This is a genomic window from Planomonospora sp. ID82291 (genome assembly GCF_015711645.1).
Lineage (GTDB): Bacteria > Actinomycetota > Actinomycetes > Streptosporangiales > Streptosporangiaceae > Planomonospora.
In genome coordinates, this window is record NZ_JABTEX010000002.1 from 965,507 (window position 1) to 1,021,392 (window position 55,886).

General features: G+C 72.6%; 56 protein-coding genes and 1 tRNA gene (1 of these 57 cut by a window edge). 27 read left to right on the forward strand and 30 right to left on the reverse strand.

The features are described from left to right. The first annotated feature begins 87 nt into the window (after positions 1-87). Positions 88-1,116: an ABC transporter ATP-binding protein gene (locus HS045_RS15330; protein ID WP_196452025.1), complete on the forward strand. Its 1,029-nt coding sequence runs from the start codon at positions 88-90 to the stop codon at positions 1,114-1,116. Positions 1,117-1,217: 101 nt separating this feature from the next. Then, the gene (locus HS045_RS15335; RefSeq protein ID WP_196452026.1) at positions 1,218-2,477 is read left to right on the forward strand and encodes an aminoglycoside phosphotransferase family protein; all 1,260 of its coding nucleotides are present in this window, start codon (positions 1,218-1,220) and stop codon (positions 2,475-2,477) included. A gap of 47 nt (positions 2,478-2,524) precedes the next feature. Here the strand turns inward: HS045_RS15335 and secA2 are convergent, their stop codons facing one another. Continuing rightward, positions 2,525-4,861 carry an accessory Sec system translocase SecA2 gene (secA2, locus tag HS045_RS15340; RefSeq protein ID WP_196452027.1) on the reverse strand — a complete coding sequence of 779 codons (2,337 nt, stop codon included), beginning with the start codon at positions 4,859-4,861 and terminating at the stop codon, positions 2,525-2,527. A 186-nt stretch (positions 4,862-5,047) separates the two neighbouring features. Between secA2 and HS045_RS15345 the strand changes: the two genes are divergently transcribed. The 3 genes from HS045_RS15345 (at position 5,048) to HS045_RS15355 (ending at position 7,865) form a co-directional block, all read left to right on the forward strand. Further along, a complete protein-coding gene (locus HS045_RS15345) occupies positions 5,048-6,715 on the forward strand; it encodes a CHASE3 domain-containing protein (protein WP_196452028.1) in 1,668 nt (555 codons plus the stop codon). A 131-nt stretch (positions 6,716-6,846) separates the two neighbouring features. After that, on the forward strand, positions 6,847-7,380 hold the full coding sequence (locus tag HS045_RS15350; RefSeq protein ID WP_196452029.1) for a hypothetical protein: 534 nt from the start codon (positions 6,847-6,849) through the stop codon (positions 7,378-7,380). 122 nt (positions 7,381-7,502) lie between these two features. Then, complete coding sequence (locus HS045_RS15355; RefSeq protein WP_196452030.1) at positions 7,503-7,865, forward strand: VOC family protein; 363 nt, start codon at positions 7,503-7,505, stop codon at positions 7,863-7,865. A 219-nt stretch (positions 7,866-8,084) separates the two neighbouring features. Here the strand turns inward: HS045_RS15355 and HS045_RS15360 are convergent, their stop codons facing one another. Next, a complete protein-coding gene (locus tag HS045_RS15360; RefSeq protein WP_196452031.1) occupies positions 8,085-8,654 on the reverse strand; it encodes a CGNR zinc finger domain-containing protein in 570 nt (189 codons plus the stop codon). 59 nt (positions 8,655-8,713) lie between these two features. Between HS045_RS15360 and HS045_RS15365 the strand changes: the two genes are divergently transcribed. After that, on the forward strand, positions 8,714-9,481 hold the full coding sequence (locus HS045_RS15365; RefSeq protein WP_230884049.1) for a trans-aconitate 2-methyltransferase: 768 nt from the start codon (positions 8,714-8,716) through the stop codon (positions 9,479-9,481). 186 nt (positions 9,482-9,667) lie between these two features. Continuing rightward, positions 9,668-10,663, forward strand: a complete 996-nt coding sequence (locus HS045_RS15370) for a DMT family transporter (RefSeq protein WP_230884050.1) — start codon at positions 9,668-9,670, stop codon at positions 10,661-10,663. On the opposite strand, the gene HS045_RS15375 is transcribed toward HS045_RS15370, so the two are convergent. Continuing rightward, positions 10,653-11,978: an FAD-dependent oxidoreductase gene (locus HS045_RS15375; protein ID WP_196452032.1), complete on the reverse strand. Its 1,326-nt coding sequence runs from the start codon at positions 11,976-11,978 to the stop codon at positions 10,653-10,655. The genes HS045_RS15370 and HS045_RS15375 overlap by 11 nt on opposite strands. A 73-nt stretch (positions 11,979-12,051) precedes the next feature. Here HS045_RS15375 and HS045_RS15380 point away from each other — a divergent pair, with 73 nt between their 5' ends. After that, positions 12,052-12,753, forward strand: coding sequence for a TetR/AcrR family transcriptional regulator (locus HS045_RS15380; protein WP_196452033.1), 702 nt, complete (start codon positions 12,052-12,054; stop codon positions 12,751-12,753). 206 nt (positions 12,754-12,959) lie between these two features. Here the strand turns inward: HS045_RS15380 and HS045_RS15385 are convergent, their stop codons facing one another. From HS045_RS15385 to HS045_RS15395, 3 genes are read right to left on the reverse strand one after another with little or no spacing between them, the layout of a single operon-like run. Next, on the reverse strand, positions 12,960-13,523 hold the full coding sequence (locus HS045_RS15385) for a hypothetical protein (RefSeq protein WP_196452034.1): 564 nt from the start codon (positions 13,521-13,523) through the stop codon (positions 12,960-12,962). 48 nt (positions 13,524-13,571) lie between these two features. Continuing rightward, complete coding sequence (locus HS045_RS15390; protein WP_196452035.1) at positions 13,572-14,144, reverse strand: hypothetical protein; 573 nt, start codon at positions 14,142-14,144, stop codon at positions 13,572-13,574. Positions 14,145-14,172: 28 nt separating this feature from the next. Then, positions 14,173-14,892, reverse strand: coding sequence for a GNAT family N-acetyltransferase (locus tag HS045_RS15395; RefSeq protein WP_230884051.1), 720 nt, complete (start codon positions 14,890-14,892; stop codon positions 14,173-14,175). A 144-nt stretch (positions 14,893-15,036) separates the two neighbouring features. Here HS045_RS15395 and HS045_RS15400 point away from each other — a divergent pair, with 144 nt between their 5' ends. The 4 genes from HS045_RS15400 to HS045_RS15415 are packed head-to-tail and all read left to right on the forward strand — an operon-like array spanning position 15,037 to position 18,660. Further along, entirely contained in the window at positions 15,037-16,251 is a 1,215-nt protein-coding gene (locus tag HS045_RS15400; protein ID WP_196452036.1) for an acyl-CoA dehydrogenase family protein, read from the forward strand. Beyond that, positions 16,248-17,417 carry an acyl-CoA dehydrogenase family protein gene (locus HS045_RS15405; RefSeq protein ID WP_196452037.1) on the forward strand — a complete coding sequence of 390 codons (1,170 nt, stop codon included), beginning with the start codon at positions 16,248-16,250 and terminating at the stop codon, positions 17,415-17,417. Before HS045_RS15400 ends, HS045_RS15405 begins: the two co-directional genes overlap by 4 nt. Further along, positions 17,414-17,575, forward strand: coding sequence for a hypothetical protein (locus tag HS045_RS15410; RefSeq protein ID WP_196452038.1), 162 nt, complete (start codon positions 17,414-17,416; stop codon positions 17,573-17,575). The genes HS045_RS15405 and HS045_RS15410 overlap by 4 nt, the downstream gene beginning before the upstream one ends. A 5-nt stretch (positions 17,576-17,580) precedes the next feature. Continuing rightward, positions 17,581-18,660 (forward strand): acyl-CoA dehydrogenase family protein, encoded by a 1,080-nt coding sequence (locus HS045_RS15415; RefSeq protein ID WP_196452809.1) that lies wholly within the window; start codon positions 17,581-17,583, stop codon positions 18,658-18,660. A 216-nt stretch (positions 18,661-18,876) separates the two neighbouring features. Here the strand turns inward: HS045_RS15415 and HS045_RS15420 are convergent, their stop codons facing one another. After that, positions 18,877-19,464, reverse strand: coding sequence for a TetR/AcrR family transcriptional regulator (locus HS045_RS15420; protein ID WP_196452039.1), 588 nt, complete (start codon positions 19,462-19,464; stop codon positions 18,877-18,879). Between the two features lie 188 nt (positions 19,465-19,652). On the opposite strand from HS045_RS15420, the gene HS045_RS15425 reads away from it, so the two are divergent. After that, a complete protein-coding gene (locus HS045_RS15425; RefSeq protein WP_196452040.1) occupies positions 19,653-20,429 on the forward strand; it encodes a nuclease-related domain-containing protein in 777 nt (258 codons plus the stop codon). Between the two features lie 251 nt (positions 20,430-20,680). After that, positions 20,681-22,321 carry a methyl-accepting chemotaxis protein gene (locus HS045_RS15430; RefSeq protein ID WP_196452041.1) on the forward strand — a complete coding sequence of 547 codons (1,641 nt, stop codon included), beginning with the start codon at positions 20,681-20,683 and terminating at the stop codon, positions 22,319-22,321. Positions 22,322-22,392: 71 nt separating this feature from the next. Here HS045_RS15430 and HS045_RS15435 read toward each other — a convergent pair whose 3' ends face one another. Both HS045_RS15435 and HS045_RS15440 read right to left on the reverse strand, forming a co-directional pair. Next, positions 22,393-23,760 (reverse strand): VWA domain-containing protein, encoded by a 1,368-nt coding sequence (locus HS045_RS15435; RefSeq protein ID WP_196452042.1) that lies wholly within the window; start codon positions 23,758-23,760, stop codon positions 22,393-22,395. Between the two features lie 91 nt (positions 23,761-23,851). Then, positions 23,852-24,703, reverse strand: a complete 852-nt coding sequence (locus HS045_RS15440) for a MoxR family ATPase (RefSeq protein WP_196452043.1) — start codon at positions 24,701-24,703, stop codon at positions 23,852-23,854. A 100-nt stretch (positions 24,704-24,803) separates the two neighbouring features. Here HS045_RS15440 and HS045_RS15445 point away from each other — a divergent pair. Further along, a tRNA-Lys gene (locus tag HS045_RS15445) sits at positions 24,804-24,880 on the forward strand. A 250-nt stretch (positions 24,881-25,130) separates the two neighbouring features. Here HS045_RS15445 and HS045_RS15450 read toward each other — a convergent pair. Beyond that, positions 25,131-25,361, reverse strand: coding sequence for a hypothetical protein (locus HS045_RS15450; protein WP_196452044.1), 231 nt, complete (start codon positions 25,359-25,361; stop codon positions 25,131-25,133). A 294-nt stretch (positions 25,362-25,655) separates the two neighbouring features. Between HS045_RS15450 and HS045_RS15455 the strand changes: the two genes are divergently transcribed. Both HS045_RS15455 and HS045_RS15460 read left to right on the forward strand, forming a co-directional pair. After that, complete coding sequence (locus HS045_RS15455; protein WP_307827539.1) at positions 25,656-27,455, forward strand: long-chain fatty acid--CoA ligase; 1,800 nt, start codon at positions 25,656-25,658, stop codon at positions 27,453-27,455. 192 nt (positions 27,456-27,647) lie between these two features. Beyond that, entirely contained in the window at positions 27,648-28,577 is a 930-nt protein-coding gene (locus tag HS045_RS15460) for a GIY-YIG nuclease family protein (RefSeq protein WP_196452046.1), read from the forward strand. A 129-nt stretch (positions 28,578-28,706) separates the two neighbouring features. Here the strand turns inward: HS045_RS15460 and HS045_RS15465 are convergent, their stop codons facing one another. After that, entirely contained in the window at positions 28,707-28,913 is a 207-nt protein-coding gene (locus HS045_RS15465; protein WP_196452047.1) for a DUF397 domain-containing protein, read from the reverse strand. After that, positions 28,904-29,731, reverse strand: coding sequence for a helix-turn-helix transcriptional regulator (locus tag HS045_RS15470; protein WP_196452048.1), 828 nt, complete (start codon positions 29,729-29,731; stop codon positions 28,904-28,906). Before HS045_RS15470 ends, HS045_RS15465 begins: the two co-directional genes overlap by 10 nt. Before the next feature lie 292 nt (positions 29,732-30,023). Here HS045_RS15470 and HS045_RS15475 point away from each other — a divergent pair, with 292 nt between their 5' ends. Continuing rightward, on the forward strand, positions 30,024-30,491 hold the full coding sequence (locus tag HS045_RS15475; RefSeq protein WP_196452049.1) for an ATP-binding protein: 468 nt from the start codon (positions 30,024-30,026) through the stop codon (positions 30,489-30,491). After that, entirely contained in the window at positions 30,488-31,057 is a 570-nt protein-coding gene (locus HS045_RS15480; protein ID WP_196452050.1) for a hypothetical protein, read from the forward strand. The genes HS045_RS15475 and HS045_RS15480 overlap by 4 nt, the downstream gene beginning before the upstream one ends. Before the next feature lie 20 nt (positions 31,058-31,077). On the opposite strand, the gene HS045_RS15485 is transcribed toward HS045_RS15480, so the two are convergent. Then, the gene (locus tag HS045_RS15485; RefSeq protein ID WP_196452051.1) at positions 31,078-33,048 is read right to left on the reverse strand and encodes a hypothetical protein; all 1,971 of its coding nucleotides are present in this window, start codon (positions 33,046-33,048) and stop codon (positions 31,078-31,080) included. 115 nt (positions 33,049-33,163) lie between these two features. Beyond that, on the reverse strand, positions 33,164-33,508 hold the full coding sequence (locus HS045_RS15490) for a hypothetical protein (RefSeq protein ID WP_196452052.1): 345 nt from the start codon (positions 33,506-33,508) through the stop codon (positions 33,164-33,166). Between the two features lie 279 nt (positions 33,509-33,787). Between HS045_RS15490 and HS045_RS15495 the strand changes: the two genes are divergently transcribed. Further along, positions 33,788-34,162: a hypothetical protein gene (locus HS045_RS15495; RefSeq protein ID WP_196452053.1), complete on the forward strand. Its 375-nt coding sequence runs from the start codon at positions 33,788-33,790 to the stop codon at positions 34,160-34,162. Between the two features lie 785 nt (positions 34,163-34,947). Here the strand turns inward: HS045_RS15495 and HS045_RS15500 are convergent. Both HS045_RS15500 and HS045_RS36165 read right to left on the reverse strand, forming a co-directional pair. Further along, complete coding sequence (locus HS045_RS15500; RefSeq protein ID WP_196452054.1) at positions 34,948-35,940, reverse strand: hypothetical protein; 993 nt, start codon at positions 35,938-35,940, stop codon at positions 34,948-34,950. A gap of 342 nt (positions 35,941-36,282) precedes the next feature. Then, positions 36,283-37,281 (reverse strand): DUF559 domain-containing protein, encoded by a 999-nt coding sequence (locus HS045_RS36165; protein ID WP_196452055.1) that lies wholly within the window; start codon positions 37,279-37,281, stop codon positions 36,283-36,285. Positions 37,282-37,695: 414 nt separating this feature from the next. Here HS045_RS36165 and HS045_RS15510 point away from each other — a divergent pair, with 414 nt between their 5' ends. After that, entirely contained in the window at positions 37,696-38,124 is a 429-nt protein-coding gene (locus HS045_RS15510) for a hypothetical protein (protein WP_196452056.1), read from the forward strand. A 34-nt stretch (positions 38,125-38,158) separates the two neighbouring features. Then, positions 38,159-38,413, forward strand: coding sequence for an aldo/keto reductase (locus HS045_RS15515; RefSeq protein ID WP_307827540.1), 255 nt, complete (start codon positions 38,159-38,161; stop codon positions 38,411-38,413). A gap of 50 nt (positions 38,414-38,463) precedes the next feature. Here the strand turns inward: HS045_RS15515 and HS045_RS15520 are convergent, their stop codons facing one another. The 6 genes from HS045_RS15520 to HS045_RS35470 form a co-directional block, all read right to left on the reverse strand. After that, the gene (locus HS045_RS15520) at positions 38,464-39,015 is read right to left on the reverse strand and encodes a DoxX family protein (RefSeq protein ID WP_196452057.1); all 552 of its coding nucleotides are present in this window, start codon (positions 39,013-39,015) and stop codon (positions 38,464-38,466) included. Positions 39,016-39,160: 145 nt separating this feature from the next. After that, positions 39,161-40,342 carry an RNA polymerase sigma factor gene (locus tag HS045_RS15525; RefSeq protein ID WP_196452810.1) on the reverse strand — a complete coding sequence of 394 codons (1,182 nt, stop codon included), beginning with the start codon at positions 40,340-40,342 and terminating at the stop codon, positions 39,161-39,163. A gap of 344 nt (positions 40,343-40,686) precedes the next feature. Next, entirely contained in the window at positions 40,687-41,031 is a 345-nt protein-coding gene (locus tag HS045_RS15530; RefSeq protein ID WP_196452058.1) for a YciI family protein, read from the reverse strand. A 294-nt stretch (positions 41,032-41,325) separates the two neighbouring features. Further along, positions 41,326-43,971, reverse strand: coding sequence for a bifunctional acetaldehyde-CoA/alcohol dehydrogenase (adhE, locus tag HS045_RS15535; protein WP_196452059.1), 2,646 nt, complete (start codon positions 43,969-43,971; stop codon positions 41,326-41,328). A gap of 117 nt (positions 43,972-44,088) precedes the next feature. Beyond that, the gene (locus tag HS045_RS15540; RefSeq protein ID WP_196452060.1) at positions 44,089-44,505 is read right to left on the reverse strand and encodes a hypothetical protein; all 417 of its coding nucleotides are present in this window, start codon (positions 44,503-44,505) and stop codon (positions 44,089-44,091) included. Between the two features lie 226 nt (positions 44,506-44,731). Continuing rightward, the gene (locus HS045_RS35470) at positions 44,732-44,902 is read right to left on the reverse strand and encodes a DUF3073 domain-containing protein (protein WP_196452061.1); all 171 of its coding nucleotides are present in this window, start codon (positions 44,900-44,902) and stop codon (positions 44,732-44,734) included. Between the two features lie 339 nt (positions 44,903-45,241). On the opposite strand from HS045_RS35470, the gene HS045_RS15550 reads away from it, so the two are divergent. The 3 genes from HS045_RS15550 to HS045_RS15560 are packed head-to-tail and all read left to right on the forward strand — an operon-like array spanning position 45,242 to position 47,600. Continuing rightward, positions 45,242-45,436: a hypothetical protein gene (locus tag HS045_RS15550; RefSeq protein WP_196452062.1), complete on the forward strand. Its 195-nt coding sequence runs from the start codon at positions 45,242-45,244 to the stop codon at positions 45,434-45,436. A 2-nt stretch (positions 45,437-45,438) separates the two neighbouring features. Next, a complete protein-coding gene (locus tag HS045_RS15555) occupies positions 45,439-45,774 on the forward strand; it encodes a helix-turn-helix transcriptional regulator (protein WP_196452063.1) in 336 nt (111 codons plus the stop codon). Further along, positions 45,771-47,600, forward strand: coding sequence for a SulP family inorganic anion transporter (locus HS045_RS15560; protein ID WP_196452064.1), 1,830 nt, complete (start codon positions 45,771-45,773; stop codon positions 47,598-47,600). Before HS045_RS15555 ends, HS045_RS15560 begins: the two co-directional genes overlap by 4 nt. On the opposite strand, the gene HS045_RS15565 is transcribed toward HS045_RS15560, so the two are convergent. Further along, positions 47,587-47,928 (reverse strand): metalloregulator ArsR/SmtB family transcription factor, encoded by a 342-nt coding sequence (locus HS045_RS15565; RefSeq protein WP_196452065.1) that lies wholly within the window; start codon positions 47,926-47,928, stop codon positions 47,587-47,589. The genes HS045_RS15560 and HS045_RS15565 overlap by 14 nt on opposite strands. 231 nt (positions 47,929-48,159) lie before the next feature. On the opposite strand from HS045_RS15565, the gene HS045_RS15570 reads away from it, so the two are divergent. Then, positions 48,160-48,993 carry a DUF4253 domain-containing protein gene (locus HS045_RS15570; RefSeq protein WP_196452066.1) on the forward strand — a complete coding sequence of 278 codons (834 nt, stop codon included), beginning with the start codon at positions 48,160-48,162 and terminating at the stop codon, positions 48,991-48,993. 87 nt (positions 48,994-49,080) lie between these two features. Continuing rightward, positions 49,081-49,944, forward strand: coding sequence for an alpha/beta fold hydrolase (locus HS045_RS15575; RefSeq protein WP_196452067.1), 864 nt, complete (start codon positions 49,081-49,083; stop codon positions 49,942-49,944). Positions 49,945-50,002: 58 nt separating this feature from the next. Here HS045_RS15575 and HS045_RS15580 read toward each other — a convergent pair whose 3' ends face one another. The 7 genes from HS045_RS15580 to HS045_RS15610 form a co-directional block, all read right to left on the reverse strand. Next, the gene (locus tag HS045_RS15580) at positions 50,003-50,374 is read right to left on the reverse strand and encodes a hypothetical protein (protein WP_196452068.1); all 372 of its coding nucleotides are present in this window, start codon (positions 50,372-50,374) and stop codon (positions 50,003-50,005) included. Between the two features lie 12 nt (positions 50,375-50,386). Next, the gene (locus tag HS045_RS15585) at positions 50,387-50,785 is read right to left on the reverse strand and encodes a roadblock/LC7 domain-containing protein (RefSeq protein WP_196452069.1); all 399 of its coding nucleotides are present in this window, start codon (positions 50,783-50,785) and stop codon (positions 50,387-50,389) included. 64 nt (positions 50,786-50,849) lie between these two features. Then, positions 50,850-51,845, reverse strand: a complete 996-nt coding sequence (locus tag HS045_RS15590) for a DUF4388 domain-containing protein (protein ID WP_196452070.1) — start codon at positions 51,843-51,845, stop codon at positions 50,850-50,852. Between the two features lie 3 nt (positions 51,846-51,848). Then, the gene (locus tag HS045_RS15595) at positions 51,849-52,229 is read right to left on the reverse strand and encodes a roadblock/LC7 domain-containing protein (RefSeq protein ID WP_196452071.1); all 381 of its coding nucleotides are present in this window, start codon (positions 52,227-52,229) and stop codon (positions 51,849-51,851) included. Positions 52,230-52,381: 152 nt separating this feature from the next. Continuing rightward, positions 52,382-53,596, reverse strand: coding sequence for a DUF4032 domain-containing protein (locus HS045_RS15600; protein ID WP_196452072.1), 1,215 nt, complete (start codon positions 53,594-53,596; stop codon positions 52,382-52,384). A gap of 2 nt (positions 53,597-53,598) precedes the next feature. After that, positions 53,599-54,249, reverse strand: a complete 651-nt coding sequence (locus HS045_RS15605; protein WP_196452073.1) for a class II aldolase/adducin family protein — start codon at positions 54,247-54,249, stop codon at positions 53,599-53,601. Between the two features lie 165 nt (positions 54,250-54,414). After that, positions 54,415-55,886, reverse strand: the 3' portion of a protein-coding gene (locus tag HS045_RS15610; RefSeq protein WP_196452074.1) for a methyl-accepting chemotaxis protein. It continues 157 nt past the right edge of the window; 1,472 of the gene's 1,629 nt are visible here — the last part of the coding sequence; the start codon falls outside the window, past its right edge — the gene reads right to left on this strand; the stop codon is at positions 54,415-54,417.

Below are 55,886 nucleotides of genomic sequence, written 5' to 3' on the forward strand. Positions count from 1 at the left end.
GACGGAGACCGTGCCGGGGACGGAGACCGTGTCCGGGACGGGGGCCGTGAGCGCGGTACCGGCTCCCCGGGGGAGGGCGGGAAGACCATGATCGGTGCCAGGCTGATGGTGGAGCGGCCGAGGTTCCGCCTCGACCTGGAGCTGGAGGTGGCCGCCGGGGAGGTGGTCGCCCTGCTCGGCCCCAACGGCGCGGGCAAGACCACGGTCCTGCGGGCGCTGGCCGGGCTGCTGCCCCTGTCCGCCGGGCACATCCGCCTCGACGGCGAGCCGCTGCACACGATCCCCGCCGAGCGGCGCCCGGTCGGCATGGTCTTCCAGGACTACCTGCTCTTCCCGCACCTGTCCGCACTGGACAACGTCGCCTTCGGCCCGCGCTGCCACGGCGTGCCGAAGCGGCGGGCCCGCGCGCTCGCGGCCGAGTGGCTGGAGCGCGTCGGCCTGGCCGGGCACGCCGGGGCCAGGCCCCGCGAGCTGTCCGGCGGGCAGGCCCAGCGGGTCGCGCTCGCCCGCGCGCTGGCCGTACGGCCCCGCCTGCTCCTCCTCGACGAACCGCTCGCCGCCCTCGACGCGCACACCCGCCTGGACGTCCGCGCGGCCCTCCACCGCCACCTCGGCGACTTCGACGGGGCCGCCGTGCTGGTCACCCACGATCCGCTCGACGCGATGGTGCTGGCCGACCGGCTCGTCGTGGTGGAGGACGGCGCGGTCGTCCAGGAAGGCGCCCCCTCGACCGTGGCGCGCCATCCCCGTACGGACTACGTCGCCCGGCTGGTCGGGCTCAACCTCTACCGGGGCGTCGCCGACGGGCACGCCGTACGGCTGGACGGCGTCACGCTGAACGCGGCCGAGTCCCAGACCGGCCCGGTGTTCGTGGCCTTCCCGCCCACGGCGGTCGCCCTCTACCGCACCCGCCCGGACGGCACGCCCCGCAACCTCTGGGAGGCGGTGATCGGCGGGGTGGAGCGGCACGGCGACCACGTCCGGGTGCTGCTCACCGGGCCGATCGAGGCGTCGGCCGACGTCACCGCCGCCGCGGTCGCCGAGCTCGGCCTCCGGCCCGGCGCACGGGTCTGGGCCGCCCTCAAGGCCACCGAGACCCACGCCTACCCGGCCTGACCGGCCACACGGGAGCCTTCGGCCGGGACCGGGATCGGACGGCCGTCCCGGGGCCGGATAACCGTTCGCGGCGGCGGGGCGCGGACGTCCAGACTGGTCCGATGGGACGGGAACGGGGCCGTACGGCCGGTGCGGTGGTGACGTCGGAGGGCGAGTGCCTGGGGAGCCTCGGGCCGTTCCCGGTGGCGACCCCCTGGTGGGCCGACGTCGGACCGGTCGCCGACCATCTGACGGCGGTGCTCGGCGTGCCCGTCATGGTGCTGCGGCTGGTGGACGTCCGGGGCGGCGGCGGAGCCAGGGACGGGCACGTGACCTACCACGCCGAGGCCTTCGGCCGCCCCCGCGAGGGTCTGCTCGGCGCGGCGCCCGCCGACGCGGCGGAGCTGCTCCGGCCCGCCGCCCGCCGGGCCGGATGGGCCACCGCGTCCGGTCTCCGGGAGTCCCTGGAGTGGGCCCGGGAGGCGCTGCGGGCGGCGGGCCGCCCGGCGAGCGGAGCCGTACGGCAGGTGAAGACCTGGAACCTGTCGGGGCTGTTCCGCATCCCCACCGCGCAGGGCCCGGTCTGGCTGAAGGAGACGCCCGCCTTCGCGACGTGGGAGGCGGACGCGATGGAGGCACTCGCGGCGGTGGATCCGGAGCTCGTCCCCGCCGTCGTGGCGTCCGACGCCGGCCGCCGCCGGGTGGTCCTCGACCACCTGCCCGGCGAGGACTGCTGGGAGGCCCCGGCGGAGACCGTCCGCGCGATGACCGGCCGCTGGGCCGCGGCGCAGGCGGCGCTCGCGCGGCGCCGGGACGGGATCCCGGACGGCCTGCCGGACCGCACCCCGCGTGTCCTGGCGGAGCCGGTGCACGGGCTCCTCGACGGCGAGGCCGCGACCGGACTGACCGCCGCCGAGCTGTCGGCGGCGCATCGGCTGGCCGAGAGGCTGCCCGCCCTGGCCACCGCGCTGGAGGAGTGCGGCCTGCCCTACTCCCTGGTGCACGCCGACTTCCATCCCGGCAACTGGCGGTCGGACGGGCGGCGCACGGCCGCGGTCGACTTCGCCGACTGCCATTTCGGCCATCCCGCGCTGGACGCGCTGCGGACGTGCGCGTTCCTGCCCGCCGACCGCCGCCACGAGGTGACCGGCGCCTGGACCGCCGCCTGGTCGGCGCTGGTCCCCGGCTCCGACCCGGCCAGGTCGCTGGCCCTGGCCGGGCCCTTCGCGCGACTGGCGTACGCGGTGCGCTACCAGGAGTTCCTGGACGGCATCGAGGCGAGCGAGCGCGTCTACCACGAAGGCGATCCGGCGGCCGAGATCCGCGCGGCCCTGGCGGCAGGGGAACGGCTCGGCCGCGGCGAATCGCTCGGCGGCGGGTGACCCGGAGGCGGGTGACCCGCCGGCGGAACGGCTCGGCGGCGGATCGGTCAGCGGCGCTTGACTCTGCGGGCCAGTCGGCTGGTGATGCGCTCCAGTTCGGTGCCGAAGGGGTTGTCCTGGACGAGGTAGGTCCAGGTGGCGGTGGGGCGCTTGAGACCCGCGCCCTCCAGGTCGAGGCCGTCGGCGGTGATCTCCGCGGCCTCGAATGCGGCGACCGAGCGGGCCTCCACCTCGGCCAGCATCCGCCGGTAGGCGTCGACGGCCTCCTTGTGGAACTCGTCGATCGGGTTGGCCCGGCCGAGGACGCGCAGGTGGACGCCCTCCCGGACCTCTCCGAGATAGGCCAGGTGCTCGGCCCAGCAGCGGTCGAGATGGAACAGCACGATCTGCCGGGCGGCCTCGTGCAGCACGTCCGCCGCCCCTCCGGCGCCGGATCCGGCCTGGGTCCCGTCGGTTTCAGCGGGTGCGGTCCCGTCGGCCCGGGTCCCGTCGGTTTCAGCGGGTGCGGTCCCGTCGGTTCCGGTGCCGGCCGCGTTCCCGCCCGTCAGGCTCTCCCGCACCTCGGCCCAGCGCTCGGGGGCGGCCGCGGCGAGGGCCTCGGAGGCCGTACGCCCGCGCAGGACCTTGTCCCGCCGTGCCAGCACCTCCTCACGCTGCCGCTCCAGCAGGCGCGTGTAGCGCCAGGTGTTGCGGTGGATCTCCATGTCGACGCCCTCGGCGACGCGCTGGGCGTGCGCGACGAGCCGCCGGGACGGCACCCCGCCGTGGTACTCGTCGGCGACGTAGTGGCTGATCAGGTCGTCCTCGCCGCTGACGAAGAAGACCGAGCCGCCGGGGTCGCCCTGCCGGCCGGCGCGACCGCGGAGCTGGTCGTCCAGGCGGCTGGCGGCGTGCCGCCCCGAGCCGATGACGTACAGCCCGCCCAGGGCGTCGACCCCCTCGCCGAGGCGGATGTCGGTGCCGCGCCCGGCCATCTGGGTGGAGACCGTGATCGCGCCGCGTTCCCCGGCCGCCGCGATGATCGAGGCCTCCTCGGCGTCGTTCTTGGCGTTGAGGAGCACGCACTCCAGGCCGCGCCCGGCCAGGGTCAGGGCGAGCCGCTCGGACTCCGCCACGTCGAGGGTCCCGATGAGGACCGGCCTGCCGGTCGCGTGCGCCTCGGCGATCTCGTCGGCCAGCGCCCGGTCCCGCTCCATGGCGTGCTCGAACAGGCGGTCCGGTTCGTCGGTGCGGACCAGCGGCCGGTTGGGCGGGACGACGGCCACCGTGAGGCCGTAGAACTCGCGGAGCTGGTCGCCGACGGCCACGGCCGTGCCGGTCATCCCGCACTTGACGGGATAGCGGGTGATCAGCCCCTGGACGGTGATCGAGTCGAGGATCTCGCCGGTCTCGGAGGCGGGCAGCGCCTCCTTGGCCTCGACCGCGGCCTGCAGGCCGTCCGGCCAGCGCTGCAGCAGCGCCACCCGGCCCCGCGACGGGTTGACCAGGTGGACCCGGCCGTCGCGGACGATGTAGTCGACGTCCTTGGTGAGCAGGGCGTGGGCGTGCAGGGCGAGGCTGACCTCGGCCAGGGTCCCGGGGGTGTCGTAGAGCTCGACGCCCAGGGCGCTCTCGACCGTGTCGATGCCCTTGGGGGTCAGGTGGACGTTGCGGGCCTGGTCGTCGGTCTCGTAGTGGTAGCCCTTGACGAGCCGCCGGACCAGCGCGGCCATCTCCGGCACCGCGTCGCCCGGGTCGGCGGCCCCGGCCAGTACGAGCGGCACCCGCGCCTCGTCCACCAGCACCGAGTCGGCCTCGTCCACCAGGGCGACCTCCGGCTCGGGCACGACGAGCTCGGCGACGTCGGTGCGGAGCCGGTCGCGCAGCACGTCGAAGCCGATCTCACTGACCGAGCCGTAGGTCACGTCCCGGGCGTAGGCCGCGCGGCGCTCGTCCGGCGTGGAGTTCTGGCCGATCCAGCCGACCGTGACGCCCAGCGCGGCGTACAGCGGGCCCATCCACTCGGCGTCGCGCCGGGCCAGGTAGTCGTTGACCGAGATGACATGGACCCGCCTGCCCTGCAGGGCGTATCCGGCGGCGGCCATCGCGCCGGAGAGGGTCTTGCCCTCGCCGGTGGCCATCTCCGCGACGTTGCCGGAGAGCATGGCCAGCGTGCCGACGAGCTGCACGTCGTACGGGCGCAGCCCCAGCGACCGGTCGGCGGCCTCCCGGAGCAGGGCGCAGAAGGCGGCCAGGTCGTCGACCCGGGGCTCCGGCAGCTCCTCCGCGGCCCGCAGACGCTCCTCGTGGGACCGGGAGGCCGCCACCGTCCGCTCGAAGGGCGCCAGGTCGATCGAACCGGGACGCTCCAGGAACCGCCTGACGAACTGCTTTATCGACGCCACGTTCCCTCCAACGCCCGTTTCGCGGATCCCGTTCCCTGCGGTGGGTGCGGTGCGGCGGGACCGGAGCGGATCCGGAGCCCGTGCCGGTATCTTGTCCCGCTGTGAGTCCCGCTCCCCGCGGGGCAGTGGCCCCGGGCCCCGGCCCCCGCGGGGCCGCGCCGCCGGAAGGTAGAAGGTACGAGGACGATGACCGCTGAGGAGAAGGCCGCACCGCCCCCCGCGCAGAGGGCCCGGGTGGGCCGCTGGAGCGCGCAGGGGTGGGTCAACGTCGTGCTCCTGGCCATGGCCTTCCTGCTCGCCGTGGCCGCGGTGACCGGCGCCGCGGCCCTGCGCCACACCGCGCAGGTGTCCAACCGGCTGGTGGACCAGATCTCCCCGGCCCGGGTCGAGTCGGAGCGGCTGCAGACCGCCCTGCTGGACCAGGAGACCGGCGTCCGGGGCTTCGTCCTCACCGGACGGGAGGAGTTCCTCGAGCCCTACACCGCCGGCCGGGAGGCCGAGCGGCGGTCGGTGGACGAGATCAGGCGGCTCATCTCGCACGGGCGGACGCTGCGCGAGCTGGACGAGGTGGAGCGCCTGATCGGGCTGTGGCGGGACCGGCACGCCGAGCCGATGATCCAGCTGACCCGTGACGAGGGCGTGGGGAAGGTGGGCACGGCGCAGGCGGAGGCGGGCCGGAAGGCCTTCGAGGCCGTCCGCGCCGCGCTGGACGCGCAGAACGCCGCCTGGACGCGGGCGCGGGACGACGCGCGCGCCGACCTGGGCGACGCGCGGCTGGTCCGCGACGCCGCCTTCCTCGGCATCCTCACGGTCCTGCTGTTCGCGATCATCGCGGTGGCGGTGCTGCTGCGCGTGGTGGTCTTCCGCCCGCTGGACCTGCTGGGCTCCGCCTCGCGCCGGGTCACCGGCGGGGACTTCGACCACCACATCGACATCGGCGGCCCGGCCGACATCGCGGCCCTGTCCCGCGACATGGAGGCGATGCGCGAGCGGATCGTGGCCGAGCTGGAGGAGAGCCACCGGGCCCGGCACCTGCTGGAGGAGCAGACCACCGAGCTGCGGCGCTCGAACGCCGAACTGGAGCAGTTCGCCTACGTGGCCAGCCACGACCTGCAGGAGCCGCTGCGCAAGGTGGCCAGCTTCACCCAGATGCTGGAGCAGCGGTACGGCGGGCAGCTGGACGACCGGGCCAAGCAGTACATCGCCTTCGCGGTGGACGGCGCCAAGCGCATGCAGGTGCTCATCAACGAACTGCTCACCTTCTCCCGGGTGGGCCGGATCACCCGCGAGCCGGTGACGTTCGGCCTGGCGGAGACGATCACCGCGGCGCTGCGCAACCTCACCGCGGCGGTGGAGGAGTCCGGGGGCGAGATCGAGGTCGGCCCCCTGCCCGAGGTGACCGGCGACCGGGCCCAGTTCGTGATGCTCTGGCAGAACCTGATCGGCAACGCGCTGAAGTTCCGCCACCCCGACCGCGCGCCCGTGGTCCGGATCGAGGCGCGGCGCGAGGACGGGGAGTGGCTGATCACCGTCACGGACAACGGCATCGGCATCGACGCCCGGTTCGCCGACAAGATCTTCGTCATCTTCCAGCGGCTGCACAACCGGGACGCCTACGAGGGGACGGGCATCGGCCTGGCGATCTGCCGGAAGGTCGTGGAGTACCACCGGGGGAGGATCTGGCTCGACACCGGCCACACGGACGGGACGCGCTTCGTCATCGCCCTGCCCGCGACCGGCGACGCCGGGGAGGAGACCGGGCCGTCCGGTGCGGACCAGGCGTCGCCGGGCCCCCGGGAGGAGCCGGCGGCCGAGGGGGACTCCGTACCGGACCTCGTCCGGGAGTCCGGCTGAGGGGGAGCCTGTGACGCGCTTTTCCGGTAGAAGGTTGTTCCTTTCCGGCATGGGATGAATCACGGGGTCACCGCCTCTGCGCGGGAGGTCTGCCGTGCCAGGATGGGCCCGGTCCCGAGATCGGAGAGAACGTGGACAAGACCTCGACCGGCACGGCCCTCGCCGCCGCCGCCCTCCTGCTCGTCTGCGCGGCGCCCGCCCTGGCCGCCGCACCCGCCTCGGCTCCGGCGGTGTCCGCGCCGGCCACCGCGCCGGCCACCGCACCGGCCACCGCGCCGACCACTGGGCAGGAGTCCGGCCTGAAGACGGTGTACGGCTGGGCGAAGAGGTCCGGGAACTCCGCGATGATCGTCACCCCGCACCGGGTCAGCCGCTACGGCCACGGCGAGGGCGAGAACGGCGGCTGGAACATCGGCAGGCGCAAGGGCGCCCCCATCAGGATCGACTACACCGAGGGGCTCGACTTCCGCCAGGTGAACAAGAAGTGCGGCAAGCCTCCGGCGGGCCACCCGTACGACACCCGCAGCGCCTACGAGCTGGGCACCAAGCGCTGCGACCCGATCGACCTGTACGACCGGCTCCGCAAGGGCCGGATCCCGGTGAAGGTCGTCTACGACCCGGCCGGTCCGATGGCGGTCAGGGTCCACGAGCTGGTCCTGCCGTAGTGGGGGCCTGCGAGCCGTCTCTGTCCCATGGCGGAGGGCCATGGGCGGGCCCCTCCGCACGACGGTGAAAGCCCCGGCCGTACCTGACACGATCTGACAGGTACGGCGGTCACGATGGTCCCATGACCACGAAAGCCACGTTCCTCGCCGTGACCCTCGACTGCGCCGAGCCCAAGCGGCTCGCGGACTTCTACGCCACCGTGTTCGGCTACGAGGTCCAGTACGCCGAGGACGAGTACGCCGGCATCGGCGACGGCACCATGACGATCTACTTCCAGAAGAACGCCGAGCGCAGGCCCGCCGCCTGGCCCGGCCCCGACAAGCAGTTCCACCTCGACGTGCGGGTCCCGGACGTGGACCGGGCGGTGGCGGAGTACGTGGAGCTCGGCGCGACCAAGCCGGACTTCCAGCCCGGCGGGGAGAACTGGACCGTGCTCGCCGACCCCGAGGGCCACCTGTTCTGCGTCTGCCCGGTCCGCGACTGACCCGGCCGCGCCCGGCGGGACGGTGCCATCCGGATGGCACCGTCCCGCCGGTCATGAACCGGGCGGGTCACGAACCCGGCCCGGATCTTTTCGCCGTCCTCTGCCGGAACGCCGTCCTCTGCCGGAACGCCGAGCCCTCGTGGGTGAGCCGTCGTCGTCTTCTGCGGTCGTGATCAGATGGTGCGTGCCGCCGGCGGGCGGCCCCGCGATCGGCGGGCCTCACGCGGTCCTGCCCCTGGCGCGGAAGGCCGCGGTCTTGACGCGGTTCTGGCACGCGGTGCCGCAGAAGCGGCGGGTGCCGTTGCGGGAGACGTCCACGTACACCCGGTCGCAGTGCGGCGCCGTGCACACGCCGAGGCGGTCGTGGAACTCGCCGCCCAGCACGATCGCGAGCCCGGTGGCGCAGCTCGCCGCCCAGTCCTCGGCGGCGGTGCCGCCGGTGCCGTGGAAGTGCAGGTGCCAGGGCTCCCCGTCGTGCCGCTGGAGCATCGGCCGGGCGCGGGTCTCCTCGAGCAGGGCGTTGACCCGCTCCGCCGCCGCGTCCAGGTCCTCCGCCGCGACGGCGTCGAAGACGGCGCGCAGGCGCGCCGCGACCCCGGCGAGCTCGCGGGCCTCCTCCTCGGTGACCTCCCGGTGCTCCGGGTAGCCGGTCCGCAGGCCCTCGGCGGCGGCGGCGGCGAGGTCGCGCGGCGGTGGGAGATCGCGACCGCGCCTCTCGCCGGGGGTCAGCTCGTTGACCAGGCCCACCGCCACCCGGACGATCGCATCGGCGTGACTGTTGAAATCCACTTGACCAGTTACCTCTCCGCGTCTAGGTTGTAACTGTCATAAGATTAAACGATAGTTACATGGAGGCGATGGTGCTCACCCGTGACGCCGCCCGCGAATGGATCTCGCGCTGGGACCGTCAGCAGGAGGGCTACGTGCCCGAACGCGAGGAGCGCTTCACCGCGTTGATCGACGCCGTCGAGGCGCTGGGCCGTCCCGACCCGCTGGTCGTCGACCTCGGCTGCGGGCCGGGCTCGCTCTCGATCCGGCTGCTGGAGCGGCTGCCCCGGGCGACGGTGGTCGCGGTCGACGCCGACCCGCTGCTGCTCGGCCTCGGCCGGGCCGCCCACCCCGGTCTCAGGTTCGTCTCCGCCGATCTGCGCACACCCGGCTGGAGCGGCTCGCTGGGCCTGGACCGGCCCGCCGACGCCGTGGTGAGCACCACGGCGCTGCACTGGATCTCCGCGGCGGACCTGCCGAAGACGTACGCCGAGCTGGCGGCCGTACTGCGTCCGGGCGGGCTGCTGCTCAACGGCGACAACCTGGAGACCGACGACGCCACCCCGGCCCTCGCCCGTCTCGAACGCGCCCTGCACGAGCGGGAGGCCGGACGCAGGTTCGCCGGCCGGCGCCCCGAGAACTGGCGCCAGTGGTGGGACGCGGTCGCCGCCGACCCCGCCTTCGACGATCTCCACGCGGCCCGCGCCACGGCGGGCGCCGACCACCACGGCTCGGAGTCCCCGCTGCTCTCCCAGCACGTCGGCGCCCTCCGCGACGCGGGCTTCACCGAGATCGGCCCCCTGTGGCAGCGCGGCCACGACCGGCTCCTGTGCGCCGTCCGCGGCTGACCCGGCCGGTCCCCGCCGGTTCCGGCAGCGCGGCCGGGACCGGCGGGAAGACCGCCGGAAACGGGGCGGAGAGGGTCGATCGTCCTTGGGGAGGCCCTTAACAGGCCGTCGGGAGCCCTAAGCTGGATGGATGACCCGAGTATCGCTTTTTTACCCATGCGCGGCTTCTCCCGAGGGCGGGTGGCGATGACCTGGGTCGGGATCTCGATCGCTCTCGTCGGCGCGCTCGGTTACGCCCTGGGCGCCGCGCTCCAGCAGTTCGAGGCGGTCGCGGAGGGCGCCTCGCTCAAGCTGATGAGACGCCCCCGCTGGTGGCTGGGAGGCGTCATCGGTTTCACCGGTGCGTCCCTGCACGCGGTGGCACTGAGCTTCGCGCCGCTGGTCGCGGTGCAGCCGATCAGTGTGGCGACGCTGGTGTTCGCGGTGCCGCTCGCGGCGATGCTGCACGGCAGGACGGCCCACCGGGCGGAGGTCGTCGGTTCGGCCGCGGTGGCCGTCGGGCTGCTGGGCCTGCTGCTGCTGGTCCCCTCGCACGCGGTGACGCCGCACATGACGGGGCGGGAGGCGTTCGGCTTCCTCGGCTGCGTCGGGCTGGTCGTGCTGGTGGCCCACCTGGCCGGGCGCAGGGCCCGCGGCCCGGCCAAGGCGCTGGTGCTCTCGGTCGCCGCCGGCGCGGTGACGGCCAGCGTCTCCACCTTCGTCCGGGTGGTGGGCGGGAACTTCGGCGGCGACTGGGCCAACCTGGTCAGCTGGTTCACCCTCGCGGTCCCGGTGCTGCTCGTCTGCGCGGTCGTGCTGCTGCAGAAGTCCTACGAGGTGGGCTACTTCGGCATCGCCTACGCGGGCGTGCAGGTGGTCGACCCGATCACCTCCATCCTCGCCGGAGCGCTCCTGCTGGACGAGGCGATGCCCTCGGGCTGGTCGAACGCGCTCCCCGCGCTCCTGGCCGGTGCGCTCATGGTCTGGGGGACGCTCACCCTCGGGCGGCTCGCCCCCGACCACAAGGCCCCCGCGTCCGCCCCGGTCGCGGTCCCCGGCCTCTCCCCGGAGCCCGCGCCGGAGTCCTCTCCGGAGTCGTCCACGGAGCCCGCTCCGGCCCGCGAGCCCGCTCCCGTCCCAGGTCCCTCCTCCTCGGCCTCGGCTGCCTCTTCTTCCTCCGAGGGCGTTTCGATCACGCCGTAGGGGGACGCCAGCCGAAGACGTCGTCCGCCGCGCCGGCGGCCCGTCCCGGGGCGAGCCGTGCGGCGAGCAGCATCATCGTGTCGCGCAGCCGTACGGCGAGCGGGTTGCGGATCTTCGTGGCGCGGCAGACCGCGGCGGAGCGGGCGACGATCTTCGAGGTCCGCTCCAGGCGGGCGGCGGTGTAGGCCCCCAGCCGGGAGGCGAGGTCGGGGACGTCGCCGTCCCCGGGTCCGGCGACGTGGGCCAGCACGACCGCGTCCTCGATCGCCTGGCAGGCCCCCTGGCCCAGGTTGGGCGTCATGGCGTGCGCCGCGTCGCCCAGCAGCGCCACCCGGCCCCGGTGCATCGCCGGCAGCGGGGACGCCAGGTAGTGGACGTCGTTGCGGAGCACGTCCTGCGGCGAGGCCGCGGCGAGCAGCTCCGGGATCGGGGCGTGCCAGCCGCCGAACAGCCGCCGCAGCTCCGCGAGCCGGTCGCGGTCCGCGCCGTCCGCGCTGCTGCCGCCGCTCCCGCCGTCCGCGCCACGGAGACCGCTCCCGCCGTCCGCGTCACCGGGGCCGCTTCCGCCGTCCGCGGCGCTCGCGGGCACGGTGTCGGTGGCGTAGCAGTAGGTCGTGCCGCCGGCCAGCGGCATGATCCCGAAGATCTTGCCCGCGCCCCAGCTCTCCGAGGCCTGGCCGGGCACGCCCTCGGCGGGGACGAGCACCCGCCAGCTCGTGGTCCCGGAGTGGCGCGGACCGGGGTGGCCGGGGAACAGCGCCGCCCTGACGGAGGAGCGGACGCCGTCGGCGGCCACCACCAGCTCGGCCTCCAGGACGGTCTGCGTCCCGGGGCCCGGGGCTTCGGTCCCGGGACGGGTCGCGGCGGCGGCGCGGCCGGCGCGTGGGCCGGACCCCGCCGTCACGGCCGTCACCGCGCCGGTCTCCGGGTCCACGCCCGTGACCGCGGTGTCCAGCCGCACGGTGCCGGGGGCCAGCCGCGCGACGAGCGCGTCGACCAGCTGCGCGCGGCGCAGCAGGACCACCGAGTCGCCGTACCGGGCGGTCACCGTCTCCGCGCTGGTCCGCACCAGCCACCGCCCGTCCGCGCTCCGCACCCCGCCGTCGCCCTGGACGGCGGAGAGTCCGCGGATCTCGTCACCGACGCCGATCGTGTCGAGCGCCCTGAGTGCGTTGGCCGCGACGGCGAGCCCGGAGCCGACCGGCTCCAGGGAGGCCGCCCGCTCCAGCACCGTGACGTCCCAGCCGCGCCGCTGGAGCGCCACCGCCGCGGTCAGCCCGCCGATCCCCGCTCCGACCACCACTGCGCGCGCCATGTCCATCTCCTTCACTACGAATGTAGTGAACGGTACTACTCCTGTAGTTCAACTACAAATGTAGTATCCCGGGGTGAAGTCCCAACGTGCGGAACTGGTCGCGGAGACCGCGATCACCCTGCTGGCCGAGCGCGGGATGCGCGGGCTGACCCACCGGGCGGTCGACGAGGCGGCCGGTCTGCCGCCCGGCTCGACGTCCAACCTCGCGCGCACCCGCTCGGCCCTGCTGGAGCTGGCCCTCGCCCGGCTCACCGAGCTGGAGGTGGAGCTCTTCTCGTCGTTCACGGCCGGCGGCGTGGGCGGGGACGCGTCCGAGGGTGCGGCAGGGGGCGCGGCCGGAGCCACGGGCGGGCCGCCGGTCGCGGAGGGAGCGGGGGATCGGGGCGGCGGCGAGCCAGGAAGGGGCCGGGCCGCGCTGGACGCGCTCGCCGAGATGATGGCCCGCGCGCTGTGGGCGCAGCTCACCGTCGACCGCCATCGCACGGTCGCCCGCTACGAGCTGGCCTTGGAGGCGACCCGCCGCCCCGAGCTCCGGGCGGTCTACGACCGGGCGGGGGACCGGTTCCGCGAGCCGGCCGTCGCCCTGCTCGCCGCCGCGGGCTCCCCCGATCCGGTACGGCACGGCCGCCAGCTGGTCGCTTTCGGGGAGGGCGTGATGTTCGACGCCATCGTCGGAGCCGGGACCGAGCCCACTCTGGACGAGCTCCGCCTCGGCGCGCGGGAACTGCTCGCCGGGATGCTGTCCGGCGGCTCCGTCCCGGGAGTCCGGAGCTGATCCGGATCCCGAGCGGTCACCGGCGGTCCGGCCCCGCCCGCCGACGGCGGAAAGGCCGGGGAGGCGACACCCGTGCCCTTCGGCGCGGCCGCCTCGGCCCGTTCCCCGCCGTTCCCCGCCGTTCCCCGCCGTTCCCCGCCGGGCCGAGACGGGCCGAGACGGCCGCGCCGGCGAGGAGCGGCCGGCGAGGAGCGGGGTGCGGGCGGTCAGCCCTCGAACGACACGGTGGCGAACCGGTACCAGGTCTTGCCGTTCTCGTCCCCGTAGTGGACGCGACCGGTCATGACCTTGCCGGGCGCCGCCTGCCAGGTGTGGCTGCTCTCCTTGTACTCGCGGCTGGTGTCCCCGTCGATCAGCCGCACCTGCTGCCCCCGCCAGTACATCGCACCGGTGCGGTACCTCGTGTCGCCGTTCTCGTCGCCTTCGTGCCACCTGCCGACGACCACCTGGTGGTCGGGGGCGCTGTAGTCGGCCCGGCTCTCCCGCTGCGCGGGGGTCCAGTCTCCGGCGTGCACCTGGACCTGCTCGCCGTCGATCAGGATCCGGCTGCAGTGGTAGGTGGTCTTCGCGTTCTCGTCGCCGTAGTGCGAGCGGCCGGTGAGCACCTGGTTCGGCGGGCAGGTGAACTGGACGCCCCACCACTCCGACACGGTCTCGCTGTAGATGCGCTCCATCTTGATCGTCGCCGCCGAGGCGGGGACGGTCATGGCGGTGGCCGACAGGGCGGCGACCGCGGCGGCGACGGACAGGGCCTTGCCGTACGTTCTCATTGTCTTCGGTTCCTTTCGAGGAGTTCGATCACGCGCGGGGCGGCGGGGTCAGCCCGCGACGGTCACGGTGGCGAACCGGTAGTAGGTCGTGCCGTTCTCGTCCCCGTTGTGCAGCCGGCCGGTCATGACCTTGTTCCGGTCCGCGTGCCAGGTGTGGGAGCTCTCCCGGTACGCGCCGCTGATGTCCCCGTCGGCCAGCAGCACCTGCCGGCCCTGCCAGTGGACGGTGGCGGGACGGTACCTCGTGTAGCCGTTCTCGTCGCCTTCGTGCCACCTGCCGACGACCACCTGGTGGTCGAGGGCGCTGTAGTCGGACCGGCTCTCCTTCTTGCGGGAGGTCCACTCGCCGATGTGGACCTGGGCCTGTTCCCCGTTGATGAGGATGAAGCTGCAGTAGTAGGTGGTGGCGGCGTTCTCGTCGCCGTGGTGCGAGCGGCCGGTGAGCACCATGTTCGTCGGGCAGACGAACGGGTCGATCCACTCCCGTACCGTTCCGGCGTAGGAGCGCTCGACCTCGATCACCACGGCCGCGGCGGACGCGGGCGCGGGAGTCGCCACGGTCATGGCCGCCAGGGCGGTCAGGGCGGCCGCCGCGGTGGACAACGCCTTCTTCTTCCCCATGGGGGTGCCTCCTGCGACGCGGTTTCGCTTACGTCGCGGAGCTTCCCAAGGACCACTGGTGATCCGCTTGTGCCTCGGTTGTGACGGGGTGGGCGGCGGCGGAGACGGGGTGGACGGCGGCGGCCGAGGCCGGCCGGGCAGTGGAGGCGGTGGAGGCGGTGGAGGCGGGGCGGGCGGTGAGGCGGGCGCGGTGGGCGGGCCATTCGTGGTCGAGCACGCTGAAGTAGACCGTGTCGCGCCAGGTGCCGTCGGGACGGCGGCGGTGGCGGCGCAGGGTGCCCTCGTAGGCGCAGCCGAGACGCCGGATGGCGGCCTGGGACCGGGTGTTGAGGTGGTCGGTCTTGAGCTGGACCCGGTTGAACCCGAGCGGGCCGAGGGCGTGGTCGATCAGGAGGACCTTGCACTCCGTGTTCACCGCGGTGCGCCAGACGGCCCTGCCGTACCAGGTCCAGCCGATCTCGACGCTGTCGTCGAACCCCGGCACGTCGATGTAGGCCGTCCAGCCGGTCGCCCGGCCGGTCTCCCGGAGGACCACCGCGAACGGCGTGTGCCGGTCGTCCTCGATGAGAGGGCGGGCGATCGCCGCCAGTTCCGCCTCGGTCTCCGGTACGGGGACCCCCAGCCAGCGCCAGACCTCCGGGTCGCCGCCCCCCGCGGCGAGGAGATCGGGGAGGTGGGCGGGGGCCAGGGGCTCCAGCCGTACGGCGGCGCCTTCGAGGATGACGGGGGAGGGCATGCGTGCGGTCATGCGGACGACCCTAGAAGGGGGATCCGGCCGGTCCCCAGGTCCACTTGGCGTGTTTTCCCGGAAGGCCACCCGGATTCAGGCCGGACGGTCGACAGTCATACCGTCCGGTCGGTACGCTCCCGGAGACGGAATAGAGGAGGACCCATGGACTTCGGGTTCGACGCCAGGACCGAGGAGCTGAGGCAGCGGCTGCTCGCGTTCATGGACGAATGCGTTTACCCGGCGGAGGAGGCCTTCGAGGCCCAGGCCGCCGAGAGCGGCTGGACGATCCCGCCGCTGCTGGACGGGCTCAAGGCGGAGGCCCGCGAGCGCGGCCTGTGGAACCTGTTCCTCCCCGGCGAGCACGGCGCCGGGCTGACGAACCTGCAGTACGCGCCGCTGGCCGAGATCATGGGCCGGTCGCCGCGGATCGCGCCCCCCGCCACCAACTGCGCCGCCCCGGACACCGGCAACATGGAGGTCCTGGCGCAGTTCGGCGACGAGCGGCAGCGCAAGGAGTGGCTGGAGCCGCTGCTGCGCGGGGAGATCCGCTCGGCGTTCGCGATGACCGAGCCGGCCGTCGCCTCCTCCGACGCCTCGAACATCGCGCTGTCGATCACACGCGACGGCGGCGAGTACGTGGTCGACGGCCGCAAGTGGTTCGCCTCCGGCGCGATGAACCCGGACTGCCGGATCCTCATCGTGATGGGCAAGACCGACCCCGGGGCGCCGGCGCACCGGCAGCAGTCGATGGTCCTGGTCCCCACCGACACCCCGGGCGTGCACGTCCGGCGCGGCATGCACGTGTTCGGCTACACCGACGCCGACCACGGCGGACACGCCGAGATCGACTTCACCGGCGTGCGGGTGCCGGCGGCCAACCTGATCGGCGAGGAGGGCGGCGGCTTCGCCATCGCCCAGGCCCGCCTCGGGCCGGGCCGGATCCACCACTGCATGCGGCTGATCGGGATGGCCGAGCGGGCCGTCGAGCTGATGTGCGCCCGATCCCTGGCCCGGACCGCGTTCGGCAAGCCGATCGCCCGGCAGGGCGTCGTGCAGGACTGGATCGCCGAGTCGCGGGTGAAGATCGAGCAGCTCCGGCTGCTGGTGCTGAAGACCGCCTGGCTGATGGACACCGTGGGCAACCGGGGAGCCCACACCGAGATCCAGGCCATCAAGATCGCCACTCCCCGCGAGGTGGAGTGGATCGTCGACAAGGCCATCCAGGTGCACGGGGCCGGCGGCGTGAGCCAGGACTTCCCGCTGGCCGGCCTGTGGGCGGCGGCCAGGTCGCTGCGCCTGGCCGACGGCCCCGACGAGGTGCACAAGCGTTCCCTCGCCCACCGCGAACTGAAGAAGCACACGGGAGACCGCCGATGACGGCTGAAGAGGTCGAGTCACTGGCCAGGGGGTTCCTGGCGGAGCACGATCCGGGCGGCGACCGCCTGGAGTTCCTGCGGGCCCGGTTCGACGCCGGGCTCGCCTGGGTGCACTTCCCCGCGGGGCTGGGCGGCCTGGGCGTCCACCGGGAGCTGCAGCAGGTGGTGGAGCAGGTGCTCGCCGGGACGCCGCAGCTCGACACCGGCGTCCAGGCGATCGGCCTCGGCATGGCCGCGCCGACGATCCTGGCGTTCGGCACCGAGGAGCAGAAGAGGCGCTTCCTGCGACCGCTGTGGACGGGCGAGGAGATCTGGTGCCAGCTCTTCAGCGAGCCCGGCGCCGGCTCGGACCTGGCGACCCTCGCCACGCGCGCGGTCCGCGACGGTGACGAGTGGATCGTCGACGGGCAGAAGGTGTGGACCTCCGGGGCGCACCACGCCCGGTGGGCGATCCTGGTGGCCCGGACCGACGCGGACGTGCCCAAGCACCGGGGCCTGACGTACTTCGTCTGCGACATGCACGCGCCCGGCGTCGACGTCCGGCCGCTGCGGCAGATCACCGGCGAGGCCGAGTTCAACGAGGTCTTCCTGACGGGCGTGCGGCTCGGCGACGACCTGCGCCTCGGCGAGGTCGGCGACGGCTGGCGGGTCGCGCAGACGACCCTGATGAACGAGCGGGTCGCCATCGGCGGCGCCCCGGTACGGCGCGGCGGCGGCATGATCGGCGTGGTGGCCGAGACCTGGCGGTCCCGGCCCGAGCTGCGCACCCACGACCTGCACCAGCGGCTGCTGAAGCTCTGGGTGGAGGCCGAGGTGACCCGGCTGGCCGGGGCCCGGCTGCGCGAGCAGCTCGCGGCCGGGCAACCCGGTCCCGAGGGGTCGGGCATGAAGCTCTCCTTCGCCGCGCTCAACCAGGCGCTGTCCGGGCTGGACGTCGAGCTGCGCGGCGAGGAGGGGCTGGAGTACGACGACTGGACGTTCCGCCGCTCCGACAGCGTGGACTTCTTCGGTCGCGGCGCCGGATACCGCTACCTGCGCGCCAAGGGGAACTCGATCGAGGGCGGGACCTCGGAGATCCTGCGCAACATCGTCGCCGAGCGCGTGCTCGGCCTGCCGTCGGAGCCCCGCGTCGACAAGGACGTGCCGTGGAAGGACCTGCCCCGGTGACCCCGGTGACCCCGGTGACCCCGCTGACGACGGCGGTCCCGGTGACGGCGGTGGTCCCGGTGACCGCGGTCGCCCCGGCGGCACGGAGCGGGCCCGGCGCGGTGGGCGGAGCGGTCCGCGAGGTACGAGCGGCCCGCGCAGCGAACGAGGAGTGGTGAGCGACATGACACTGCTGTACACCGAGGTCGAGGAGGAGCTCCGGGCCTCCGTGCGGGATCTGCTCGCCGACCGCTGCGGCCCGGACGCCGTGCTGGCGCGGATCGAGTCGGCCGCGCCGTACGACATGGAGCTGTGGAAGACGCTCTCCCGGGACATCGGGGTGGCGGGCCTGCTGGTGCCGGAGGCGCTCGGCGGGGCGGGGGCGACGGCGCGCGAGGTCGCGGTGGTGCTGGAGGAGCTGGGCCGGGCGGTCGCGCCGGTGCCGTTCCTGACCAGCGCCGTGCTGGCGACCAGGGCGCTGCTGGAGATCGGCGAGGAGGACCTGATCCAGGAGCTCGCCTCCGGGGACGTCACGGCGGCGCTGGTGGTCCCGCTGGCCGCCTCGCCGTACCGGTCGCCGGCGGAGGCCGTCACCGTCGGCGCGGACGGCACGCTGAGCGGACGGGTGCGCGCGGTCGCGGGGGCGGACGTCGCCGACGTGCTGCTCGTCCCGGCCGGTCCGGGCGCGCTCTACCGGGTGACGGCGGAGCACGCCCGCATCGAGGTGGCGCCCTCGCTGGACCTGACCCGGCCGGTCGCGACGGTGACCTTCGACGGCGCCCCCGGAGAGGCGCTCGGGCACGTCGAGCGGCGGAAGGTGCTGTCGTTCGGCGCCGGGCTGCTCGCCTCCGAGCAGCTGGGGACGGCGCAGTGGTGCCTGGACGCGACGCTGGCCCACATCAGGGAGCGCCACCAGTTCGCCCGGCCGATCGGCTCGTTCCAGGCGATCAAGCACCGGATGGCCGACCTCTGGCTGGACGTGGTGCGCGCCCGCGCGGCCGCCCGCAACGCCGCCGACCTGCTGGCCGAGCCCGCCGGGGACTCGCCGGAGCTGGCCGTGGCGGTGGCCAAGGCGTGGTGCTCGGAGGTGGCGCTGCGTGTCGCCGAGGAGAGCGTGCAGCTGCACGGGGGCATCGGCATGACCTGGGAGCACCCCGTGCACCTGTATCTCAAGCGGGCCAAGGCGGGGCAGATCGCGCTGGGCTCGCCCGGCGCCCACCGCGAGGCCCTGGCCAGGCTGGCGGACCTGCCCGGCCCCCTCTGACGGACCCGCGGGCCGGACCGGCCCTGCCGGATGGACCCGCGGACCTGCCCGGCCCTGCCGGATGGTCCCGCGGGCCGGACCGGCCCTGCCGGATGGTCCCGCCGGGCGGGCCGGGCCGTTCCCCTCTGGCGGCCGTGCCCGGCCTCCGCGGCCGGGTCCGCCCGATCACGCCCGATCACGCCCGATCACGCCCGATCGCGGGACCGGGCGGCGGGGTCAGTCCCGGGGCCGCAGCGAGGTGAGCAGGAGGTCGGCGTAGTAGGCGCCCAGGGCGGCGCCGGAGATCGGCCCCTCCGGGCTGTACCAGGTGTTGAGGTGGTGGACCGAGCCGAAGAAGAAGTCGACGACGATGTCGGCGGGGGTGTCGGTGCGGAAGACGCCCTCGCGCTGGCCCTCCAGGATCAGGTCCCGGAAGCGCTCGTGGTAGACGCGGCGCTCGGCCCGCACGCTCTTGCGGGTGTCGGGCGCGAGCAGGTGCATCGAGCGGAAGAAGATCTTGGAGTCGTCGAGGTTCTCGACGGAGGTCCGCACGACGTCGGCGGCGGCGCCGTAGAGGCGCTCGGTCACGGTCCCGGGGCCGTCGGCGAACTGGACGAGCCGCTCCATCTGCATGCGCAGGACGCGGCCGTAGATCTCGCGGAGCAGGTCGTCCTTCGAGTCGAAGTAGTGGTACATGGCGCCTTTGGTGACGCCCGCGGCGGAGACGATCTCCTGCACCGAGGTGCTCTCGAAGCCCTGCTCGGCGAAGAGGCGGGTGGCCTCGCTGAGCAACCGCTGCCGTACCGGCTCCTGGTCCTGGGCCATGTGGTCCCCCTATCCGTGATGGGAAAAGCATACCGACTGGTCGGTCAGAGCACCCACCGGATGGCGAAGCCGTGTTATTTGCGTCACTTCGCAGGCCTGGAGCTCCCGCTTGGGTATCCCATTATCCGAGGATCTTCAGCGTGGCAGATCCCTGCCCTTCCCATTCACTCGGACTGTGGGGGTTCGTTGTGCCTGGTGGATCGATCTACGTCCCGCCCGATGACCAGCTTCACGGGCTGTCACCGCAGGTGATGTACGAGAAGAACTGGCGCGACGAGGCCAGGGACCGCTGGAAGACGCGCGGTCTCAAGGCGGCCGGAGGGCTGGCCGCCGGCGTCGCGCTGGCCTACCGGTTCGGCCTGTCGCCGGTCGTGCTCGGACCGGTGCTCGGCGTGCTGGTCGGCGCCGCCGACCTGGCCTGGGACTGGTGGTCCTTCCGGTCGACCGCGGTCTGGCGGGGCAGGCGGCGCGGCGAGGCCGTCACCGCCCGGCTGCTCCGCCGCCGGCTCCGCAGGCACGGCTACCGGGTCCTCGACGGCCGGGCCGTGCCCGGACAGGCCTCGATCGACCACCTGGTCATCGGCCCCGGCGGCGTCTGGGTCGTGGACAACGAGGCGTGGGATCCCGACACCGAGATCGCCACGTACGGCGAGCGGCTGTTCTTCGGCGAGAAGTACGGGTCGAAGACGGCCCGGGCGCTCGTCGAGGCGTCGGAGGCGCTGGCCGGGGTGCTCAGCCGCGAGTCGGGCCTCCCCGTCACGATCGAGCCGCTGCTGGCCGTGCACGGCGGGCAGCTCGTGCACGGCACCGAGCGCAGGCGCACGGTCACCGCGGAGGGCGTCACGCTGCTCAAGCCCCGGCACGCGGCCTCCTGGATCCTCGGCGCCCCCCGCCAGGAGCTCGACGAGAGCCAGGTGGAGGTGCTCACCCGCACGGCGGCGCGGGTGCTGCGCCGCATGGGCTGACGGGCCGCGGGCCCGTAGGCGCCGCGCCGTGCGGCGTGGGCTGACGGGCCCGCGGGCGTCGCGTGCGGTGTGGTACCTCGCGTGCGGGGTGGTGGTGCGGCTCCGCGGGTGCCGCGGTGCGGGTCCGCGGGTGTCGTCGCGTGCGACGTGGTGGAGAAGGCTCAGGTGGCGGTCCGGGCCGCCGATGGGGATGGACGCTCTCCGCCGTCGCCGCCCTCCGCGGCCACGGCCCCCCTGGAAAGGACTCCACCGTGCCCGACTTCCCCACCGAAACCGTACGGCCCGCGGTGACCGTGCACCGCAACCCGGTGCTGGGGTGGTTCGCCGACCGCCGCATCAATGCCAAGATCATGGTCACCGTGTTCGTCGTGGCGCTCATGGGCGCCGGCGTCACCGCCGTGGCGCTGGCCCGCATGGGTCACCTGAGCGACGACCTGCAGGACATCCGGCAGGGCAACGTCCAGCGCCTCTCCTACCTCGGTGAGGCGCGCGGCCACATGACCGATGTGCTCCTGTCCTCCGGGGCCCTGGCCACCGCCGAGGACAAGGCGGCCGTGACGCGGCTGCTGCAGGAGGCGGGTGAGGGACTGCAGGAGGTCGGCAAGGCGTTCGAGGCGTACAAGGCCGTCGCGCCCGACGACCCCGAGGTGCGCAAGCACGTCTCCGCCTTCGAGGAGGCGTGGAACGCCTACGGCGCCTCCATGTCCGCCGCGGGGCCCGTGGACGGGCTGGAGGACTTCACGCCGGAGATGAACGCCAAGTCCGAGGCCGTCATGCAGGCCTTCATCACCTCGATGAACGAACTGACGACGTTCGAGACGGAGAACGCCGAGGCGGTCGCCGCCGAGGCCGTCGACGAGTACGAGAGCTCCCGGACGCTGATCGCGGTGCTGACGGCGGCGGGCCTGCTGCTCGCCCTGGCCCTGTCCCGGATGACGGCCAAGCAGATCGTCCGCGCGCTGGACGCCGTCTCCCGGGTGCTGGACGCCACGGCCAAGGGCGACCTCACCCAGAAGGCGGAAGTCACCTCGCGTGACGAGGCCGGCGCGATGGCGGCCGCGGTCAACCAGGCCAACGACGCCATCCGGCGGACCATCAAGGAGCTGGCGGGCAACGCCGACGCCCTGTCCACCAGCTCCGGCGAGCTGGCGTCGGTCAGCGACCGCATCGCCGCCTCGGCCGACGAGGCCTCCGCGCAGGCGGGCAACGTCGCCGCCGCCGCGGGGCAGGTCTCGCAGAACGTGCAGACCGTCTCGGCCGGCAGCGAGGAGATGGGCGCCTCCATCCGGGAGATCGCGCACAACGCCGGCGAGGGCGCCAAGGTGGCCGCGCAGGCGGTGGCGGTGGCGGAGTCGACCAACGAGACGGTCGCCAAGCTGGGCGCCTCGTCGGCGGAGATCGGCTCGGTCATCAAGACGATCACCTCGATCGCCGAGCAGACCAACCTGCTGGCCCTCAACGCCACCATCGAGGCGGCCCGCGCCGGGGACGCCGGCAAGGGCTTCGCGGTCGTGGCCGGGGAGGTCAAGGACCTGGCCCAGGAGACGGCCAAGGCCACCGAGGACATCTCCAAGCGGGTCGAGGCCATCCAGGCCGACACCGAGAGCGCGGTCGCCGCGATCGCCGAGATCAGCGAGATCATCAGCAGGATCAACGACTACCAGCTGACGATCACCTCCGCGGTGGAGGAGCAGACCGCCACCACCAACGAGATGAACCGGAACGTGACCGACGCGGCGCAGGCCAGCACGGACATCGCGGCCAACATCGCGGTGCTGGCCGACGCGACGAAGGTGACGGCCGAGGGTGTGGGCGAGAGCCGCCGGGCCGCGGCCGACCTGGCCGGAATGTCGGAACGGCTGCACCGGCTGGTGGCGGACTTCCGCTACTGAGCCGGCGGCCGGCGCTCGGCGCCCCGGGCCCGCCCGTGGAGAGCGTCTCCGCGGGCGGGCCCGGGGCGCCGTCAGGCGAGTTCCTCGATGAAGGCCGAGAGCTGGACGACGTTGCGGCACTCGTGCATCGGGACGATCCCGCCGTAGGCCGTCGCCGAGGAGTCCCCGGTGTCCCACTGGGCGACCGGCTCCGGGTTGAGCCAGTAGGCGTGCCGGGCGCCGGAGCTCAGCCGCCGGAGGGTCTCCAGCGCGGGCGGCTGGTAGTTGGACCGGGCGTCGCCCAGGATCAGCAGCGAGGTCTTCGGCCCGACGGCGTCGCCGTACCGCTCGGCGAAGCGCTCGAACGCGCGGCCGTAGTCGGTGCGGCCGAACCGCACCATGTCGGCCTCGCGCGCCAGCCGGGTCATCGCCTCGGCCACGTCGGCGCCCGGGACGAAGAAGCGGGTGATCTCGTCCACGGTGTCCACGAAGCCGAAGGCGCGGACCTTGGTGAACTGCTCGCGCAGCGCGTAGGTCAGCAGCAGCGTGAAGTGGGCGAAGGAGGCGACCGAGTCGCTGACGTCGCAGAGCACGACCAGCTCGGGCCTGTGCGGGCGGCGGGGCCTCAGGTGGGTGGTCAGCGGGACGCCGCCGGTGGAGAGCGAGGCCCGGACCGTGCGGCGGAAGTCCAGCCGGCCGCGGTGCCCCAGCCGGTGCTTGACGGTCAGCCGGGCCGCCAGGCGGCGGGCGAGCGGGTGCACCTCCCGGCGCAGCCGGGCCAGGTCCGCCTTGGTGGTCCGCAGGAAGTCCACCCGCTCCAGCGGAGGCCGTACGGCGGAGCGTGCGATCCGCTCGATCCCGGACTCCTCGGCGATGCGGCGCCGCACGTCGGTGGAGACGGCCTCCTCGAACCGCCGGATGCCGCGGGTGATCCGCTCCCGGGCGACCTTCTCGGCCAGGCCGCCGCGCTCGGCCCCGGCCAGGACCTCGGCGAGCAGGCGGGCCATCAGGGTCTCGGGGGACAGGGCCCGCAGCACCGGGTAGGAGAACCAGTTCTGCCGCCCCGGGCTCGCGGGCTGCCGGCCGAACCGCTCGACCATCTCCCGGGCGAACGCGTCCAGCTCTCCGGGCCGCTCACCGGCCTCCAGCAGCAGCTCGGCCAGCCGGTCCCGCAGCTCGGGGACGCCGGCGGTCCGCGGATCGGGGCCGGCGGCCGGGCGGGGGCCGTGCAGGCCGGTGGTGGAGGCGGGGAACCACAGGTCGAAGAGGGTGTCGAAGCCGGGCCGGTGCGAGGGCCGCTTGACCAGCGTCGCCGCGTAGGCGGCGCGCAGCGACTCGCGCTCCGCCAGGTCGATCACCTGCAGCGCCCGCGCCGCGTCCAGCCCCTCGGCCGGCGACACGGGCAGCCCCGCCTCGCGCAGCGCGTGCACGAAACCGACGTGCCGGTCCAGCAGGCTCACGGCGCGGCCTCCCCCGGCCGCGGGGCCGCCGCGCGGGAGGCCGCCGATGCGCAGGAGGGCGCGGGCCGACCGGCCCGGCCCGCGGCCCGGCTCACAGGCCCAGCTCCTTGCGGGCCCGCTCCTGGTCGGAGGCGTGCTTGAGCACCACGCCGAGGGTCGCGGCGGTGGTCTCCTCGTCCAGCTCGGTCCGGCCCAGCGCGAGCAGGGTGCCGGCCCAGTCGATCGTCTCGGCGATCGAGGGGGACTTCTTCAGTTCCAGGGCGCGCAGCGTGGCGACCGTGCGGGCGAGCCGCTCGGCCAGGCCCGCCTCGATCGCGGGCACCTGGGCCAGCACGATGTCGCGCTCGCGCTCCGGCGAGGGGTACTCCAGGTGCAGGTAGAGGCAGCGCCGCTTGAGCGCCTCCGACAGCTCGCGGGTCGCGTTGGAGGTCAGCACCACGTACGGCCGGCGCACGGCGGTGATCGTGCCCAGCTCGGGGATGGTGACCTGGAAGTCGGAGAGGATCTCCAGCAGCAGCCCCTCGACCTCGACGTCGGCCTTGTCGGTCTCGTCGATCAGCAGGACCGTGGGGGTCTCGGAGCGGATGGCCGCCAGCAGCGGCCGCTCCAGCAGGAACTCCTCGGTGAAGATGTCGTCGTGGGTGGCGTCCCAGTCCTGGCCGCCCGCGGCCTGGATGCGCAGGAGCTGCTTCTTGTAGTTCCACTCGTACAGGGCCCGGGCCTCGTCCAGGCCCTCGTAGCACTGGAGGCGGACGAGCCGCGCCCCGGTGACCGCGGCGACGGCCTTGGCGAGCTGGGTCTTGCCCACGCCCGCGGGACCTTCGGCGAGCAGGGGCTTGCCGAGTGCGGCGGCGAGGAAGACCGAGGTGGCGATGGCGTCGTCGGGGAGGTAGTCCACGGCGGCGAGGCGCTCACGGACGTCGGCGGGCGAGGCGAACCACATGTGTGCTCCCGGGCAGAACCGAATGTTGTTCTAGCCTAGCGGGTCGAACCCGTCGATTTCGAAGCACGCCCGCGGATGCGCTACTCTTCAAGTGCTTCACGCGCCGCTAGCTCAGTTGGTTAGAGCAGCTGACTCTTAATCAGCGGGTCCGGGGTTCGAGTCCCTGGCGGCGCACCATCCCGCCGGTCCTCCGGCGGACTCGAATCGGCCCGCCGTATCGGCGGGCCGATTTCGTCTGCGCGGGCCTCTCTCCCCCTGCGCGGGTCGGTCGGGCGCTTCCGGTGCGTCGTCCGGGTGTCACGGGGACTCATGCGTCTGGACCTTCCGGGGACTCATGCGTCCTGGGCGGGGTGGAGGCACGCCGGCGTGCGGGCCTCCTTCGTCGTCGGTGGGCCCGTCAGCGGGCCCGTCGGCGGGTCGGTCGGGCTCAGAGCCGGGTCATCTTGGCGAACGGCGTGGTGATCCGCCGCTGCTCGGGGCCGAAGTCGACGAGCACGGCGAGGTCGTCCTCGACTCCGATGACCACGCCGAGGCCGTACTTGTCGTGGCTCACGCGGTCGTTCAGGGCGTACTGCTCGATGGGGGGCGGGGGGACGATGGTGCGGTTGAAGGGACTGCCGGGAAGGATGCGCCGGGTCGCGGCGTGGGATGATTTCATTGTTCCCAGTATGCGCCCATTGAGGGCGAGCATGGGACGTTTCCCCCGGTGAATCGCGTCCGACTCCCTGTTCGTGGTGCTCCCGGCCGGGAAAGATCCGGTGAGGCCCCGGTCGCGGAGGGCGGGAACCGTCCCGCCGGGGGCGACGGTGGCGGCGTTCCCGGTCCGGCGGGGGCGACGGTGGCGGCGTTCCCGGTCCGGCAGGGGTCCAACTGCTCCCCTTCCCCGGGCCCGGGGTCCCTGGTACGGGGACCGAAAGAAGAGCAGGTTGGAGATATGCAGAATTCCCCTGGGGTGAGTGAGTGGCGGACGCCGCCGGCGGTCTCCGGCGAGGGCGCCCGGGACGCGGGCACGGCGCTGGACGACGTCTTCGCGCAGGCGGCCCGGTGGCCGGACCGCGCCGCGGTGAGCCGCAAGGTGGCGGGGGTCTGGACGCCGCTCACCTGGCGGGAGCTCGCCGACGAGGTCGTGTCCCTGGCCCGGGGGCTGATCGCCGCGGGGATCCGGCCCGGGGACCGGGTGGCGCTGATGTCGGCGACCCGGCTGGAGTGGGCGCTGTGCGACTTCGCCATCTGGGCGGCGGGGGCGGTGACCGTGCCGATCTACGAGACCGCGTCGGTGGACCAGGTCTCCTGGATCTTCGCCGACTCGGGCGCCGTGGCGGCGTTCGCCGGCGACGACGGCTGTGAGGACGTGGTACGGCAGGCCGAGCCCTCCGCCGTGCGGCAGGTGTGGCACCTGGACCGGCTCGGGGAGGTGACCGAGCGGGGGACCGGGGTCCCGGCCGCCGAGGTCGAGTCGCGCCGCCGGGAGCTGGCCGCCGAGGACCTCGCCACGATCGTCTACACCTCGGGCACCACCGGTCCCGCGAAGGGCTGCATGGTCACCCACGCGAACCTGGTGGCGGAGGTGCGGAACGTGACCCGCGTCGAGGGCGTCGGCGAACGGGTCCTGCACGAGAACGCCTCGGTCCTGCTGTTCCTGCCGCTGGCCCACATCTTCGCGCGCGCCGTCCAGCTGGCCGCCATGCACCGGGGCACGCTCGTCGGGTACAGCTCCGACATGAAGGACATCCCGGGCGAACTCCGGTCATTCCGGCCCACGCTCATGCTCATCGTGCCCCGGGTGCTGGAGAAGGCCTACAACGCGGCGCTGCTCAAGGCCGAGGGCGAGGGGCACGGGAGGCTGTTCGCGATGGCCGCCGACACCGCCGTGGCCTACGGCGAAGCGCTCGACCGCGGCCGTCCGGGCCCGCTCCTGCGGCTCCGGCGGGCGGTCTTCGACCGGTTGGTGTACGGCAGGCTGCGCGCCGCCATGGGCGGCCGGGCGCGGTACGCCGTCAGCGGCGCCGCCCCCCTCGGCGTCCGGCTGGGCCATTTCATGCGCGGCGCCGGGATCACCGTGGTGGAGGGCTGGGGGCTGACCGAGAGCACGTCCGGGCACACGCTCAACCCGCCCACCCGGCCGCGCATGGGCACCGTGGGCCCGCCGCTGCCCGGCTACGCCGTGCGGGTGGCGCCGGACGGGGAGCTCCTGCTCAAGGGGCCGAACGTGTTCCAGGGGTACTGGCGCAACCCGGAGGCCACCGCCGAGGCCTTCGACGCCGACGGCTGGCTGCGCACCGGCGACCTCGGCGCGCTGGACGCCGACGGGTTCGTGCGGATCACCGGCCGGAAGAAGGAGATCATCGTCACCGCCTCCGGCAAGAACGTCGCCCCGGCGGTCATCGAGGACCGCCTGCGCGCGCACTGGCTCATCGACCAGTGCGTCGTCGTGGGGGAGGGCCGGCCGTACGTGGGCGCTCTGATCACGCTGGACCCGGAGGTCTTCCCGCGCTGGAAGCACGACCACGGCAAGCCGCCGGAGGCGGAGCCCTCCGACCTGCGCGACGACCCCGACCTGCTGCGCACGATCCAGGAGGCCGTCGACGCGGCCAACCGGGCGGTCTCGCGGGCCGAGGCGGTCAAGCGCTTCCGCCTCCTGGACGGCGTCTTCGCCGTCGGACGGGAGCTCACCCCCACGCAGAAGGTGCGGCGCCACTACGTGCTGGACCGGTACGCCCACGAGGTCGACGCCCTCTACGGCACGGCCTGACACGCCGAGGAGAGGCGCCGGCGTTCACCCGTGAACGGCCTCACCGCCGCCCGATCCCTCCACGCGGTGAGCCTGGTGAGCACGGAAGGTCCGGGAACGGCGGGGCAGGAAGCCGACGCCTTCCAGGACGGACTGTTCCCGCCGGACGGGGCTCTCTTCTGAGGGTTCGGGTCAGGCGGTGATCGTCCAGTCGTGTTGATCGTCGATCTTTCCTGGCATTCTGGAGGCCACGTCGTAACGGTGTTCCCAGGAGGCGGTCTGTCCAAATACGCGATCGGTTTTGTCTATGTCCTGAGTAACGGGGCGATGCCGGGGATCGTCAAGGTAGGGATGACCACTGATCTCGCGGAGGATCGTGCGAAACAGCTCCATGCCACCGGTGTCCCGCTCCCGTTCGATGTCGAGTTCCGCACCCTGACATCCCGTCCGCACGAGGTCGAGAAATATGCCCATGAGCTGCTGGAACCCTTTCGGGTCTCCCCGAACCGGAAGTTCTTCGAGGTCTCCCCGGACATGGCGATCGACACGGTCAGGGACGCCCTGCTGGAGGTCGCGGGCATCGACGCGTGGGACGCGGACGAACCGCATCACGTCAGGAGCGGAGACCGGATCGCCTTGACCGCGTCGGCCGGTGACCTCTTCGTCGTCATGGCACTGCCGCACCTGACGGCGCGGAGGGTCGAGCCGATCGACTTCTGGCAGGCCCACAGCGACGGTGACCTGCTCGAACTGATGGGCACCCGGGACGAGGAGGCCGTCGCGGGGTTCAGCGACGGTGACCCGGACGGCGTCGTCGACCCCGTCCCCCATCTCGACCGGGGTCGCAATTCGCCGAACGGCGTCATCAACGGGCGAGAGCGTCTGGTGCCCGGTGATCGCCTGCTCTGGCTCACCCCCATGGCCGGCGGCGAGGTCTGCAAGATCGCCATGTTCGAGATGCGGGACCACTGCCAGGCGGTCAGCCGGACCTGGGACGGAAAGCTCGACCCCGACGGTCATCCGCTCCTGCTGAACACCCCGACCTATGAGAAGCCGCCACCGGGTGTCGTCCGCGTGACCCAACTGGTGATGCGAATGCCGCCTCCTCGATCATGGGCGCCCCGACCGCGGACCTCGTCCTGAGAGGAGCGTAGCCGTGCGGCAGGCGGCGTCCAGGATCCGGCCACGGAGCACGCGGTGAACATCTCCGGCACGTCCTGAGGGGATCACACCCGAAGCGGTCGTCATGGTGTGACCTGGACCATCGAGTGGTCAGGCGGGGGAGTCGAACTCGCCGGCCTTGACGCCGCCGACGAAGGCCCGCCACTCGGCGGGGGTGAAGAGCAGCTTGGGGCCGTCCGGGTCCTTGCTGTCACGGACCGCGACCACCCCGGGCAGATTGTCGGCGACCTCCACGCACTGGCCGCCGTTTGATCCGGAACGTGATGACTTCCGCCACACGGCGGCGCTCAGATCCATTCCTGCTTCACATCCTCGATCATTTTGAGGGACATGTGATCAGGATAAGCCCATCGTCGTATCGCCTCATATCGATTCCATATCGAGGCTACAAGTTCCAGATCGGCAGAAATTTGTCCCTCTGCCGGAGAGTCCGCATGGATGACGTCCGATTCACCGTTCGGAAGCTCGGCGATCATGAACGCGCCCAGTAGTCCCGACAGGCACCGCTGGTCCACGAGCTGGATGGAAACGTTGGGATGCTGCGCCATCTCCAGCAGGTAGTCAAGCTGTTCGCGCATCACCACGGAGTCTCCCACCGGGCGGCGCAACACACTGGCGTCGATGAGGAGCAAGTACAGCGGAGGATCGACCCGGTTGAGGATCCGCCGACGCTGCACACGGGCCTGGACGCGTTCTTCCACCTCCTCGGAGGTGATCCGGGGTTCCTGGCCGAGCACATGGCGAGCGTAGGACTCCGTCTGGAGGAGGCCGGGCACCAGGAGCGGGTCCCAGGAGCGCAGGACGCGGGCGGTGGGTTCGATCTCCTCCGCCCAGTTCCGGAACCAGGCCGGGCCGCCCGGTTGGGCGACGATGCGCTGGTGGAGCCGGGTGAAGGAGACGCCGTCGACCGCCCCGAAGAGCCGGTCCAGTTTCTCCGCGTCGGACCTCGACGGGGTACGGGTGGCCTTCTCCAGGCGGCTCACCTGGGTCTGGGTGCAGCCGAGGCGGGCGGCCACGGCGGCCTGCGAGAGCTGCGCGGTCTCGCGCAGGCGGCGCAGCTCGGCTCCGAACCGCACGCGCGGGGAGCCGGGGTCGAGAGACGGCACGGCATCCATTGCACTTCCTCCCAAATAAGGAAAAACGGACCTGTTGCCCGGACGGTGATACCGAATTCAGTCCACGGCAGACCGGAGACCGTCATCATCCGCTCTGCTCCGGATTGCCGAACCGGCCGCCGATCCGATGCCAGGAAGGCAGTCTAAACACAGAGCCGTCCTTCGGGGCGGTACGGAAAAGAAAGCAGGTCGTCACCTTTCCGGTCGGGAGGGAATCGGGTCGCTCATGAATATGAGGATTCCATTTCAGGTCGCGGTCGCGTGTCTCGGAAAGCACTCTGGAGGTCGGGCCATGACGGCGGACGGACGATACGAGAGGTCCGGCTGCGGCGGCCCGCCGCAGGGGGCGGTCGTGGACGCGCGGCAGGACACCTGGTGGCGGGAGTTCCCGGGGGAGGAGGTCTCCGTTCCGGTGGCCCGGGAATGGGCGCGCGGGCTGCTGGCCGGACGGATCGCGGCCCCGGTCCTCGACGACGCCCTGCTGCTGCTGAGCGAGGTGGTCACCAACGCGATCACGCACTCGGACTCGGGCCGTACGGCGGGCGGACGGGTGGTGGTGCGGATGGCCTGTACCTCCGAGGGTGTGCACGTGGAGGTCGCCGACGACGGATCGGCCACCTGCACGCCGGCCGTCCGGGTGCCGGAGGCCGACGACGACGGAGGACGGGGCCTGTGGCTGGTGGACCTGCTCGCGGCGGCGTGGGGCTCGAAGCGCGGCGAGGCCGGCGGGTCGGTCTGGTTCCGGGTGGTCGAAGGATGACGACCGAATGCGGAAAGACTGTGGCGGTGACGGTTCGATTGGGTGAAGATCGGCATATCTCGGCGTCGATCACCCCGGAGGATCGCATGCGTGTCAGTCGGTTCCTGGTGCTCGTTCTGGCGGCGGTGCTGGTGACGGCGGGATGCACCCGCGAGCCCGAACTCTCCTTGGACAAAGCGGTGGCGGAGCTGCGAAAGGATGCTCAGCGGTTTGAGGCCGATGACGTCTTCAAGAACCCGCTCGTGAAACTAAAAATTCTTCAGCGTCCGGACAAGGACATTCCTTGTGGCGAGGGAAAGTTCAAGCGGGTGTTGCGATTGACGGCTGATGATGAGCGCAAGGACGCTGACGTTGATGGGCATCTCGATTTGGCGGAGAGGCTTATGCAGACCACTCTTGACCAAGTTATGGGATATGAAGTCGAATACGATTTCGACCAGTTGGACGCCCTTGAGGGTAGATTCATTCATGGTAACAAGAAGATAGGGGTAACCGTGGATGTTCACGTGGCCCCGGAGTCACCGACCTGGCGGCTGCGTGCGGAGACCGCCTGTCTGGCGCGCTGAGGAGAACCATGTTTTCAGTTTTAGGATTTATCTTGCTTCTTCAATAACTCCTCGGCCAACTTACTGGTCTGAAAACGAGAGGAGCCTTCGATCTTCTTGTCGATCGCACTGTTGCTGTCCATCCAGCCCTCGTAGACGGCCAGTTTCTCCTGGAGTACCTGCTCCCACTTCTTGCCGCCGGTGGCCTCACGCTTGGCCTCGGCGAGGAGTTCGTCATAGGTCTTGAGGCCGCCGGTGGCCTGGCTGACGAGTTCCTTGGGGGGTTCACTCGCCGGGTAGCCGCCGCTGTGGAGGAGATGTGCCGTGTCGTACTTCAGGCGAGTGGCGAGTTCCGAGCGCTCCTTGTTGACCGCTTCGACCTGCGTCTCGAAGCTGTCGGCCCAGTCGTCCGAGAGACCACTGAAGACGTATGCCTGGAAGGCGTCCCATCCGAGTTCGGCGGCCTGGTTCGCGATGGGGATCTCACCGAGGAGGAACCCGGCGGTGTTCTTGACGAAGTCGCGGGCGGTGTCGGCGGCGGCGTCCTCCTCGCCGAGCACGTCGACCGCGCTTTTGAACGCGACACCGCCGAAGTCGCCGAACATCGCCGAGATCTTCTCGAAACGCTGGGCATCGTGCTTCGCGTCCAGGCGAGCTGCGTTGATCAGGGTGTCGTGGCGGAATCGGGCCACTGCCGAATCGAACGTGTCGGCGGCCTCGTACTCGCCGATGAAGGTCTTCAGGAACCGCGAGGTGTCGATGAGACTGAGGTAGAACGCGGGGGTCACCCCAGGAAAGGGTTCCCAGTGCTCGGGGACCTCCACGCCGGAGGCACGGCCGATGGCCTTGTCCACACGGGCGCCCGAGACCAGTTCGTGGACGTACGAGCCGGCGATCACGCCCATGGAGTCCTTGGCCGAGGCCGGCAGGTTCGCGCCGAAGGAGCCCGCGACCTTCATCAGGTCCAGGGTGAAGGCGGCGGCCTCCGGACTGTGCTTCCCGGGCTGCTCGGTCCTCGCCTCGGTGCCCGACTCCATCGCCCGGCCGAAGGCGTCGGCCACGTCCTCCCCGGTGGCCGACCGCTCGGCGTGGTCGAGGAAGAGCTTCATCTTCTCGGGCCGGGTCAGCTTCACCTCGGGCCCACCCAGCTTCGAGAACGCGTCCCGCACCGCCGCGCCGTCCCCGGCGAGCACCTCCAGGCCCAGCGCGACCAGGTCGGACGGGAGGCCGTACGCGGTGGACTCGGTGGACCCGGCGCGCCAGTCCTGGCGGGGCTTCCTGGCGAAGTCGTCCAGAACCAGGGTGCGGGCCGCCGCGCTGCGGACGTTCGACGGGGCGTTCGCGCCCGCGAGCAGGGCGAGCCGGTTCCAGGCGGCGGCCTTGCTCCCGGCCGGCCGGGTCAGGTCGCTTCTGACCTTGGCGAACGCGGGGACGAGGGCGGGGGCGCGCAGGGCCGCGCCGAGGGCCTTGCCGAAGGCGGCCAGGTCCTGCTTGGCGGTCCTGCTGCCGGTGCCGGCGATGAGGTTCGGCAGGGCGTCGCGGACCTTCGGGGAGAGCAGGGCGTAGAAGGCGGCGGCGGCCTGGGGGTCGTCGGCGAGCTTCGCGACCTCGTCGGCGTGGTCGTGGACGAGCTTCGCCTGCCGTTCGGCGTCTTTTTCGGTGAAGACGCCGTCGCCGTACACCCGGGCGAGCTTCTGGGCGAGCTCGAAGTCCTCCAGCTCGCCGGGGAGGCGGACGAGCCCCCGGGCGCCGCCGCCCGGCGACGCCAGGTCGCCGCCCTCGTTCAGCTTCCGGATCAGCTCCGCCCGCTCACGGAGCTTGGAGACCTCGATCCTGCCCCAGTCGGCGATGCGGATGATCTCCCGTGGCGCGGCGGTGCCGATGCCGTACCGGTGGAGCTTCCCGCCGAGCTCCTCGCCGAGCGCGCTCAGCCGGTCGGCCCCGGCGCGCAGGTCGGCGGCGGCCTGCTCCAACCGGTCGGGGTCGATCCCGTGGAACCCGGCCGACGTCACGGACCCTCCCCGGTCGCGAGCCGCGTCCCTCCGGGCGGACCGGTCACGGTTGCGATCCCCGTCTCCTCCGGCCGGTCGGCTGCGGCCGCGGATCCCGTCCCTCCGGGCGGACCGGTCACGGCCACGGGCCCCGTCCTCCCCGGAAGAAGGGCGAGCGCTCATCCACCCTGCCGGCGCTGATGGCGTGCGCCTCGGCCTCGGTCACCATCGCCGGGTGGCGGCGCAGCTCCTCCTCGATCGCGCTCACCACCTGCCGGGCCAGCTGCGCCAGCCGGTGGTGCCGCTCCTCCAGCTCGTCGATCCACGTGTCGGCGGTCGGCCCCGTCCAGACCGTCCCCGTCCGCATCGTCCCCACCGGGCGCTCGTAGGCCCGCCGGATCTCCCGGCCGCGCTCCTCGGCCTCCGCGAGGAGCTCCGTCAACCTGACGTGCAACGGGTTCGGCACCATGCGGTCCGTCACGCCGTCCCCGTCCTCTCCAAAACCCCGAGTCGCAAGAAAAGGTGAATATCACCCTAGATGTCCATGATTCAGGCCGACAAGACTCCGTTTCTCGTCACCGGATGCCCGAGATTACCGCTGCCGCCCTCACCTTTCGTGTGATTCCCATTCGGCATGGGCCGACCGAGTCTTTCGGGTGCGGTCCGGGGCGGCCGGGCACGACACCGGCGCATCCGACCTTCGACCCTCGGCGGAGGGCGTGGCATGGCACACCGGCATACGGGGTTCCAGACTGAGGACGTGCAGGAGAACCCGACCGTGTCCGAGCTCGCTGTTACCGCCGGCTGGAGCGCGGCGAACGGCGTGCCCATCCAGCACGTCAACCAGTTCGTCGGGCAACCCGGTCCGCCGACGTTGAACAGGACGCCGGATGATGTCTTCCTGCTGTTCGGCAGTGTCCCTCCCCCGTTCGTCCCCGGTGACCCCGAAGGGCGGCGGCGTGCCGTCGAAGCCCTGAAGGACGGCCTGCCGGTGACCGTTCATGCCCGGTTCCATCTGAGCCGTGAGCGCCTCGAAGAGCTCATCGACGTTCTCCAGCAGACCGCGGCCAACCATGACGCCACGGTCGAGCAGGCCAGGACTGAGATCAAGCCTTCCGAGGAGGACCGAGGGTGAGCTTCCCTCTCGTTCCCTCTCGTCACCGCGGCGGGTACGGAGCAGGCATTCCGCTACCGCACGACCACCGACCAGGGTGTGCGCCCCCGAAAGCGCCGGGAGCCTCGACCGGCTCCGGCATCCGTGTCGGCCGCCCAGGTCATCCGCGGGCCGTGGGCCCTCGTCGCCGGTAATTCCGAGAGCCCGCGCGGCGGTGAGCTGCCGGCTCCTCGCGGCGAGGCGTATGACCGGGAGTACGTCTCCCCCCTGTGGGCCGATGACTGGGACCGCCCAGAGGATGCGGTTTACGACGACCGGTGAAATCCGGTGACGTGGGACTCCTCTGGTTCCCTTCGGTGGGAACGAGCCGCAGCCGTACAAGAAGCGGCCATGCCTGATCTTGGCCGTGACAGGTGTCGTGCCCGATCGGGCGATCCTGGTGGCCATGATCATCGGTAACCCGTCCCGCGCGCAGACACCGGGTCCAGGTGATGTGGCGATCCGGAACCGGAAGATCCGGAACCGGCAGATCCGGAACCGGCAAGGGGCGGGACCGCTCGAACCGTCGACGGTCCGGAGCCGACGGCTCTGGACGGCCGAGGACCGGGACATCATCAGGATTCTCGGTTCCGTGGACCAGCCGGTCCTCGAAGACACCATGAAGCACGTCCGCGCGCTCGTGGGAGCGGTGAGACCGGGCGCCGCCCGTCGGCACCGTCGGTGACCGCGGACCCGGCACCGTCGGTGACCGCGGACCCGGACCCGCCGCCGGGAGGGGTGAGGGCCGCCGGGTCCGGTTGCTCGCGTCAGCCCACCTGGAGGAGGCCGTGCAGCCGGTTGCGGGGCTTCTCGGGCAGGGTCTGCAGCCGCTCGCCGGAGGAGGAGAGGACGACCAGCGTGTTGGCGGTCCGGCCCGCGACCCGGACGACCAGGCGGCCGTCGCGCAGGTAGAGGGCGCCGATGAGCCTGCCCTTGACCGGGAGGGCGACCTTCTTCCCGGTCCGCGTGTCGTACACCGACGGGATGAAGGCCGTCGGCCACGAGCCGTCTCCGGCGGGGGCGTTCGCGCCGATCGCGTTCACCACGACGCGGCGGCCGTCGGGGGACAGGCCCGCCACGTGGTTGGCCGTCCTGACGCCGGGGACCCGCCGGGAGGTGCGGGAGACGGTGTCCAGGAGGTGGACGCCCTCGGTGGTCCCGGCGTATCCGGCGAGGGTGCGGCCGTCGGCCGACCAGGTCAGGTGGCAGGGGCCGGGGGTCGTCCCCGCCTTGGCCCGGCCGCTGCCGTCCGCGCCGACCACGGCGACGGCGGTCCGCTCGGACGCGCCCGCCAGGGGGAAGGCGACCCGGGCGGAGTCGGCGGACCAGGCGGGGGTCAGGCAGGGGGCGCCGTAGGCGGCTCCCCTGGCGACGACCTTGTCGGTGGTTCCGCCGGCGGCGGGGACGGAGACGTGCAGACGTCCTCTGCCGTCGATCCAGGCGATCTTCCCGCCGTCGGGGGAGACGGAGAACTGCCCGGAACCGGAGCGGTCGGTCCAGACGGCCCGCCCGCTCTCCGTCGCCAGGCGGACGCCGCTGCTGTAGCGGAGGTAGACGCCCTTGCCGGTCAGCGGGACCGGCGCGGTCTGCGCGGGTGCGCTCTGAGCCGGTACGGCCGGCGCGGTCTGCGCGGGTACGGTCTGAGCCGGTACGGCCGGCGCGAGGAACGCCTGTGCGGGTCCGGCGAGTGCGGCGGACGCCGCGGTGGACACGGTGAGGGCGGTGAGTACGGCGCCTGTGGTGAGGGCCCAGCGCTTCACGATGCTCTTCTCCCAGAGGTTCGGTACCCGTCAGAGGAGCGGGTCGGTAGAGGTCTTCCTGTTCCCGGTGATCCGCCCGAGTCGACATCCGAGAGCTTCGCCGTCCGGAGCCGGATGATCGCCGGGACGTCGTCGTGAATCCTCGCACACCGTCCCGGGGAGCCCTCTCCCGGAGGGCGTTCCCCCTCTCCACCCCGGGCGGCGTCCGATCACTCAGGTTCGACCCGTGAAGTCCACGCACCGATCGCAGCGGCCTGTCCGCCGCGGATGACGAGTTCATGGGGTGACGGGGCCCGTGAGCGGCTCCGGAGCATCCGTCGGGACCGAGCCGTGTCGCCGCGGTCAACGGGCGCGGAGGTCGCCCAGGAGGCGGGTGATCTCTTGGACGATCAGTTCGGGTGCGCCGTACATCGCCTGCTTGGTGTAGCGGCGCAGCCGCCAGCCCTCGGCGAAGATCTGGTTCTGGCGCAGGACGTCCTTCATCCACCGCCCGTTGTGGTTGTCGCCGTCGTACTCGATGGCGAGTTTCGCGTCGGGGTAGGCCAGGTCGACGCGGGCCAGGCGCAGGCCGGTCTCCTCGCAGATCTCGAACTGGGAGACGGGCCGGGGCAGGCCCGCGCGGACGAGCAGCAGCCGCAGGCGGGTCTCCATGGGGGACTCGGCCAGCGGGTCGCTCAGCTCGACGACCTCGGGCAGCCGCCGTACGCCGCGCTGCCGCGGATGACGGGCGGCCGTCTCCAGCAGGGCGGCGGGGGCGAAATGGCGGCGTCTGCGGGTGCGGGCCAGCGCGTCGACGGCCACGACCGCCTCGGTCAGGTCGGGTCCGGTCCGGGCCAGGTCGAAGGCGAGCCGCAGCGGGGTGAGGACAGGGACGCCGCGGATCGCGGTGATCTCGCCGGGGGCCAGGGCGGCGTGCCGTACGGACACTCCGGCGCGGGGGCGCATGGTCGTGCCTGGCGGGACGACCACCTCGATGACCGCGTGGTCCTTCCGGCCGGGACGGGCCGTCGTGCGGTCCTGACCCGGGAGGGACGCCGCCGTGCCGGTGCGGGGTGAAGCGGCGCCATCCGGGCTGGGCGTGTTCGGCAGGAGATCGACGCCGTGCAGCCACGCGCCCGCGTGCCCGCTGACCGCGCCGCCCTCGGGAAGGAGCAGGGCGATGGCGGTGATGCGCAGATCGAGGGTGATCTCCTCGGAGTGATGGACGTAGACGTCGGGAAACATGCGTTTCCAGCAGGCGTTGCGCAACTCTCCGCGGGTGAGCAGACCGTCGCGTACGGCCTGCGATCCCTGGAACGGGCCGCTGCGAAGCTCTTCGGGGAGGCGGGGGCGTCGCGGCACCATCGAAGTCTCACACGAGGACGGCCTCGCGGCCCCGCATTCCGGAGGGCAACGCGTTGATGTTGTCGATATGGCTGGAAAACGAGGGTGGATCACGCCATATCGACAACATCAACGGTGGCGGGCCGGGGATCTGCGGGTTGGGGGAGGGGCGTACGGTGCTGAACGGGTGGGTGAGGCGGAGAAAGCCAGGGACGGAAGGGCGGTGAGTGATGCCAAGTCATCGTTTGCTGCTCTTGTCGACATATGGGTTTCGTCCGGCGGTCGGCAGGGCCTGTGAGCATAGGCTGGGTGGGAGAAGCGGCCCTCAGCCCGGGGTGTCGACCGTGTCCGGTCCCAGAGGCTGATCACGCGGCGTCCCTTCGGGTGATCTGTGTCGATCACCGGTCACGGGCCGTGGAGGGGGCAACCATCATGATCACGACAATGCGGCGTGCCGCGGTGGTCGCGGGTGCCATCGCGGCCCTCGGGCTCACCGGGCAGGGCGGTGTCCTGGCCGGCAGCGCCGACGGCGGCCACCCGTACCCGTACGGAAACTGCCAGTACGGCGGATACGGAGGCCATGGCGGATACGGAGGCGGATACAGGGACTGCGATCACGGATACGGATACGGGAACTACGGGTACGGCGGATACGGCAATCACGGCCACGGCGGGTACGGCAAGCCCGGGTACGGCGGGTACGGCGGGTACGGCGATCACGGCCACGGCGGGTACGGCGATCACGGCCACGGTGGGTACGGCGATCACGGCCACGGCGGGTACGGCGATCACGGCCACGGCGGGTACGGCAAGCCCGGGTACGGCGGGTACGGCCAGGGTAAGCACAAGCACCACCGTTGAGTCGGTCCGGGCCGGATCAGGCGCCGACACACAGGTGGGCCGACATGAAGGTGGGGAGGCGGTCCTTCACCTGAAGCGGACTCCGGGCCGCACGCTGTTCGGCGGACCGTTCGCCGAGGTGGCCGCCGCGGGGGGTGTCCCGCCGCAGCAGGTCTGCCTCGCCTGGGAACTGGCCAGGAGCCCCGTGATGATCCCGATCCCCGGAGCCGGCCGCCCGGAGAGCATCCTCGGCCCGGTGCGCGCCGCCGGGTTCGAGCCGAGCCAGGAGGAACCGTCCGGGCCGGGGTGAGCCGGCGATCGGGCGGCGGGGCCGGGGTTCCGGTTCCGCCGCCCGGGGGATCAGCGCTGCGGCGAGCGGGTCAGCGGCCGGAGCAGGGCCTGGACCAGGGTCCGGGTCTGCTGACGGTGGTCCCGGGCGACGAACGCGAGTACGGCGCCGAACGCGACCGGGAGCAGGGCCCAGGCGGGCTCGATCACCAGGATCTGGGTCAGGGCGGCACCGGCCATCAGACCGATGAGCCCGGTCGCGGCGACGCCGGCCAGCGGCGGGACCAGCAGACCGATCCCGCCCGCGAGTTCGACGGCACCGGTCACGTACCGGAACCACTGGCCCCAGCCGATCAGTTCGAAGGTCTCCACCGCGTTCTGCTCGCCGGCGAGCTTGGGCAGGGCGGAGGCGATGACCAGGAAGAGCGCGATGAGGATCTGGAGGGTCCGCAGCACCGTGCGGAGGGTGCTGCGGGGAGCGCCGTGAGGGACGGCGTTGCGGGAAGTGCCGTGAGAGGCGGCGCTGCGGGAGGCGGCGGTGCCGACGGCGTCCGCGGCGGCGGCGGTACCGGCGGCGGTGCCCGTGGCGGTGGTACGGGTGGCGGGGGTCTGCGGGGCGGCCATGGCGGCTGTCCTTCCGGAGGCTGGTCTGCTTGTTCTCTGACCACGCGTCGAACGGGTGACGGCCCGATCGACACGGCTCCGGACTTTTCTCAGAATTTTTTCCCGGCGGCCCGACGTCGCCCGCATGGAACGGCGTCGACGCAGGTCAAGAGGGCGTGCATGCGGCGGCGCGGGCCAGCAGAGCGGCACGTGCGGGGAGGTTACGGGTGAGGGACGCCGCGCGTTCGAACTCCGCGCGGGCCTCGTCCAGGCGGCCCAGCCGGGCGAGCAGGTCCCCGCGTACGGACGGCAGCAGGTGGTAGTCCTTCAGCGCGGGTTCCGAGCCGAGGGCGTCGACGAGCTCCAGCCCGCGCGCCGGGCCGTACGCCATCCCGAGCGCGACCGCGCGGTTGAGCTCGACCACCGGTGAGGGGGTGAGCCGGACGAGCAGCTCGTAGAGGGCGGCGATGCGCGGCCAGTCGGTCTCCTCGGCGGTGCCGGCCTGTGCGTGGCAGGCGGCGATCGCGGCCTGCAGGACGTACGGGCCGGGTGGTGCGCCGATCCTCTCCGCCCGCAGCAGCGCCGCGAAACCGCGCCGGATCAGCAGCCGGTCCCACAGGCCGCGGTTCTGGTCGAGGATCCGCACGGGCTCGCCGGACGGGCCGGTACGCGCCCGGGTGCGCGAGGCCTGGATCTCCATCAGCGCGACGAGGCCGTGGACCTCGGCCTCCTGCGGGGCGAGCCCGGCCAGGACGCGGCCGAGGCGCAGCGCCTCCTGGCAGAGGTCCACGCGCACCCACGAGGTGCCGCCGCTCGCGGTGTAGCCCTCGTTGAAGATCAGGTAGATGACCTCCAGGACCGAGGCCAGCCGACCGGCGCGCTCGGCGCCCTCGGGCACCTCGAACGGCACGCCCGCCTCGGCGAGCGTGCGCTTGGCGCGGACGATCCGCTGCGCGACGGTCGCCTCGGAGACCAGGAAGGCACGGGCGATCTCCTCGGTCGTCAGGCCGCCGAGCAGGCGGAGCGTGAGCGCGGCGCGCGCCTGGGCGGACAGGACGGGATGGCAGGCGGTGAACACCAGCCGGAGGAGATCGTCCTCGATGGGCTCGGCGTCCAGGACCGCGTCGAACTCCGGGGCCGGATCCGCATCCTCCAGTCCGTGCCCGATCTCCTCCAGCTTGCGCTCCAGCCGCTGCTGCCGGCGGATCCGGTCGACGGCCCGGCGCTTGGCGACGGCCATGAGCCAGGCGCCCGGGTTGTCCGGGACACCTGACTCCGGCCACTGTTCGAGCGCCGCGACCAGGGCGTCCTGCGCCAGTTCCTCGGCCAGGCCGATGTCGTGCACCATCCGCGCGAGGCCGGCGATGATGCGGGCCGACTCGATCCGCCAGACCGCGTCGATCGTCCGCTGGATGTCCCGCTGGGGGTCGGAGGCCGTCACGCCGACGATGAGAGCACCCGGAGCCCACCCGCGCAAGTCCGGACGAGAGCTCCCGGAGTCCACCCGTGCAAGTCCGGACGAGAGCTCCCGGAGTCCACCCGTGCAAGTCCAGACGAGAGCTCCCGGGCAGGCTCGGACGAGGAGGTCGCATCGGTCCGCCGCCGGCCCGGTCCGGTCGGGTGGGGACCCGTGTGCCGGTCGGGTGGGGACCCGTGTGCCGGGAGGCGACGGGCCGGGCTCACTGCCCGGGCTCACTGCCCGGGCATCGGGTCCTCGGGGCCGAACACCTGCTGGATCACGCCCGCGCCGTCACCGGCGATCCTCCAGAAGCGCTTGGACAGCTCGACCGCCTCCTCCTTGGTGCGCGTCTCGATGAGCGCGAACCCGACGACGGCCTCCTTGGCCTCGGTGTAGGGGCCGTCGGTCACGGTGACCGTACCGCCGGAGGACGTGATGCGGGTGGCCCGGGGGTCCAGCCCGCCGGTGGCCAGCAGCACCCCGGCCCGGCTCATCTCCTCGATGAACCGGCCCATCTCGGTCATCAGCTGCTCGTCCGGGACGGTCCGGGTCTCGGTGGTCATCATGAGGAACCGCATCGTGGTGCTCCTTGTCGTTCCGGCCGGGTCCGTTCCCGGCCTCTCGGTGACGCGTCGAGCGGGCGGTGGCCCGATCGACACGGCTCCGGGAATTCTTCCGAGATTTCTTCCCGGGAGTCCACGACGCGGGGACGGGATCGGGGCGGGCGATGCGGGGACGGGATCGGGGCGGGCGGGGCGATGCGGGGACGGGACCAGGACGGGGCGGGGCGCCTCCGGACGGTCCCGGACGCGGGACGGTCCCGTCCGGCCGGGAGGCTGGACGGGACCGGTGAGAACGGGAGCGCGTGCCCGTCACTTCCCGTAGTAGGCGGCCTTCATGAGCTCCTGCATGTCCGTCAGCATCGGCATGCGCGGGTTGGCCGGAGCGCACTGGTCCTCGTAGGCGTTCATGGCCTGCTGCGGCAGCGCCGCGATGAACGCCGCCTCGTCGACGCCGACCTTCTGGAACGAGGGCTCGATGCCGACCGCGTCGCGCAGCCGCTCCACCGCCGCCGCGAGCGACTCCACCCCTTCGGCCGCGGTCCGCGCGGGCAGGCCCAGCGTCTGGGCGATCTCCTGGAAGCGCTCCGGAGCCCGGTAGTCCTCGTACTTCGGCCAGCCCGACAGCTTCGACGGGACGGTGCCGTTGTAGCGGATCACGTGCGGGAGCAGGATCGCGTTGGTGCGGCCGTGCGCCACGTGGAAGGTGGCGCCCAGGGTGTGCGCCATGGCGTGCACGATGCCCAGGAAGGCGTTGCCGAAGGCCATGCCGGCGATGGTGCCGGCGTTGTGCATCTTCTCCCGGGCCTCGGGGTCGGACACGCCGTTCTTCACCGCCCGCTCCAGGTACCTGAAGATGAGCTTGACGGCCTGCAGGCCCAGTCCGTCGGTGAAGTCGTTGGCGTAGACCGACACGTAGGACTCGATGGCGTGGGTCAGCGCGTCGAAGCCGCTGTCGGCGGTGACCACCCGGGGCAGGTTCGCCGGGAGCACGGGGTCGATGATCGCCACGGTCGGGGTGAGCGCGTAGTCGGCCAGCGGGTACTTCTTGCCGGTGGCGGTGTCGGTGATGACCGCGAACGGCGTCACCTCCGCGCCGGTGCCCGAGGTGGTGGGGATGCAGACCAGGCTGGCCTTCTCACCGAGTGTCGGGAAGCGGAAGGCGCGCTTGCGGATGTCGAAGAACTTCTCCTTCATGTCCGCGAACACCACCTCGGGGTGCTCGTAGCGCAGCCACATCACCTTGGCCGCGTCCATCGCCGAGCCGCCGCCCAGCGCGATGATCGTGTCGGGCTGGAAGCCGCGCATCAGCTCGGCGCCCCGGTCCACCGTCGCGACGCTCGGCTCCGGCTCCACGTCGTCGATGATCTGCAGGGCGACCCGCTCGCCGCGGCGGTTCAGCACGTCCAGGACCCGGTCCACGAAGCCCAGCTTGGTCATGACGGAGTCGGTGACGATCGTCACGCGCTTGACGTCCGGCATGTCCGCGAGGTAGCGGATCGCGTTCGGCTCGAAGTAGATCTTGGCGGGGACCTTGAACCACTGCATGTTGTTGTTGCGCCGTCCGATGCGCTTGATGTTGATGAGGTTGACCGCGGTGACGTTGTTGGAGACCGAGTTGTGGCCGTAGCTGCCGCAGCCCAGGGTGAGCGAGGGCAGGAAGGCGTTGTACATGTCGCCGATGCCGCCCTGCGAGGACGGGGCGTTCCAGATCACCCGGACGGCCTTGACGCGGCGGCCGAAGCTCTCGGCCAGCTCGGTGTCCTCGGTGTGGATGACCGCGCTGTGCCCGAGGCCGTGGAACTCCACCATCTGCGCGGCGTAGTCCAGACCCTGCTCGCGGGAGCCGGCGCGCAGCACCGCGAGGACCGGGCAGAGCTTCTCGCGGGTCAGCGGCTCGGCCGGGCCCACCTCGGACACCGGGACGAGGATCACGGAGGTGTCGGCGGGAACGGTGAAGCCGGCCTGCTCGGCGATCCACTGCGGGGACTTGCCGACCACATTGGGGTTGAGCTTGGCGCCCGCGCAGTTCTCACCGCCGGCGGTCGTGCCGAAGATGAACTGCTCCAGCTTCTCCTTCTCGGCGGTCGTGGCCACGTGGGCGTGCAGCCGGCGGAACTCGGTGATCGCGGCGTCGTAGACGCCGTGGTCGATGATGACCGCCTGCTCCGAGGCGCAGATCATGCCGTTGTCGAACGTCTTGGACAGCACGATGTCGTTCACGGCGCGGCGCAGCTTCGCGCTCCGCTCGATGTAGGCCGGGACGTTGCCGGCGCCGACGCCCAGGGCCGGCTTGCCTGCCGAGTAGGCGGCCTTGACCATCGCGTTCCCGCCGGTGGCCAGGATGGTCGAGACGCCCTCGTGGTGCATGAGCGCGGAGGTCGCCTCCAGCGACGGCTCGGTGATCCACTGGATGCAGTTCTCGGGCGCGCCGGCCTCGACGGCGGCGTCGCGGACGATCTGCGCGGCCCGGGAGCTGCAGCGCTGCGCCGAGGGGTGGAAGGCGAACACGATCGGGTTGCGCGTCTTGAGCGCCAGCAGCGCCTTGAAAATGGTCGTCGAGGTCGGGTTGGTGACCGGGGTGATGCCGCAGACGACGCCGACCGGGTCGGCGATCTCGACGATGCCGTTGATCTCGTCGCGGGAGATGACGCCCACGGTCTTGAGGTCGGCCATGCTGTGCGTGACGTGCTCGCAGGCGAAGATGTTCTTCACCGCCTTGTCCTCGAACACGCCGCGGCCGGTCTCCTCGACCGCCAGGACCGCGAGGGCCCCGTGCTGGCTCAGCGCGGCGACGGACGCCTTCTTGACGATGTGGTCGACCTGCTCCTGGGTGAAGGAGTCGTACGCGGCCAGAGCCTTGAGCGCGTCCGCGACCAGCGCGTCCACGGCGGCGTGGACGTCTACGGTGGCGGGGACTTCGGCGGGCGGTGCGGCTTTCGCGCGGGAGTCGGTCATCGGTGGGTCACCTCGTTGGCTTGTGGCTGCCGTCTCTCTTCTCTTCAAGAGTGCAGGACGGGACCCGCCCGGGGCTGCGGCGCAAAGGCCCCCCCGGGCGGGACCAATGTCACCGCCTCAACCGGGGAACGGCCCATCGGGGAACGGCCCATCGGGGAACCGGGGCGAGATCCGGCCGGGGTCCCGGAGCCGGCGCTCCCGGGTGGCCTCCCAGTCCCGGGCGGTCCGGTCCAGGCGCACCCGCAGGCGGTCGGTGAGCAGGGCGATGGCGTCGTGCACGGTCCTGGCCTCGGCGTGGGCCCTGACCGGACGGCCGTTGACCTCCAGGAGGGCCTGGGCGCTGGCGGGCCGGGCCAGGGCGGGGTCGCAGGCCAGGCCGAGCCGGACCCGGGCGAACAGGACGGGCTCGCCGCAGTGCCGCGCGAGCGCGATGACCTTCTCCTGAACCCGTTCGACCTCGGCGGGGAGCACCCGGCCCCGCGTCAGCACCAGCACGTCCTCGGCGGCGAGCGTGTCATGCACCGTTCTCGTCATCTCCGGTCCTTCCCTCACCCGGTCCAAGCCGGTTCGTGAGGTCAGCCTCCTCGCCGGTGCCCGGCGGGATCCAGGGACCTTCGTCCCACGCGGCCGGTGCCGTACGGCACCGTCGGGACGGGGCCCCGGGACGGCGCGCGGGGGCGCGGACGCGGGCTGTCGGGGACGGCCGGGCGCGTCGGCGGCGGGTCCGGGGACCCGCCGCCCGTCCGGCGCCTTCCGGCCGCTACCTGTCGGCCGGCTCCCCCGCGGGGGCATCGGTCTCGGAGCGGTCCTGCGCACGGTCGTCGTCGGAGCCGAGCTCCTCACGCAGCCGCTCGAGATCGATGTGGTGACTGCTGTACTTCAGCTGGCGAGCGACCTTCGTCTGCTTCGCCTTGGCGCGACCCCGTCCCATTGGCTGCACTCCCTCACGTAGACCGTGCCCGGCCTCTCGTCATTGTCGCATCGCGGGCCAGCGCGGCCCGGTATCCCGGGCCGGTCCTCGCTCGCCGGTGACCGTACCCGGTGAGCCCCGCCCGGTCCTGACCTGATCCGGATCGGGACCTGGGCCGGCGGGGAGACCTTCGGGAGCGGACCACCGCCGTCATCTTACCCAAGCCCCTTACGACTTGAAGAATTACGCAATTGGCAAGTTTATAAGTAGCCTGTATCCGTTGCCCGGACGCCGAGGCGCCGGGGCCGGTCCACGGGAAGTCCACCGGAAGACCACGGAAGCCCACGGGAAGCAGGGTGCATGAGCGAGTTCAGAGCGGAGTTGCTGGCGCGCATCGACGAGGTCGACGCGCAGGTGCGGCTCGCACACGAGACGCACGACGACCACGCGGTCGAGGCCCTGTCCGGCCGGCTGGACAACCTGCTGCGCATCGCCGGGCAGCACGGCATCGAGGTGCGGCGCGGGGTCGGTGCGCCCGCCGACGGAACGGCGTGATCATGACGGTGCCGCTCAACCAGGCCAAGGCGGAGTTCTTCCGCACGCTCGGGCACCCGGTCCGCATCCGGGTGCTGGAGCTGCTCCAGGCCGGTCCGCTGCCGGTCCGGGACCTCCTCGCCGAAGTCGACATCGAGGCGTCCAACCTCTCCCAGCAGCTGGCGGTGCTGCGCCGGGCCGGGATCGTGAGCGCCACCCGGGAGGGCGCCACCGTCGTCTACGCCCTGTCCACCCCGGACGTGGCGGAGCTGCTGGTCGCGGCGCGGCGGATCCTGGCCGACCTGCTGGCCGGCCAGGGGGAGCTCCTGGCCGAGCTGCGTGCGGAGGCCCGCAGATGAGCACCGCCCCCGACACGACCCCCGACACGACCCCCGACACCGCCCCCGGCCCGGGTCCGGCCGCAGGCCCGGTCCCGCCCCCGGGTCCGGCCGTCGGCCCGCCCTCCGGTACGGCCTCCGCCGGCCCGTCCTCCGGTACGGCCTCCGCCGGCGCGTCCTCCGGTACGGCCTCCACCGGCGCGCTGCTGCTCGATCGCCTCACCGGCCTGCTGCCCCGCCGCGCGGACTGGGCGCCGGCCCGCCGGAACCCGCGCCGGGACCTGCTGGCCGGACTGACCGTGGCGGTCGTGGCGCTGCCCCTCGCCCTGGCCTTCGGGGTCAGCTCCGGCCTGGGGGCCTCGGCCGGGCTGGCGACCGCCGTCGTGGCGGGGGTGCTCGCCGCGGTCTTCGGCGGGAGCAACCTGCAGGTCTCCGGTCCCACCGGGGCGATGACCGTGGTGCTGGTGCCGATCGTGCACCGGTTCGGCGCGGGCGGCGTGCTGACGGTCGGGCTGCTGGCCGGTGCGATCCTCATCGTGCTCGCCGTGGCCGGGGTCGGCCGGTACATCCAGTTCATGCCCACCTCGGTCATCGAGGGCTTCACCGCCGGGATCGCCGTGGTGATCGCGCTGCAGCAGGTCCCCGCGGCGCTCGGGGTGGCCGGGATCGACGGCGAGCGGGTCTGGCAGGTGGCGGCCGGGGCCGTCGCCGCGTACGCCGCGGCCCCGGACCCCGTCCCCCTGCTCATGGCCCTGGCCGTGGCCGCGCTCATGCTGGCCGGCGCCCGTCGGCGGCCCGGCGTGCCGTTCTCCCTCGTCGGCGTGGTGCTGGCCACGCTGGTGGCCGAACTCGCCGGGCTCGACACCGCCCGCATCGGGGCGCTGCCCGCCGGGCTGCCCGCGCCCTCCCTGGACTTCCTGGACCTCGGATCGATCACCGCGCTGGTCCCGCCCGCGCTGGCCGTGGCCGCGCTGGCCGCGCTGGAGAGCCTGCTGTGCGCCTCGGTCGCCGACGCGATGAGCGTCAACGAGAAGCACGACCCGGACCGGGAGCTCTTCGGCCAGGGCGTCGCGAACCTGGTCGCGCCGCTGTTCGGCGGGGTCCCGGCCACCGCCGCGATCGCCAGGACCGCGGTCAACGTGCGCTCCGGCGCCCGCTCGCGCCTGGCCTCGCTCACCCACGCGATCGTGCTGGCGGTGATCGTGCTGGCCGCCTCCGGGCTCGTCGGGCGCATCCCGCTGGCGGCGCTCGCCGGGGTGCTGCTGGCCACGACCGTGCGGATGGTGGAGGTCGGCTCCCTACGGGCGATCGCCCGGGCGACGCGCGGCGACGCGATCGTCATGATCCTCACGTTCACCGTCACGGTCGTGCTCGACCTGGTGACGGCCGTCGCCGTCGGCATCGGCGTGGCGGTCGTCCTGGCGCTGCGCGCGATCGCGCGGACCGCCCAGGTGGAGCAGGTGCCGCTGGAGACCGGCGACCACGGCGAGGAGGAGCGGCGGCTGCTCGAGGAGCACATCGTCGCCTACCGGTTCGACGGGCCCCTGTTCTTCGCCGCCGCGCACCGCTTCCTGCTGGAGCTGTCGGAGATCTCCGACGTGCGCGTGGTGATCCTGCGGATGTCGCGCGTCTCGACCCTCGACGCCACCGGCGCACAGGTCCTCGGGGACGCGATCACCCGCCTGGAGGGCCGCGGCATCACCGTGCTGCTGTCGGGCATCCGGCCCGGCCACGACCAGGTCCTGGCCGCGCTCGGCGTCGCCGAGCACCTGCGCCGCGACGGGCTGGTCTTCCCCGACACCCCGGCGGCCATCGCCCGTGCCCGGGACCTGCTCACCCCCGCTTAGGAGCGGAGGCCCGCAGATCCTCCAGAAGCTCCGCCTGCCCGGAGAGCACACCGGTGAGGATGGACCGGGCCACGGCGAGGAGGTCGGCCAGGCCGGGGTGGGTCAGCGCGTAGCGGACGGTGGAGCCCTCCTTGCGGGAGGCGACGAGGTTGGCCCGCCGGAGCACCGCCAGCTGCTGCGACAGGTGCGCCGGCTCGATGCCGACCTCGGGGAGCAGCTCCGCGACGGAGTGCTCGCGCTCGCTGAGGAGCTCCAGCACCCGGATGCGCGACGGGTGCCCGAGCGTCTTGAAGAACTCCGCCTTCAGCTGGTACAGCGGTGTGCTCACCGCGGCGCCCTCCCTCTCCAGGCCCTCCCGCGGCCTCCCGCGCACCCCGGAACTCCAGGCGATTGCCGATTTTAGCAACGCCGCACCCCGGGAAGGCGCCTCCGCGGGACGGCATTCCGCCGGTAGATGGAATTATGGCGAGTTGTCCCTGACCGGGCATCGGTGGCCTCCGCCCTGCGCGTGGCGGCCGGCGGGCAGAATTGGGGCGTGGGCGGGATCGGGACGGTAGAGATGGGTGACTGCGAGCGTGAGCGGCTTCCGCCGTTGCTGGGGCAGCTGTTCGCCGACGGCGGCGAGGGGCGCACCCTCGCGGTCGAGCTGCCGACCGGAGACCTGGTCTGGCCCGACCCCGGATACACGTCGCTGCTGACGACGTCGTACCACCGCCCGGCGTTCTGGCTCAGCGACGCGGTCGTCCCCGCCGAGCTGTGGACCAGGCTGCGGGCCGAGCATCCGTACTCCGGCCTGTGGCCGGTGCTGCTGGAGGACACCGTCCAGCCGTGGACGGCGGGCCAGATCGCGCCGGACGCCCCCGCCGAGATCGACAACTACAACACCGCCGCGTTCATGGCCGAGGTGTGGGCGGACTGGATCGAGAAGGCCCACCCCGGCCAGGTGGAGATCCTCGACCCGTTCGGCCCGCGGTGCCCCGGTCCGGCCGGGCCGGGGACGCCGATGGCGGACCCCGACGTGGTCGCCGACTGGTACGCCGGGCTCGTGGCCGAGCGCCGCACCCCCCTCGGGCTGGTGGCCGTGGAGCGGGGGGCCGACGCGCTGGCGGCCATGGGCTGGCAGGGCGCGCTGAACCACAACGAGTGGATGGTCCCGCTGGCGGCCGTGGTGCGCAGCTGGGAGGACCGGTTCGGCGCCCGGGTGGTCGGCATGGGCTTCAACACCCTGGACCTGAGCGTGGCGGCGCCGCCCGTCACCCGGGAGCACGCCCTGCACGTGGCCGCCGAGCACTGGACGTTCTGCCCCGACAGCATCGTGCAGGGGGCCGGGACGCTGATCGACTACGCCGAGCAGATCACGGGCAGGAACGCCTGGTCGTTCTGGTGGGACTGAGCCCGCCCGCTCCCGCCGGGCACGACCCTTGTCGCCGCGCTTCCAGAATGAGATTCTGTTGCGACGGACCCGCACGGTAGGAGTGACATGGCTCTGCGCGCCTCGGCGAACGGCATTGAGATCGCCTACGACACCTTCGGCTCCCCCGGGGGCCGTCCGCTGCTCCTGATCATGGGGCTGGGCTCCCAGATGATCCACTGGGACGAGGAGTTCTGCGCGCTGCTGGCGGACGGGGGCCACCACGTCATCCGGTTCGACAACCGGGACGTGGGCGAGTCCACCCACTTCCACGACGCGGGCACGCCCGCCTTCGGCTCCGCCGGCGGAGACGCGCCGTACCTGCTCGGCGACATGGCCGACGACGCCGCCGGGCTGCTGGACGCGCTCGGCCTGGAGTCGGCGCACGTGGCCGGCGCCTCCATGGGCGGGATGATCGCCCAGGCGATGGCCATCCGCCACCCGGACCGGGTGCGCAGCCTGACCTCGATCATGTCCACGCCGAGCCCGCAGGCCGCCCCGCCCACCGCGGCCGCGATGGCGGTGCTGATGTCGCCGCCCGCGCCCGACCGGGAGACCGTGATCGCGCGGGCCCTGGAGACCTGGAAGGTCATCGGCTCGCCGGACCACCCCCTCGACACCGACCGGGTCGCCCGGCTCGCGGGCCTGAGCTACGACCGGGCCTACGACCCGGCGGGAGTGGCCCGGCAGCTCGCCGCGATCACGGCCTCGGGCGACCGCGCGCCGCAGCTCAAGGAGCTGTCGGTGCCGACCCTGGTCCTGCACGGGGAGCAGGACCCGCTCGTGCCGCTGTCCGGCGGGATCGCCACGGCGGACGCGGTGCCCGGAGCCCGGCTGGTCACCTACCCGGGCATGGGGCACGACCTGCCGCGCCCGCTCTGGCCGGAGTTCGCCGCCGAGATCGGCGGCCTGACCGCCGCCGCGGAGCGCTAGGCTCCGCGGCTCCGGCCGCGGCCCCCGCCTCCCGGCGGCGCGGACCGCGGCCGGAGGTTCACACTTCGAGCTTCTCCTCGATGCCGCGCAGGTTGTGCCGGGCCAGCGCCAGATTGGCGCGGCCCCGATCGAGCGCCAGGTAGAGGAAGAGGCCCTTGCCGCCCCGGCCGGTGATCGGCCGGATGATGTGGTACTGGTCGGTGAGGGTGATGAGGATGTCCTCGATGGTGGCCTTGAGGCCCAGTGACTCCATCGTCCGCAGCTTGGCCTTGACGACCTCGGTGTTGCCCGCCGCCGCGACCTGGAGGTCGAGGTCCTTGGAACCCCCGAGCGCGCCCAGGGCCATCCCGCTGTTGTAGTCCACGACCACCGCGCCCATGGCGCCGTCGATCGCCATCATCTCCTTGAGGGACACGTCCATGCTGGCCATTGGTCTCTCCGATCACTGGGTTGCCGAATGTTTCGGTGTTGCCGACATGCGTTCGCCGATGGCGGCCAGGCTCGCCGCCGTCTTGCGGCCCTCCAGTCGCAGCAGCCCGAGGTTGGTGCCCGGGCGGGCCGTGACCGCGAGGACGATCTTGGGGCCGGCGGCGTAGAAGGCCGCGTAGCCGTTGGTGCCGGAGATCAGGGTCTCCTCCAGGGCGCCCTTGCCGATGAGGCCGGTCATCCGGCGGCTGAGGGCCAGCAGGGCGGAGGAGAGCGCGCCGGTCTGCTCGACGCTGCCGGCCATGTCCGCGGCGATCACCAGGCCGTCCACGCTGCACGCGACGCTGCCGTCCACGTCGGGCATGCGCCGCCGCAGCAGGACCATCTCCCGGTACACCTCGTCACGCAGTTCCACGGGCATCCTCCTTCCGATCCGCTTCAGCGTCCGCAGTCTCAGGGTCAGCGGCACGAGACCGACCTCATGCGAGCGCCTCCAATGCGTTCCTCAGCCGGATGAGCAGGTTCACGTCGGTGGGGTCCGCCGTGGCGGCGGGGAGCCACTCCGGGGACGACCGCGGCCGGAGCGGTTCGGCCGCGCCCTCCGGGACGCCGGCCGGGACGGGGACCCGGGCGGCGGCGCCCGCCCGCCGGGGGAGCGCCCCGGACGGGCCGGGTCCCTCGGCGGACGGGACCCCGGGCGCGATTCCGGCCGGGGCGGCGGCGCCGGCCGGGACGGGGGCCCGGGTCTCCGGAGGCGCCCCGGCCGGCGCCTCCGGAGACGTGTGCGGAGGCGCCCCGGCGGGAGGGTCCGGCGCCGGCTCCGGGCGGCGCAGCAGCCCCGCCGCGCCGAGCTGCCGTACGGCCAGCAGCACCGAGTAGGCGGGGCGGCCCAGCTTGCGGGCCAGATCGGCGGGGGTCGCCGAGGAGTCCGCGCCGACCAGGACCTCCCACTGCAGGGAGGTGAGCATGACCTGCTGGGCGGGGATGCGCGCCAGCGGGACGACCGGAAGGGTGTCCAACTCGGCGGACGGCCAGGCCTGGTCCAACTGTGCCCTCCTTCGCCCGTGCTCCCGGAGCAGTCCGGTCACGTCGAAATACCACTGGGGTCCGAGCCAGTGCCGGTCCTCCGGGCGGAACCGCATCCGGACGCCGGTGGCCTCGAACAGGAAGAACGCGGCGTCGAGCACCGCGCCCAGGACGCAGAACTCCAGCTCGCCCCGGGTGAGCAGGCCCCGGTCGACCAGCAGGTCGCCGCCGGGCCGCTCCTGCGACGCGGCCTGCCGGGCCTGCCGTACGGCGTGCGCGGAGATCCGGCCGCCGGCGACGAGCAGGTCCTCGACCCGGGGGCAGCAGGCGCTCTCGGCGTAGGTGACCCTGCCGCCGGTCAGGTGGAACACCCCGGCCTTGCCCAGGCGCAGGGCGCCGGTCGCCCGGTCGTCGGCGAGTCCGCGCAGGACGCTCTCGGCGGTCGGCATGGCTCACGTCGTGATGAGCCGGCCGGAAAGCGCCTGCAACCGGTGGCGGGCCAGGGCCAGATTCGAACGCACGGGATCGAGTCGGACATATATCACTAATGGCCCATCGAAAACCGTTTCCACGGGCTTCAGTAAATGATGTCCGTCGTCCGCACTAATGATCATTTCGCTGACGCGGACCGTGCCGGTGGCGGAGGTCACGGCGAGCCCGTCCAGGGTCGCCTGGAGGGTTCCGCTGAGGCCGGCCGCGGACTTCTCCGCGTCCAGGTGGCGGCTGCCGCCGCCGATCGCCACGGCCATCCCGCTGGTCTGGTCGATCAGGATCGCGTCCAGCGCGCCGGGGATGGCCATCACCTCGGTCAGGCACTCTTCGATTCCGAGCACTCGAACTCCCTTGCCGACGACTGCGGAAAACGTCGCCCGGCCAGAGTAGGGAATTCCCGAGGGGGTTATGTGTCCTATTAAAAAAGGAGATGTGGGGAGGGGGAAGTTTCATCCACCGGGTAGAAGGAAGTGCACTCCGTGTACAACACCCGCTACGAGCTTTCGGAGATAAGTGCCTTCTCGTCCGGCTTGAAAACAAGAACATTCTTCACGTAGGACTGCACGGCGGCGTGCAGCCCGACGTCGCCCCCCGCCTCCTGGGACATGTACCAGCGGTGGTCGAGCACCTCGTGGAAGAGCTGGGCGGGCTCCAGCTTGCGCCGCAGCTCCTCCGGGACGGCCTCCACCGTCGGCTGGAACACCTCGGCCAGCCAGCGGTGGGCCACGATCGCCTCGTCCTCGTGGCGCAGGCCGTAGGAGACGCGGAAGGAGTCGAGGTCGTTGAGCAGCCGCCGGGCCTGGTTCTCCTCCACGTCCAGGCCGGTGAGGCGGAGCAGCCGGCGCTGGTGGTGGCCGGCGTCCACGACCTTGGGCCGGACGATCAGCCGGCCGGTGCCGGCCTTGCGGCGGACCATCATCTCGGCGACGTCGAAGCCCAGGGTGTTCAGCCGGCGGATCCGCTGGTCGATCATGTGCCAGTCGACCTCCTCGATGATCTCGTCGGAGGTGAGCTCGCCCCAGAGCGCGTGGTAGCGCGAGCAGACCGAGTCGGCCACCTGCTCCGGGTCGATGGAGGGGTGCAGCAGGCCGCCGGCCTCCAGGTCGAGCATCTCGCCGTAGAGGTTGGTGTGCGCGACGTCGATGTCGTGCCGGCGCTGCCCCTCGCTGATCATCGGGTGCAGCTCGCCGGTCTCGGCGTCGACCAGGTAGGCGGCGAAGGAGCCCGCGTCCCTGCGGAACAGCACGTTCGACAGCGAGCAGTCGCCCCAGTAGAAGCCGTTCAGGTGGAGCCGGACGAACAGCACCGCCAGGGCGTCGAGCAGCCGGTTGAGGGTGTCCGGCCGGATGGTCCCCGACATGACGGCCCGGTAGGGCAGGGAGAACTGCAGGTGCCGCGTGATCAGCGCGGAGTCCAGCGGCTCGCCGTCCGCGCCCGTCCGGCCGGTGACGTACGCCACCGGCTCCACCGCGGGGGTGTCCAGCCGGTGCAGGTCCCACAGCAGGCGGTACTCCCGCCGGGCGTAGTGCTCGCTGATCTCCTTGATCGCGTAGACCCGGCCGGAGAGCCGGGCGAAGCGCACCACGTGCCGGGAGATGCCGCGCGGCAGCGCGACCAGGCGGTGCTCCGGCCACTTCTCCAGGGGCACGTCCCAGGGCAGGCGGAGCAGGTCCGGGTCGCTCGGGGCGCCGGTCAGCTGGAGGGGCATCGTCAGTCCTCGCGGGTGGGGAACGTCGGGGGGGTGAAGGCCCGGTGGGCCACGGCCGCGAGCTCCTCGTCGGTGAGCACCCGGGGCTCGCCGACCGCGCGGGCGCGGACGTAGACCTCGCAGAGCCACTCCAGCAGCCGGGTCGCCTCGAAGGCGCCGTCCAGGTCGGCGCCGAGGGTGACCCCGCCGTGCGAGGCCAGCAGGGCGGCCCTCCTGCCGCCCTCCAGGGCGGCGCGGACGTTCGCGGCCAGCTCGGGGGTGCCGTAGGTGGCGTACTCGGCGACCCGGACCGGGCCGCCGAGCAGGAGCACGGTGTAGTGGATGGCCGGCAGCTCCGTCATGGTGGCGGCCACCACGGCGCCGAAGACGGAGTGGGTGTGCACCACGGCCCCGGCGTCGCCGCTCGCGTAGACCGCCAGGTGCATCGGCGTCTCGGAGGAGGGCTGCAGCGCGCCCTCGACCAGGTGGCCCGCCACGTCGACGACCGGGCAGGCCTCGGGTTCCAGCCGGTCCAGGGGGACCCCGCTCGGCGTGACCGCGACCAGGTCGCCGGCGCGCACGCTCAGGTTCCCGGCGGTCCCGACGACCAGTCCGGTCTCGGCGGCCCGGCGGCCGTACTCGCAGAGCAGACGGCGTTGGTCGGCCAGCAGCATGGCCATAAACGTACGGCTTTCTGGCAATAAGGGGCAAACCGCAATTTGTCGGGTGGTGCCGGAGGCGGGGCCGCCCGGCGCCCGGCCTGGGCGCCGGGCGGCCCGGCCCGCGGTCCTGCTCCCCCGCCCGGCGTCCCCGCGCCGCCGGACGGGGCCGTCAGCGGATCACCGGAAGCGGAACTGCGCGACCAGCGTGCTGAGCTCCTCCGACATCCGCGCCAGCGACGCGGTGGCGTCCTGGGCCTGGCCGATCGCCTGCGCGGTGGAGTGCGCCGCGTCGGCGACCCCGGTGATGTTGACGGCGATCTCCTCCGAGGAGGAGGCGGCCGCGGTGACGTTGCGGTTCATCTCGTCGGTGGTGGCGGTCTGCTCCTCGACGGCCGAGGCGATGGTCGTCTGGAAGTCGTTGATCCGCCCGATCACCGCGGCGATCTCGGCGATGGCCGCGACGGCCCCGCCGGTGCCGTTCTGGATGGCCTCCACCCGGCGGGCGATGTCCTCGGTGGCCTTGGCCGTCTCCTGCGCCAGGTCCTTGACCTCGCCGGCCACCACGGCGAAGCCCTTGCCGGCGTCGCCGGCGCGGGCGGCCTCGATGGTCGCGTTGAGGGCGAGCAGGTTGGTCTGCTCGGCGATCGAGGTGATCGTCTTGACCACCGCGCCGATCTCCCGGGACGACTCGCCCAGCGTGGTGACGGACCGGTTGGTCGCCTCGGCCACCGCGACGGCCTGCGCCGCGACCCGGGCCGCCTCGGCGGCGTTGCCCGCGATCTCCGCGATGGAGGCGCCCATCTGCTCCGATCCGGAGGCGACGGTCTGCACGTTGGAGGAGACCTGATCGGCGGCGGCCGAGACCACCGCGGCCTGCGCCGAGGTCTCCTCGGCGCCCGCGGCCACCTGGGTGGAGACCGACGAGACCTGCTGGGCGGTGGCCGAGACGCCGGCGGCGGCGCCGTCGATGGTGCGCACCAGGGTGTTCAGCCGCTCCACCGCGGTGTCCAGCGCCTGCCCGGTACGGCCCACCTCGTCCCGGCCGGTCAGCCCGGTGGCGCGGGTCAGGTCCCCGTCCTTGAGCGCCTCGCTCACCGCCTGCACCCGGCGCAGCCCTGCCACGATGCCCTGGGCGGTGGCCCAGCCCAGCGCCAGCGCGGCCAGCATGCCGATGCCGAGCGCGGCCAGCACGGTGGTGCGGTTGTCCTGGTAGGTCGCGGCGGTCTGCTCGGCCGCGGCGGCGGCGGCGGTCTTCTCCGAGTCGATCAGCTTCCGCAGGGAGGCGAGCATCTTGTCGATGACGGGACCGGCCTCCTTGCGCGCCGCCACCCAGCCGGCCATGTCGTCGGCCTCGCTCAGCGGTATGAACCTGTTCTCCCGCACGGTGTTGTAGGCGTCGAAGGCCGCGCTGAACTCGCCCAGGATGGCGACCTGCTCGGGGGTCGGGTTGCGCTCGCCGTACGCGGCCAGGACCGCGCGCAGCTCGCTCTCGGTCTTCTCGGCCGCGCTCTTGTACTCGGCCTTGGCCGCCGGGGTGACGGCGACGGCGTGGTTGACGGTGTCCAGGCGCAGTTGCAGGTTGAGCGTCTGCAGCAGGGCCGTGGTGTCCATGCCGACGAAGTTGTCGGAGTACATCGCCTGGGCGTTGT

Coding starts and splice junctions, on each gene's coding strand:
- HS045_RS15560 (WP_196452064.1), top strand. CDS start 45,771: ATGAGCACCGCCCCCGACACGACCCCCGACACGACCCCCGACACCGCC.
- HS045_RS15580 (WP_196452068.1), bottom strand. CDS start 50,374: ATGGCCAGCATGGACGTGTCCCTCAAGGAGATGATGGCGATCGACGGC.
- HS045_RS15555 (WP_196452063.1), top strand. CDS start 45,439: ATGACGGTGCCGCTCAACCAGGCCAAGGCGGAGTTCTTCCGCACGCTC.
- HS045_RS15605 (WP_196452073.1), bottom strand. CDS start 54,249: ATGCTGCTGGCCGACCAACGCCGTCTGCTCTGCGAGTACGGCCGCCGG.
- HS045_RS15400 (WP_196452036.1), top strand. CDS start 15,037: ATGGACTTCGGGTTCGACGCCAGGACCGAGGAGCTGAGGCAGCGGCTG.
- HS045_RS15365 (WP_230884049.1), top strand. CDS start 8,714: ATGGAGGCGATGGTGCTCACCCGTGACGCCGCCCGCGAATGGATCTCG.
- HS045_RS15530 (WP_196452058.1), bottom strand. CDS start 41,031: ATGCGGTTCCTCATGATGACCACCGAGACCCGGACCGTCCCGGACGAG.
- HS045_RS15550 (WP_196452062.1), top strand. CDS start 45,242: ATGAGCGAGTTCAGAGCGGAGTTGCTGGCGCGCATCGACGAGGTCGAC.
- HS045_RS15525 (WP_196452810.1), bottom strand. CDS start 40,342: ATGGTGCACGACATCGGCCTGGCCGAGGAACTGGCGCAGGACGCCCTG.
- HS045_RS15575 (WP_196452067.1), top strand. CDS start 49,081: ATGGCTCTGCGCGCCTCGGCGAACGGCATTGAGATCGCCTACGACACC.
- HS045_RS35470 (WP_196452061.1), bottom strand. CDS start 44,902: ATGGGACGGGGTCGCGCCAAGGCGAAGCAGACGAAGGTCGCTCGCCAG.
- HS045_RS15465 (WP_196452047.1), bottom strand. CDS start 28,913: ATGGATCTGAGCGCCGCCGTGTGGCGGAAGTCATCACGTTCCGGATCA.
- HS045_RS15330 (WP_196452025.1), top strand. CDS start 88: ATGATCGGTGCCAGGCTGATGGTGGAGCGGCCGAGGTTCCGCCTCGAC.
- HS045_RS15405 (WP_196452037.1), top strand. CDS start 16,248: ATGACGGCTGAAGAGGTCGAGTCACTGGCCAGGGGGTTCCTGGCGGAG.
- HS045_RS15510 (WP_196452056.1), top strand. CDS start 37,696: ATGATCACGACAATGCGGCGTGCCGCGGTGGTCGCGGGTGCCATCGCG.
- HS045_RS15370 (WP_230884050.1), top strand. CDS start 9,668: ATGACCTGGGTCGGGATCTCGATCGCTCTCGTCGGCGCGCTCGGTTAC.
- HS045_RS15590 (WP_196452070.1), bottom strand. CDS start 51,845: ATGCCGACCGCCGAGAGCGTCCTGCGCGGACTCGCCGACGACCGGGCG.
- HS045_RS15540 (WP_196452060.1), bottom strand. CDS start 44,505: ATGACGAGAACGGTGCATGACACGCTCGCCGCCGAGGACGTGCTGGTG.
- HS045_RS15375 (WP_196452032.1), bottom strand. CDS start 11,978: ATGGCGCGCGCAGTGGTGGTCGGAGCGGGGATCGGCGGGCTGACCGCG.
- HS045_RS15600 (WP_196452072.1), bottom strand. CDS start 53,596: ATGCCCCTCCAGCTGACCGGCGCCCCGAGCGACCCGGACCTGCTCCGC.
- HS045_RS15470 (WP_196452048.1), bottom strand. CDS start 29,731: ATGGATGCCGTGCCGTCTCTCGACCCCGGCTCCCCGCGCGTGCGGTTC.
- HS045_RS15440 (WP_196452043.1), bottom strand. CDS start 24,703: ATGTGGTTCGCCTCGCCCGCCGACGTCCGTGAGCGCCTCGCCGCCGTG.
- HS045_RS15415 (WP_196452809.1), top strand. CDS start 17,581: ATGACACTGCTGTACACCGAGGTCGAGGAGGAGCTCCGGGCCTCCGTG.
- HS045_RS15480 (WP_196452050.1), top strand. CDS start 30,488: ATGACGACCGAATGCGGAAAGACTGTGGCGGTGACGGTTCGATTGGGT.
- HS045_RS15570 (WP_196452066.1), top strand. CDS start 48,160: ATGGGTGACTGCGAGCGTGAGCGGCTTCCGCCGTTGCTGGGGCAGCTG.
- HS045_RS15475 (WP_196452049.1), top strand. CDS start 30,024: ATGACGGCGGACGGACGATACGAGAGGTCCGGCTGCGGCGGCCCGCCG.
- HS045_RS15520 (WP_196452057.1), bottom strand. CDS start 39,015: ATGGCCGCCCCGCAGACCCCCGCCACCCGTACCACCGCCACGGGCACC.
- adhE (WP_196452059.1), bottom strand. CDS start 43,971: ATGACCGACTCCCGCGCGAAAGCCGCACCGCCCGCCGAAGTCCCCGCC.
- HS045_RS15385 (WP_196452034.1), bottom strand. CDS start 13,523: ATGAGAACGTACGGCAAGGCCCTGTCCGTCGCCGCCGCGGTCGCCGCC.
- HS045_RS15420 (WP_196452039.1), bottom strand. CDS start 19,464: ATGGCCCAGGACCAGGAGCCGGTACGGCAGCGGTTGCTCAGCGAGGCC.
- HS045_RS15450 (WP_196452044.1), bottom strand. CDS start 25,361: ATGAAATCATCCCACGCCGCGACCCGGCGCATCCTTCCCGGCAGTCCC.
- HS045_RS15395 (WP_230884051.1), bottom strand. CDS start 14,892: ATGACCGCACGCATGCCCTCCCCCGTCATCCTCGAAGGCGCCGCCGTA.
- HS045_RS15355 (WP_196452030.1), top strand. CDS start 7,503: ATGACCACGAAAGCCACGTTCCTCGCCGTGACCCTCGACTGCGCCGAG.
- HS045_RS15335 (WP_196452026.1), top strand. CDS start 1,218: ATGGGACGGGAACGGGGCCGTACGGCCGGTGCGGTGGTGACGTCGGAG.
- HS045_RS15345 (WP_196452028.1), top strand. CDS start 5,048: ATGACCGCTGAGGAGAAGGCCGCACCGCCCCCCGCGCAGAGGGCCCGG.
- HS045_RS15390 (WP_196452035.1), bottom strand. CDS start 14,144: ATGGGGAAGAAGAAGGCGTTGTCCACCGCGGCGGCCGCCCTGACCGCC.